Source organism: Priestia sp. FSL W8-0001 (assembly GCF_038050335.1).
In the GTDB taxonomy this organism is placed as follows: Bacteria; Bacillota; Bacilli; order Bacillales; family Bacillaceae_H; genus Priestia; species Priestia flexa.
In genome coordinates this window covers 3924653-3982323 of record NZ_JBBPAL010000001.1, presented here as the reverse complement: position 1 = coordinate 3982323, position 57671 = coordinate 3924653, and the positions used below count along the sequence as shown (strand labels likewise).

The window sequence follows — 57671 nt, the reverse complement described above, 5'->3', positions numbered from 1 at the left end:
TCAGGTAATCAAGGTTATACTCGCGTTGATAATGATCCATTTGCAAATAATGGTGAAACAATCGACATCTCTGATGATGACTTACCATTCTAAAAAGTGATAAGTGCGAAGTATACAATCGGATAGAGTTTAAAAGGGAAGGAGGCGTATTTCAATGGCAGGTGGACGTAAAGGTGGACGTAACAGACGTCGTAAAGTTTGTTTCTTCACAGCAAACGGCATCACTCACATCGACTACAAAGATGTAGATATGCTTAAAAAATTCGTTTCAGAGCGTGGTAAAATTTTACCTCGTCGTGTAACTGGAACAAGCGCTAAGTACCAACGTAAATTAACGATCGCTATCAAACGCGCTCGTCAAATGGCATTATTACCATATGTTTCAGGTGAATAATGAATATAAAAAGAGACAGTGAGGACTTCCTTGCTGTCTCTTTTTACATCTAAATAGATAAACTGGTGAAATAGTTGCTTCTCTTGTATTGAATCGATACAATAAGTAATAGTTTATACAATACGAGGTGAAGTTGTGAAAGGGATTCGTTATATTACCGAAGGAGCAGCACTTTTAGCCCTTTTTGTAGCTCTGTTGCTGTTTCTCCTATACATACCGGTTATTGGTGGGTTTTTAACTCTTGCTCTTGCTGTACCGTTTATTGTTTATACAGTTAGACATGGTGTAAAAAGATCTATTCTGTTTTTTGTTGTATCTTTATTGTTAACATTATTATTTGGGACAGTTGTAACATTACCAGCAACAATGGTTTTTGGTATAAGCGGTATTGTAATTGGCTACTTGTATCAACAGAAAAAAGCGCGATACAGCGTGTTGTTAGGTGGAACCATTGCTTTTAGCCTTGCATTTTTGCTAATGTTTGTGCTATCAAGTTTGCTTATGAATGTTAACTTAATTAGTGAAATGAACAATGCGTTGAATCAGTCAATTGATCAAAGCGTTGATATGATGAAAAGTTTAGGACAAACCGTTACAGATGAACAGGTTCAACAGTTGGAACAAACCATTACAACTTTTAAATATTTACTTCCGCTGTTTATTGTCATGTTGGGGGTTGTTTGTGCCTTCTTTTCTCAGTTAATCGCTGCATCTGTATTAAAGCGTTTGAAGCATGATATTGAATCATTTCCACCATTTCGTGAACTGCAATTACCTAAAAGTGTAATTTGGTACTACTTAATTGTATTAATTTTATCATTTCCTTCATTTAATTTTGAAGAGGGATCATTTATGTTTATCGCCATCTTAAATTTAGCGATGGCCTTGCAAATGTTAGTCATGTTACAAGGATTTTCTTTTATCTTTTACTTTTCATATCAAAAAGGTTATTCGAAAGCAATTCCAGTGGTTGTAACAATTTTGGCATTTATTCTGCCGATTCTCCTTCAATTTGTACGTATCTTAGGTATAATTGATTTAGGATTTAATTTACGCAAGCGTATCGGGAATGTCGATAAATAAAAGTTAATGTGGAACTTAAAGATTAGGAGCTGAAACAGATGCCTGTCTTTACAAAGAAAAATATCATTCGTTATCCATTTTATTTACTGTACAGTATTGCTCTTATTTTAGTAGGAGTAGTGACATATCATAACTGGATGATTGGGGTAGGGGGATTTGTTCTTTTACTTATCACCTTGCTGCTATTTATTAAAATGGAGCGAATGTTAGTAGACGAGCTTGAAAAATATATCTCAATGATTTCTCACCGAGTAAAAAAGGTGGGAGAAGAGGCATTGATGGAGATGCCTATTGGGATTATGTTGTTTAATGATGAATATCAAATTCAATGGACTAACCCTTTCTTAGCTTCTTGTTTCGGTGAGGATTCATTAGTAGGACGTTCTTTATATGATGTAGCCGAAAGTGTTGTTCCGTTAATTAAACAAGAAGTTGAGACAGAAGTAGTCACTTTGCATGAAAGAAAATTTAAAGTAATTATCAAAAGAGAAGAACGTCTACTTTACTTTTTCGATGTTACAGAGCAGATTGAAATCGAAAAATTGTATGCTGATGAGAGAACCAGCATTGGTATTATTTTCTTAGATAACTATGATGAGCTTACACAAGGAATGGATGACCAAGTGAAAAGTAACTTGAATAGCCAAGTTACTTCTCTGCTTAATCATTGGGCTCAAGAATATGGTATCTTTATCAAGCGTACATCTTCTGAGAAGTTTATTGCAATCATGAATGAGCAAACGTTACTTCATCTTGAACGCAGTAAGTTTTCAATTTTAGATCAAGTGCGTGAAGAAACATCCAAACATAATATACCGCTTACACTAAGCGTGGGAATCGGCACCGGAACCTCTCCATTACCTGAATTAGGTGCATTAGCCCAATCCAGCCTTGATTTAGCATTAGGACGTGGTGGGGATCAGGTAGCGATTAAGCAACCAAATGGTAAAGTTAAGTTTTATGGTGGTAAAACAAATCCAATGGAAAAGCGTACGAGAGTACGTGCACGCGTCATTTCTCATGCCTTAAAAGAGCTTATCACGGAAAGTGGTCAGGTTATTATTATGGGTCATAAATATCCAGATATGGATGCGATAGGCGCTGCGATTGGTATTTTAAAAGTAGCACAAGTAAATCAAAAAGATGGATTTATCGTTTTAGATCCTCAACATATTGACACTGGTGTAAAGAGGCTTCTAGAAGAGATTAAGAAAAATCCGGATCTTTGGGAACGATTCATTACCCCTGATGAGGCGCTTAATCTGGTGAGTGACGATACGCTACTTGTCGTCGTCGATACTCATAAGCCTTCGCTTGTAATTGAAGAACGATTATTAAATCGGGTTGAAAACGTTGTTGTCATTGATCACCACAGACGAGGTGAGGACTTTATTGAAGATCCCTTACTCGTATATATGGAACCATATGCTTCCTCTACTGCAGAGCTAGTGACAGAGCTGTTAGAATATCAGCCTAAGCGTTTTAAAATCGATATGCTAGAAGCAACTGCTTTATTGGCAGGGATTATTGTAGATACGAAAAGTTTTACGCTTAGAACCGGTTCTCGAACGTTTGATGCTGCGTCCTTTTTAAGGTCTCAAGGGGCTGACACAGTCCTTGTTCAAAAATTCCTTAAAGAAGACATTAATCAATATGTGCAAAGAGCTCGTTTTATCGAGCATGCGGAAATTTATAAAGCAGGGATTGCTATCTCAAGAGCAGATGAAGCTGAAACATATGATCAAGTGTTGATTGCACAAGCTGCTGATACGTTATTATCGATTAGCGGAGTTGTCGCTTCATTTGTTATTTCAAAAAGAAGAGATCAGCTTGTTGGAATCAGTGCTCGCTCGCTAGGTGATATCAACGTTCAGGTAATTATGGAAAGCTTGCAAGGCGGCGGTCATTTAACGAATGCAGCTACTCAGTTACAAAACATGACGTTAGATCAAGCAGAAGAGCTACTAAAACAAGCAATTGATGAATACTTGGATGGAGGGAAAAAATCATGAAAGTAATTTTCTTAAAAGATGTAAAAGGAAAAGGTAAAAAAGGAGAGGTTAAAAACGTAGCCGATGGTTATGCACATAACTTCTTATTGAAAAATGGATATGCTGTTGAAGCAACAGGTGGTAATGTAAAAGTATTAGATGCTCAAAAGAAAAAAGAGCAAAAAGAAGCTGCTCAAGAGCTAGAAAATTGTAAAGAGCTAAAGAACACGCTCGAATCTTTGACAGTAGAATTAAAAGCTAAATCAGGTGAAGGCGGCCGTTTATTTGGTTCTATTACAAGCAAGCAAATTGCAGAAGAGCTAAAGAAAAAGCATAATATCAAAATTGATAAGCGTAAAATTGAGCTAGACGATGCAATTCGTGCGCTTGGCTATACAAATGTACCTGTGAAATTACACCCAGAAGTAACGGCTACAGTTAAAGTTCATGTAACAGAACAAAACTAATGGTAAGCGAGATTAGTCTATAAATAGTAGGGTTAAAATAAGAATAAATCAAACGTTGGCGCGAAGAATTTCGCGCCAACATTTGCGATAATCGAAAAAACGATAGAGGGGCATAGAAACTATGAATGATCTTTTTGCTGATCGTCTACCGCCTCAAAATATCGAAGCTGAGCAGGCGGTATTAGGGGCAATTTTCCTAGAGCCATCTTCTTTAACATTAGCGTCTGAATTATTAATTCCAGAAGACTTTTATCGAGCAGCTCACCAAAAGATTTTTACGTGTATGCTAAAACTTTCAGATCAAGGTGAACCAGTTGACTTAGTTACGGTTACATCAGATTTAGCAAATCAAAAAATCTTAGAAGAAATAGGCGGAGTGGCGTATCTAAGTGATTTAGCTAATTCCGTACCAACAGCTGCTAATATTGAATATTATGCGAAAATTGTAGAGGAAAAATCTATTCTTCGCAGGCTTATTCGAACGGCTACTGATATTGCTTCAGAAGGTTATGCGAGAGAAGATGAAGTCGAAGTCTTATTAAATGAAGCGGAAAAAAATATTTTAGAAGTAGCACAGCGTAAAAATACGGGCGTGTTTCAAAATATTAAAGATGTTTTGGTGCAAACTTATGACAACATCGAAGTTCTTCACAATCGTAAAGGTGATATTACAGGCATTCCAACAGGATTTACGGATTTAGATCATATGACTGCTGGATTCCAGCGAAATGACCTAATTATTGTTGCTGCACGTCCATCAGTAGGTAAAACAGCGTTTGCATTGAATATCGCACAAAACGTAGCAACCAAGACAGATGAAAATGTAGCGATTTTCAGTTTGGAGATGGGAGCGGAGCAGCTTGTCATGAGGATGCTTTGTGCTGAAGGTAATATTGATGCACAAAGGCTAAGAACAGGATCCTTAACATCAGAGGATTGGGGAAAGCTAACCATGGCGATGGGTTCTTTATCTAATGCTGGTATTTATATAGATGATACGCCAGGTGTACGCGTAGGAGAAATCCGTTCAAAATGTAGACGTCTGAAGCAAGAAGGCGGTCTAGGAATGATTTTAATTGATTATCTACAGTTAATTCAAGGGAACGGTCGAAGCGGCGAGAATCGTCAACAAGAAGTATCAGAGATCTCTCGCTCGTTAAAAGCATTAGCACGTGAACTTCAGGTTCCTGTTATTGCATTATCTCAGCTTTCCCGTGGGGTTGAGCAACGTCAAGATAAAAGGCCAATGATGTCCGATATTCGTGAATCAGGGAGTATCGAACAAGATGCCGATATTGTAGCCTTTTTATATCGTGAAGACTACTATGAGAAAGATACTGAAAATCAGAACATCATTGAAATCATTATTGCTAAGCAGCGTAACGGTCCAGTTGGAACGGTTCAGTTAGCTTTTGTGAAGGAATATAATAAGTTCGTAAACTTAGAAAGACGCTTTGATGATTCGGGTGTACCACCAGGTGCATAAACCTCTCAATCCGAGAGGTTTTTTTGTTTATATTAGTATATGTTCGGTAAAAAGCAGTATATTATCTTTGATTTAGATTAAATAGTTCGGATTTACATTGACTTTACTATAATAAATTGATACACTTATTTACGGTTAAATTATGTCGTAGTAGGCTGTTGCTTACTAAGCGGAGGTGCTTAAGATATGTCTTCAGTTGTTGTAGTAGGAACACAATGGGGAGATGAAGGAAAAGGGAAGATTACAGACTTCCTATCAGAAAATGCAGAAGTAATTGCACGTTACCAAGGTGGAAACAATGCTGGTCATACGATTAAGTTTAATGGTGAAACGTACAAATTACATTTAATTCCTTCAGGGATTTTTTACGATGATAAAATTTGTGTAATTGGAAATGGTATGGTTGTAGATCCAAAAGCACTTGTTCAAGAATTAAAATATTTACACGATCGTAATGTAACAACAGATAACTTACGTATTAGTAACCGTGCGCATGTTATTTTACCTTACCACTTAAAATTAGATGAGGTAGAAGAAGAGCGTAAAGGCGATAATAAAATTGGAACAACAAAAAAAGGAATTGGTCCAGCATATATGGATAAAGCTGCACGTGTAGGTATCCGTATTGCAGATTTATTAGACCGTGAAGTGTTTGAAGCAAAATTAACACAAAACTTAGCTGAAAAAAATCGTCTTCTTGAAAGAATGTATGAAGTAGAAGGCTTTAAATTAGAAGATATCTTAGATGAATACTACGAATATGGTCAGCAGATAGCAAAATATGTTGTTGATACATCCGTTGTATTAAATGATGCTCTAGACGAAGGTCGTCGCGTATTATTTGAAGGTGCACAAGGTGTTATGTTAGATATCGATCAAGGAACATATCCGTTTGTAACATCTTCTAACCCTGTTGCTGGTGGTGTAACAATCGGTTCAGGTGTAGGGCCTTCAAAAATCAAGCACGTAGTAGGTGTTTCAAAAGCATACACAACTCGTGTTGGTGACGGTCCATTCCCAACAGAACTAACAAACGAAATTGGTGATCAAATTCGTGAAGTAGGTCGTGAATACGGAACAACAACGGGTCGTCCACGTCGCGTTGGTTGGTTTGACAGCGTAGTTGTTCGTCACGCACGTCGCGTAAGTGGTATTACAGATTTATCATTAAACTCAATCGATGTTTTAACAGGAATTGAAAAATTGAAAATCTGTGTAGCATATCGCTATGAAGGTAAAATTGTTGAGGAATTCCCAGCTAGCTTAAACGTTTTAGCTAAATGTGAACCTGTTTATGAAGAGCTTCCAGGTTGGACGGAAGATATTACAGGTGTGAAATCTTTAGATGAATTACCTGAGAACGCACGTCATTACTTAGAGCGTGTTTCACAATTAACTGGTATTCCATTATCTATTTTCTCAGTGGGACCAGATCGCAAACAAACAAACGTATTACGCGGAGTTTATAGCTAATACTTTTAAAAAAACCAACGTTTAGTTTTTTAAACGTTGGTTTTTTATATTGAATTCATTTTTTAAAAATATTCTTCTGAAAAAACTATTGCATTCAGTGTTTAAATCATGTTATTATAGTACATGTCGCTGATATTCATAGTATGAGCCATTAGCTCAGTTGGTAGAGCATCTGACTTTTAATCAGAGGGTCGAAGGTTCGAGTCCTTCATGGCTCACTTTTGTTACTTACTATGGCCCGTTGGTCAAGCGGTTAAGACACCGCCCTTTCACGGCGGTAACACGGGTTCGAATCCCGTACGGGTCATTTTTATTACATATTATAAGCTGAGGGTCCCGTGGTGTAGCGGTTAACATGCCTGCCTGTCACGCAGGAGATCGCGGGTTCGATTCCCGTCGGGACCGCCATTTGATAATGGCTCGGTAGCTCAGTTGGTAGAGCAAAGGACTGAAAATCCTTGTGTCGGCGGTTCGATTCCGTCCCGAGCCATAAAAAGCATGACTTTTAAAAGTCATGCTTTTTTTGTTTGTATATGGTTGAAAATTAATGAGGTTATTGTATAGTAGAGGATGAATTTGTGACGATTACTATGTTATGAAGTATAATACAATTAGTGTATTCAAACATTATGAATACTTACTTTCCTATTTTTGTTCGAAATGATAAAAGGAGAACGATGATCATGGATAAACGTATTTTAGTAGTAGATGACGAAAAACCAATTGCAGATATTTTGAAATTTAATCTGCAAAAAGAAGGTTACGAAGTATTTTGTGCTTATGATGGTGTAGAAGCACTTGAAAAAGTTGAAGAAGTACAACCAGAAATGATTCTGTTAGATATTATGCTGCCACAAAAGGACGGCATGGAAGTCTGTCGAGAAGTTCGAAAAAAGTATGATATGCCAATTATTATGCTGACAGCTAAAGACTCTGAAATCGATAAAGTGCTTGGTCTTGAGTTAGGTGCAGATGATTATGTAACAAAGCCTTTCAGTACGAGAGAGCTATTGGCGCGAGTAAAAGCGAATTTAAGAAGACATCAACAAATTTCAAATAATGTTGAAGAAGAAGAGAGTAATGAGATAACAATCGGTGCACTTGTCATTCATCCAGATGCTTATATTGTTTCAAAGCGTGGAGAAACAATTGAATTAACACATCGTGAGTTTGAATTGCTGCATTACTTGGCGAAACATATTGGACAAGTCATGACGCGGGAGCATTTGTTACAGACAGTATGGGGATATGACTACTTTGGTGATGTTCGAACAGTTGACGTTACGGTTCGAAGATTGCGTGAGAAAATTGAAGATAACCCAAGCCATCCAATGTGGATTGTAACAAGACGTGGGGTAGGTTATTATTTGCGTAGTCCAGAACAGGAGTAACGCTATATTATGAAGAAAGTCCGTTTTTTTCAGTCCATTCATTTGAAGTTTGTGCTAATTTATGTATTGCTTATTTTAATTGCAATGCAAATTATTGGTGTCTACTTTGTACGTCAGTTAGAAAAAGAACTTGTTAATAACTTTACAAACTCATTAACGGAACGTGTAGGTCTACTTGCTTATAATATTGAACAAGAGCTAGAAAAAACACGTAATGATACTTCCCCTACGTTAGAAGAAGATTTAGAAGTAGTATTGAGAGATTTTGCTTCTATGCAGGGAATTTCCTCTAAAGACATATTAGAGGTACGCGTTATCGATCCGAATCGACGTATTATAGGGACATCAAACCCAAACCCTGAACAAATAGTAGGGAAAAAAATAAATGACTTAGCCGTTACGAATGCCCTTTTAGCAGGAACATCTTCTAATAAAGTATATCGTAAAAGCGGTGACAGAATTAGAGTATTGACGGTTCCTATTCGTCTGCAGGATGATGTGGGAGGAAATGCTTCTACAAATCCAAATAATCGAGAAAGCTTACAGTCAGAACAAGAGATACTAGGTGCTGTTTATTTAATTGCGACGATGGAACCAGTCTATGAGCAAATGAGGAAAATTAATAGTATCTTTGCTTCTGGTACGGTTATATCGTTAGTTATTACTGCCCTTTTAGGTGTTTTTCTGGCTCAGACGATTACGCGACCAATGTCTGAAATGCGTAAGCAGGCACTAGAAATGGCTAAAGGAAACTTTTCAAGAAAAGCAAAGGTCTATGGTTATGACGAGATAGGGCAACTTGCTTTAACGTTTAACAATTTGACAAGAAAGCTTCAAGAGGCACAAGCTACTACTGAAGGAGAGCGACGTAAGCTCAGCTCCGTACTTGCTCATATGACAGATGGCGTTATTGCTACTGACCGAAAAGGTAGAGTAATCTTAATTAATGACCCAGCTGCGTCAATGTTAAACGTTTCACGTGAAACAGTATTGTCAGAGCCAATTGTGACGCTTTTAGGTTTAGATGAAACACATACATTCGAAAGCCTATTGGCTAATCAAGATTCACTTATTCTTGATTTTAGTACGAAAACAGAGCCGTTTATTTTACGAGCAACTGTTTCAGCTATTCAAAAGGAAACGGGTTTTATCAACGGAATCATTATCGTCTTGCACGACATTACAGAGCAGGAGAAAATTGATCAGGATCGCCGAGAGTTTGTAGCAAACGTCTCTCATGAGCTTAGAACACCATTGACAACAATGCGAAGCTATTTGGACGCTTTAGCAGAAGGCGCATGGGAGGATAAAGAGATAGCACCAAGTTTTTTACATGTTACCCAAACAGAAACAGAGCGTATGATTCGATTAGTCAATGACTTGTTACAACTATCTAAGTTAGATAGCGAAGACTATCGCTTTAGTCGAGACCCGGTTAACTTTGTAAAGTTTTATCATTACATCATTGATCGCTTTGAAATGACTATTGAACAAGGAATTACGTTTGTTAGAGAGCTTCCAGATGAAGCCATCTATGTAGCAGTTGATCAAGATAAAATTACACAAGTATTAGACAATATTATTTCAAATGCAATTAAGTATTCACCAGAAGGTGGAACAATTACATTTTCTATTGAACAACACACGCATGAAATTGTGGTAAGTATTAAAGACCAAGGTATGGGAATACCAAAATCAAATCTGTCCAAAATCTTTGAACGCTTTTATCGTGTGGATAAAGCAAGAACTCGCAAACTAGGAGGGACAGGTTTAGGTTTGGCTATTGCAAAAGAAATTATTGAAGCTCACGATGGTCGAATATGGGCAGAAAGTAAAGAAGGGGTTGGGACATCTATTTACTTCACACTTCCAATTGAAAGTGAGAATGATGAAGAATGGGAATGAGATATGAAAATATAAAAACCGTTGTGCTAGTTATTTTGGTGGTTTTAAGCTTATTCCTCACTTGGAATTTATGGTCCTATCAATCCCCTTCTGATTTAAATACTGAAACCCAAAACCTTCAAGAAGCTGAGGTAGGTGGAAAGAGTGAACTAGAGGATTATATACGTCCTACAAAGGTACTCTATCACCAAAGTGGTAGTCACTATTTATCACATGAAGAAAAGCGAATAGACTCATGGTTACAAGAAATGAGAACGTGGAAATTAGGGGATATTACAGACGTTTCGAGTGCTATTGAGCCTAGTGGCTTTTTAAATTATGTCCATGATAATAACTCTGTGGAAATTGTATATCCAGACCTAATACCAGTTGAAACCTTTCAGCAAATGTTTAGCTTTACGACGGATAAATTGCCAAGGGTAGATTTTGATCGTGTAGTCATAAAGATAAAAAAGACCCCTAATTTATCTGTAAATATGTATTTGGTGAACTATAGCCAACAAAAAGTGTATGCGGTGAAAATTAGTAATGTAGTCAAGAACGATGTGCAGAAATTAGCGGATGCAGGAACATCAGCAGAGCGTTGTCTGGTTTATAAAAAGAATGAGAATCGCTATATCTTCATACCAGCTCAGACTTCTCACATGCATAAACTGTATGCATATGAAGCACCTTTAGATATTCGTAAGTTTCAAAATGCGCTGTTTACAAATCCAAGTTATGCTCGTACAGAAAGCTTAGCATATAGAGAATTATATACAGAAGGAACCAAAGTTATTAATGTAAATACCAGGACAAACGTCATGGAGTATGTAAACTTGGTGAATTCGAATACGGAATCAAATGATGACGCAAATTTATTAAATCGTAGCTTTAGCTTTGTTAATGATCATGCCGGATGGACAGAGCCAGATTACCGTTTTGATAGTTGGAATCGTGTAACAAAAGAGATTACATACCGGTATTATCATGATAATCACCCTGTATACAGCAATCAGGGCATGACAGAAATCTATCAAAGATGGGGCAATGCTGAGGTCTTAAATTATCGTCGACCTTTGTATCGATTTGTTCAAGTATCCTTACCTGAAATGAAAGTACAGTTACAGTCTCCTCAAGAAGTAGTTGAAATGATTGAGAAGCATCAGGATTTTGATCCTTCTCTGTTAAATGATATATCAATTGGATATCAGCTTGAGGAAGGTATTGGGGATAATCAGCAGCAAGATACGGATAAAACAGAGTATGATTCAAACTCGGTTACATTGGTTCCTTCTTGGTTTTACTACTATAATAATAAGTGGTACCGAGTTACGTTACCTGATGAAGGAGGCGTAAACGGTGGATTGGAATAAAACGAAATCGATTTTTATCGTAACGTTTCTGGTTTTAGATCTGTTTTTAATTTATCAATTCATGAAAAAGCATGATCAAGACCAGTATTCGTTATTTGTTGAATCAAGCATTGAAGATCAATTAGCAGCAGAAGGAATAACGTATACGGAGCTACCTAAGAGTGAAAAAAAAGCATCTTCATTAAATGCAAACAGTAAAAGGTTTAGTGAGAATGACTTGAAGAAGCTTAAAAAACAAAAAGCAAAATTAATTGATGAAAAAACAATTGAAAGTACGTTAGATAAACCAATCCCTGTTCCAGCAAAGAATAAAACATCAAAGTTAAATCAGTTCTTACAAGACTATGTTCTTTCCGGAAATGCATATACGCTGTGGAAAATTAACGAAGATAAAAATACGATTACATTTTACCAACAGTATAAAAATAAAGTTATTTATGATAACGAAAATGGCATTGTCATTGCTCATTTGAATGATAAGAATGAAATTACTTCTTACGAGCAGACGTTTATGGAAAATATCGAGCCTTTAGATGATGAACAAGAGGTTCTTGCCCCAATTAAAGTCCTTGAAAATCTGTATTTGAAAGAAGAATTAACCGAAAAAAGCACGGTAACAAAAGTAGAGTTAGGTTATTATACCTTCGATTTACCTCTGCCAAGCTCCCAGGTTCTTGCGCCTACTTGGCACGTTGTCGTAGATGAAGATGTTGACTATTTTGTAAATGCTTTTGAAGGACAAATCATCCAAAAAAGCTTGAAATAGTATATTGGAGTGAGAAAAATGAGTTTGCATTTTAGCGTGCTAGCTAGCGGTAGTACTGGAAATGCGATTTTTGTAAGTGATGGAGACCAATCGCTATTAGTCGATGCAGGCTTAAGTGGTAAGAAAATGGAGTCACTTTTTCAAGAAATCGATCGAGATATTCACAACTTATCAGGAATATTGGTAACCCATGAACATAGTGATCATATTAAAGGGTTAGGCGTACTAGCTCGTAAATATAAATTGCCTATCTATGCAAATGCAAAAACATGGAGAGCTATGGATGGGTTAATTGGACAAGTATCAACTGACCAACAGTTTCATTTTGAAATTGGTGAAAATAAAACATTTGGAAGTATCGATGTTGAATCGTTTGGTGTATCTCATGATGCTGCTGAGCCAATGTTTTATGTTTTTCATCAAGGAGATAAAAAACTTACGTTAATTACGGATACAGGCTATGTCAGTGATCGCATGAAGGGCATTATTAAAAATAGTCAGGCTTTTGTTTTTGAAAGCAATCATGATGTTGAGATGCTTCGTATGGGAAGGTATCCTTGGAGCGTTAAGCGTCGTATTTTAAGTGATGTAGGACATGTTTCAAATGAGGATGCAGCATTGGCAATGGCGGACGTTATTGGTGATCAAACAGAGAGAATTTATCTAGCTCATTTAAGTCTAGATAACAATATGAAAGAAATTGCGCGAATGTCTGTTTCACAAGTTTTAGCTGAAAAAGATATTGATGTGAAAGAACAGATAAAACTTTATGATACAGACCCTAATAGACCAACATCGATTGTTTATGTATAGTCTACATAAACAAAACAAAAAATAACTTCATTTAGATGGTTAGAAAGAAGCAGAAGTGTCTAAAAAAGTAATAGTTCATCTGTTTTGGTACTTATAATCATAATAAATGAAAAGGTCGGTGATGTATATGGAACATTATGATGAGAATCGGGAACCATCTCCTTCACGTCAAAAGCCAAGAAGACGTGGGGGCTGGTTTCTGTCGTCATTAATAGGAGCAATTATTGGAGGAATAGTGGTTGTCACTGCACTTCCATTTTTATCGAATTTAAATTTACTTCCAAACCCTCCAGCAGAAGAAAATCAAGGCTCTATTCAAAATGGTGAAGATATCGTTCAAAAGACGGTTTCTGTCGATGTAAACACAGATATTACGAAAGCTGTTAATCAAGTTAATGAAGCAGTTGTTGGAGTGGTAAATATCCAGCAAGGAGAAAGCTTTTGGAACGAAAGCGGGCAAGACGCTGGCACCGGTTCTGGTGTCATCTATAAAAAGCAGGGAAATAAAGCCTTTATCATTACCAATCATCATGTAATTCAAGGTGCTCAGCAAATTGAAGTCAGCTTATATGACGGTTCTAGAGTACCCGCGCGCGCACTAGGAAGCGATGAGTTAATGGATTTGGCTGTTATTGAAATTGATGCTGAACATGTAACAAAGATCGCCAGCTATGGGGATTCAGATAAGCTGAAAGTCGGAGAGCCCGTTATTGCTATTGGGAATCCTCTTGGACTACAGTTCTCTGGTTCTGTAACACAAGGGGTTGTCTCAGGTGTAAACCGTGTCATTCCACAGGACCTAAATAATGATGGAAGTCCGGATTGGCAAGCAGAAGTTATTCAAACAGATGCAGCAATTAACCCTGGAAATAGCGGTGGTGCCTTGATTAATATTGACGGCAGGCTGATTGGAATTAACTCGATGAAGATTGCTCAGCAGGAAGTTGAAGGGATTGGTTTGGCCATTCCAATCAATATGGCAAGACCTGTTGTGGATGATTTAGAAAATTATGGAGAAGTAAGAAGACCTTATTTAGGTGTTGGAACATTATCATTAAGTGAAATATCGGGCTACCACCTAAAAGAAACGTTAAAGCTCCCAAAAGATGTTGTGAATGGTGTGGCCGTATTAAATGTTGCCGCTGGCTCACCAGCTGATAAAGCAGGCTTAAAAGAATATGACGTTATCGTCGCTTTGGATGGAGAAGATATTAAAGACTTAGTAGGGTTACGTAAGCACTTATATATTGACAAAGAAATAGGTGACAGCATGGAAGTGACTTTTTACAGGCAAGGTAAAAAGCAAACAGTAACGGTTAAGCTATCACGAGAGTCATTATAAACAAAAAAGTTATCCACAGAGGAACTTTCTCTGTGGTCTTTTTACTGATACTTATAAAAAAGAAAGGAGATTGCAATTTGAAAATTTATTGTTGCTTAGAGCATACAGAATTAGCGTTAGATGTAGCCGTAGATGAGATTGAGTTAGCACCGGTTTTTAAAGAAATTGATGAAAATGAACGCAACCATACATGTGAATACTGCGAAAACCTAGCGTTATACACAGTGGAAAACTAAAAAAACACAGATTGTGTATATATCTTGTGGATATGTGGATAAAATCTGTGGATAATTTACAAGGGAGATTATTTTGAATATTTCAATTGTATCAATCGGAAAATTAAAAGAGAAATACTTAAAGCAAGGTATTGATGAATACTTAAAACGATTAGCTCCGTATGCCAAAATTGAGATTATTGAACTTTCGGACGAAAAAGCACCTGAAAACTTAAGTGATTCGGAAATGGTTCAGGTGAAGCAAAAAGAGGGAGAGCGGATATTAAGTAAGATTGGTCAAGATGTACACGTTATTGCTTTAGCCATTAATGGTAAGCAGCGCTCATCTGAAGAGCTTGCAAAAGATTTAGACTCACTTGCTACATACGGAAAAAGCAAGGTAGCCTTTGTTATCGGAGGATCACTTGGACTCAGCGATGAAGTGATGAAAAGAGCAAACGCTACGCTCTCTTTTTCAAAGATGACGTTTCCGCATCAGCTTATGCGTTTGGTGTTAGTTGAACAGATTTACCGTGCGTTTCGGATTAATCGTGGTGAACCGTATCATAAATAGTGGTAAAACAAAGGGTGGAATTGGTAATAAAGAAAGAATGGCTAGATAAGTTAAATATTTAACTTATTAAAGTTTATTTGAGTATGAAGTGGATTTTTATAGTGTAAAATGCTTTATATAGTACAAGACAGGGAAATCTGTCTTGTTTGTGTTGCTATTTGATATTAAGTTACAAAGTACAGACTTTTTGCTATATTTGCTATATTATTAAGTAAATAATTGTTAAGAAAAGGGTGGTGAAATATTTGGCAAACGAACTTTTTTTAGAACTTGAAGATTTAGAAAATGAGGACAACAAAAACTTATTAAGCCCCAATAAGTATGATTTTAGCGAACTAACACAAATATACCCTGAAGCAAATATCAAAGTTGAAAGAGAACAATATCCAATTTTTCAACTCAAAAGAAAGTATGATCGTGAACAAATTATTTTAGATCCTGATTTCCAAAGAGAAGAAGTGTGGGACAATAGGCAAAAATCAGAACTGATTGAATCAGTCTTAATGGGAATTCCATTACCCATCTTTTATTTGAACGAAACAAAAGATGGTCAGTTAGTCGTAGTGGATGGAAGACAAAGGCTTACTACTTTTTTTTCGTTCCTAAATAATGATTTTAAACTAACAAAGTTAAGAATCCTACCTTATCTTAATGGGCAATTCTTTGAGGATTTAGATGAAATGTTACAGGCTAATTTAGAGGACTTCCAATTGATTGCTCAGGTTATTAAACCTCCGACACCAGATAGAATTAAGTTCGATATATTTGACAGAGTGAACAGGGGTGGCACTCCTTTAAATAATCAAGAAATGAGAAATGCCCTATATCAAGGAAGGTCAACAAAGTTATTAGATAGAATTTCTAAATCAAAGATATTTAAGAAAGTAACATGTAATTCAATAAATTCTACTAGAATGAAGGATAAGTATTTAATCCTAAGAACAATATCTTTTTACCTATGGAAAAAAGGGCAGTTACTCGATGCTAATGGCGTGCAAATAGAATACAAAAAAGACATAGATGAATTTTTAGGATTGGCAATGGAATTTTTAAATTCACTAAATGATAGTAGTATTGAGCAACTAGAAAGCATATTTTACAATACAATGGAAAACAATTATATAATTTTTGGAGAAGAATCATTTAGGCGTCTATCTGATGGAGATAGAAAAAAACCAATTAATATGATTTTATTTGAATCGTTCGGATATTTATTTACTCACTTTGAAAGTGAGGTATGTCAAAGCCACAGAGTATTAATTAGAAGAATGTGCGATCGGTTATTACAAAAACAAGAATTAAATCGGTTATTAACTCTTGATAGAGGAAGAGGTATTGTGATTCCCGAGGTATTTAAACTTTTTGAATCACTTAAAGAGGAGATACAGCATGCTATCGAAAATTAAGGTAAAAAACCTAAAGTGTTTTGATGAAAGTACAATTGAACTTCGTAATTTTAACCTATTGGCAGGGATGAACTCAGCAGGTAAATCAACATTCATACAGTCTATTGTGACCGTCAAGTAGAATGAAACAATTTTTGCTCGTTATTTTGAAACACTTTGTTCCCCAAATATGGTAGAACGATGCTTCATACGATAACTATCTTCATTTAAATGAATGATTTCTACTCGGTGAAGAATCCTATCTAGAATTGCTGTTGTTATAGCTTGATCACCCAATAATTCTCCCCATTCTTTTGGTGCCTTATTAGAGGTCAAGATAATGGAAGACTGATTATACAAGTCATTAATTAAATGAAAGAACATATTAGCTTCTTGTTGATCCATTGCCATAAACATTAAGTCATCTATTATGACTAAATCAGCCTCTCTAATTCTTTTCATTCTTGCTTTTGACTTTCGTGTGATTTCTTCTGTTTTCAGGTTATGAATTAAATCTCCCATTGATGTGAATATCGCTTTATACCCTTGGTTAATAGCCTCTATTCCTAGGCCTACGGCCAGGTGAGTTTTACCTACACCTGGTGGCCCTAATAAAATCAAATTGTACAGCTGTTCTATCCAAGTTAAATCTTTTAATCTATTTAGTTGTTTGTTGCTTAAAGACTTTTGTTCTTTTAAATTAAACTCCTCAAGTGTTTTGCTGAAAGGAAAAGTTGCCCACTTTAATCGGTTGTTTAGTTGCTTTTCTTCTCTTCGAGTTTGTTCATAAGAAGTGACATCTAACAGGAATTGAGTAAATGAAAGGTCTTTTTGCTCAGCTTCTCTGATCAAATGGGGGAGATGCTTGGCAGTTTCAACGAGTCTTAACCCTTTCATTATGTCTTGTAATTGTTGGATTTGGCTCATCGCTATTCAACCTCCATTAAAACCGTGTAAGTATCTACTTTTCTTTTGTATGCTTCTGTTTCTAAAACCCATTCTGATAGCCTGTTCAAAGTCTTAACTTCTTTCTTTTTATCAATAACTGTTTCATGTACCTGGCGCTGACGTTTCACATATGCAATGATATCGCCAAAATCAGTTGCACTGTATAATTTCCTTTTTAAACACTCTGCTAACGCTTTAGTCAGTACTTCGTTATCGATACCTTTTGTTTCGCGCAAGATGATTTGCAACTGGTCTTTAATGTAACGAGGATTTTTTTCCCTAACCTTCTCTAAATATTTAAAGGCTAGTTCTTTATCTTCAAATCTCTCAGCCACTGTATGAATGAATGCTCCAACACCTTTTGTACGATCCCTACTATGTTTTTTATCTTTTATTAACATCCCTTTCCCTTCGGGAATTGAATGTTTTGCAATAATTTCGCCAGTATCAGGTATATAAATAACTAATTCTTTAGTCTCCGTTTCCTTGATACATACTTTTTCATATTTGTTATAAGTTCCAAGTGGAAGAGAGTACCGATTAGATTGGTAACGAATAGTATTGTCCTTATGAACACATCTTGCTATACTTATCTCATAGTTATTTTGAATATCTATATTTTGGGAGACTGGTTTTAAGTGTTGCTTTTCCAGGAGGAACACTTCGAATGGTCTCTTTTTTGTTGTATTGTGTATTTTATAGTTACCCGTTCTGTTCAGCCATTCCCATCCTTGCTCATTCCAAGAGTCGATGTTATGAAACACTCTATGTTTGGCATAGTTTTGTTTGATAAATCCAACTACATTTTCTATTCTTCCCTTACTCTCAGGGTCAGCTTTTCTACAAACCCGAAGGTTTATTCCTCTGGATTCTCTATACTGCTGAAATTCTTTAGTTAAAATTAGATCTCCACCATTTTCGCTAACAACAATTAAACTATCTTGGTCATAAACGATCTCATTGGTCATTCCTCCATACCATTTAAACGCGTTCTCATGGGCTTGTATAACATCCCGTGTTGTAAATGGTCTATCCAACCACTCTTTATACTTTTGTCTAGAATGTGATAAGACAAAAGCTATAAAGTTGAGTTTGGCTTCCTTATTATCAACAGTTTTTTGTCTCGTATGACCAAAATCTACTTGCATTTGTTCTCCCATTGGGGGATCAGGAATTGCCTCATACATTCGAGGAGATGTTTCCTTATTTATTTTGTATTCTTCTCTTAATGCTTTTACATATGTTCTTACTGTACTTTCTCCAACAGTTAGATCTTTATATTTCTCTAAAAGCCAATCATAAACTTGTGCTGCTGACATATCCGGATGCATTCTCAACCAAGATAAAATCAGTTCTTTATATGGATCTAATTTTTTCTTTTTATACTGAAGAGAATCAACCCATTCCGCCATCTCCGAAGGAGATCTCTTTAAGTGCCTGTAAACAGTTGTTCGAGAAACCCCTAACTTTTCAGCTATCTTTGTCTGACTAAATCCTTGCTTTAATAATTGCTTTATCTCCATGTACATTTCCCACTTATCCACCTTCGCTAACCTCCACTGCAAGTATGAACTATGATCATTTTACAGTGATAGGTTGATATTTTTTGCTGGTATATTTGGGTAAATAAGCGTTTCATCTTATCAAGCAAAAACTGTACACTTTATTCTAGCAGTCACATCTATTCTTTTATCTATACAAAATATATCTAGCGAGGGAAAAAATCCTCTTAATGGAAATCTAATATCGTTAGGTGAATTCTCAGAAGTAAGGAACTTTATTAAAAATGCAAAAAACTTTTCAATTACCTTGTATAGTGATTTAAATAATTCTTTAGAACTTTATTTTGAAGAGAAAAATGATCAACTATCTCTAACTATAGATAATAGAAGCGAAGAGTTGATTGAGTTTTTTCACCAAAAAAATAAAAGAATACGATACCTATCATCAAAGAGAATAGGTTCACAAGATTTGTATTCGAACAATTATGATAACTTCAATGATATAGGAATTTTTGGTGAGTATGCAATAGACTATTATGAGAGTAATAAAACTTCTCCTATTGAATTATTATTAATCAAAGATAAGAATATTGGTTCTACATTAGAACATCAATTAAATTATTGGTTAAAGTATATTATGAATAGTGAGTTATCGACTGAGGATATACATGGTACGGATCTTGTTAGAGCACAATTTTCATATGTAAATAATCGCTTTGTAAGACCTAAGAATATTGGTTCAGGTTTAAGTTATATAATATCAATTTTAATTAGTGGATTAGCATCAAAAGTAGGAGACTTAAACATCATAGAAAATCCAGAGATACATTTGCATCCAAGAGCACAATCTAAACTGACAGAGTTCTTAACTTTTATTGCAGACAAAGGAGTTAAGTTTATAATTGAGACTCATAGTGATCATATATTTAATGGGATGAGAAAGGCAATTAATAAAAAAGTTATATCTACCGAATCTCTTAATACCTATTTTTTTGCAATAGACGATAAAACTTTATGTTCTAATCCCAAAAAAATAAAATTTGATAATAATGGTAACGTGGAAAATCATGAGGCTGGTTTATTCGATCAATTTGATGATGATTTAGATGAGTTATTAGGATTGTGATAATATGGAGTTAATAATAAATGAGTTTTCACTACAAGGTCATTTTAACAGTATAGACGATTTCTTGGATTCATTAATTAATATTATTAAGATAGAAACTATAATGAAAAAGTCTTCATTAAAACTGTTGAAACATTATGAACTATACTCCTCACCGATAACTAAGGAATTAACATTACACGATATTTTATTAGATAATAATATAAGAACGAGACCAGAGATAAGAAAGTTTAAAAGACTTTTAAGTACATTAATAAATGATCCCCCATTCTGGAATGATGATCAACGGCATGGTAGTAATAATAATTACTATTGCGATTATACAGAAAAAACAAATGGTTACTCATTAGCAGAGGCGTGTGAAAGAGATAGAATAGTATTATCTTTTCAACATAATAAATTTAAAGAACCTGATATTTTAATGAAAAAAGATTCAGATGAAATAACATTGATTAATATATAATCCACGTGATTTATTAGATTTTTTATATGAAAAAGAATTAATAGATTCATATTCTTACTGTCTATATTGGTTTAAAGATTCGAAAATATCTATGGACCTACTAGAAGAAGAATACGGATTTAATTCTCTACAGAAACATGAGAAAAAGATTTTCATATCTGCAGTGAAGTTATTTGACCAGTTAAGTTGGGATGATATACCTAATCATGAGGGGCTAAAATACAAACAGTATCAACCTAGTCCTAATGAAGATTGGTTTAGGAATTCAAAGTACAGTGATAAGCAAATATTAAAGTTCCGTGCTAGTCAAAAATTGAGATGCTACGGTTTTCGAGAAGGAAATATTTTTAATATTCTAAGGTTCGAAACAGACCATAAAATTAGTGATTATGGCTAATTTAAAGATCTATTTCAAAAACCAAAACTTAATTGCTGATTAACTAACACTAACACAGAATCGAGTCACAAGTAGTAGTAAAACAGAAAGTGGAACTAACTATTAATAAAGAGTAGATAAAAGTGGATTATTAAATTGTAGATAATCAAAAATATAAAGACAGGCGTCCGCCTGTTTTTTTTATTTTTAGTGATAATGTCGTATTAATAATAGAATATTTTACTCTATTCCTAAGAATGAAAAGAGAACTGTAGACAATTACCAATTTAAAGTATAACCTAATTACTATAAATAGGAAAAATTTTCTTGAAAATGAACAATTATTAAATTTGAAGTGTAAATAGGATTTTAGACTAAATGTTAAAATTTATTTACATGAATAAAGGTGTAGGTGAAAGTAATGGAGTATCCTTATTCAAAAGTAATTTCTATAAAAAACGAAGACCCCCATTTATTTTCTACTATAGAACTAGAATACCCAAAAGACAAAGAAAAATTCTTAGACTATATCCTTCCGGTTTTAGAAAAGGAGTATGGATTAGATAATCAATTAATCGAGGAAAAACTTCAAAATGCATCTGAAGACAAAACGAAAGCAATAAAAAATTTTTTAGGAAAATATAATACACCTGATCCTAAGAAAAATATCTCAACTAATAGACCTTGGCTGAAAAATACGAGAAGTAAATTACCAGAAATTATTGCGAGGGATATTTTATCTAAGAAAGAAAAAGTAAAGTTTCCTTATAGATATAGTATTAATGAAGAAGATCCAGATATGCCTAAAAGAGGTATAGATGGTTTTGGGTTTATCTTTAAAGAAGATAATGATGGGGTATCTTTAGATTACATTGTAGCAGCAGAAGTAAAGGCATGTAAACGCTAGAATATAATTGACAGTTTTTGCTCAACGTAATTTTACATTTTTGCTTCAATAAGCTAGAACTCTAGTAAAATAATAGAAGGTGTTATTTTACTAGGGGGGACAGCGTCTTGGAGGAGAAGTTAATGCTTTATTTAAATATTCAACAGTTACATCAACGGAAGTTTAAAGTATCTCAAATTGCACAGGAGCTCAAAGTATCGAGACCAACCGTTTATAAATATTTAAAAATGACATTTGAAGAGACAAAAGCATACATGGAACAGCTACAAGGCAAAGGTAAGAAATTGGATCCCTACAGGGATTGGATTATCGCTTGGCTTGAAGAATACCCTCATCTCAGTGCAGCACAAATCCACGATTGGCTCTTAGAGCGTTATCCAGATTTAGTTGTTGGAGAGAGTACAGTAAGAGCCTATGTGAAAGAGATGCGGGAGATTTATCAGATTGAGAAAAAAGTAATCATTCGGCAGTATGAAGCAATCCCTGAACAACCTATGGGTAAGCAAATCCAGGTGGATTGGGGAGAAACGAAACAGAAGACCACTGAAAAGAATGAAATCAAACTATATTTCATCGCTTTTGTCTTAGCTCACTCTCGATACAAATACATGGAGTGGCAGGACCGGCCTTTTACGACAAATGATGCCATACGATGTCATGAAAATGCATTTCAATTTTACGGAGGACGTACAGAAGAAATTGTGTATGATCAGGATCGTTTAATTACAGTAAGCGAAAATTCAGGTCAGCTACTTTTAACTTCTGAATTTCAAAGCTATGTAAATGATCGTAAGTTTAAAGTTCATTTATGTCGTAAGGCAGACCCAGAATCAAAAGGAATGATTGAGAACGTTGTAAAGTACATAAAGGGAAATTTCGCAGACAGCCGAGTATTTAGCAATATTGAAGATTGGAATAACCGTGCGTTACAGTGGCTACATCGCACTGGAAATCAACATGTTCATCAGACAACGAAAAAAAGACCAGCTGAAGTGTTCCCCGTCGAAAAGCAACACTTACAGCCCGTCTCTTCACCACTCTCATACGAAAGCGTCATTACCCCAAGTATAACAAGGAATATTAGTAAGGACAATACAATACGGTTCAAATCAAACCGTTATTCCGTTCCTCTCGGAACGTATAGTGCAGTCTCTGATAATGAGGTTTTTATTGAAGTCACTTCGAGCCAACCACCAACGCTGATTATCCGTAAACAGTTGGATGGAGAAGTAATTGCTGAACATAGCATTAGTAATGAAAAGGGAAAGCTTATTCAACATCTACATCATATCCGGGATCGCTCAAAAGGTATTGAAGAATTTAAGCAACAACTTGTTTCACATTTTGAAGATCAGGAACGTGCAACTTCTTATTTAAATGAAATTTGTTTAAGATACCCACGGTATCGGCGTGATCAGCTCATAATTATTCAAAACGTCATTGAGAAATACCCAATGTGGATTGAAGCCACTTTGACTAAATGCCTGATAGATAAACTTTACAGCGCCAATGACTTTCGGGATATCGCAAACCATCAAAATGCATTACAAACTGAATGTACCCAAAAGGTGAAGACTCCCTTTATAAAACATTCAAGTCAAGACAACATCATAGTGACAACTCGCTCTCTTACTGCTTACACAGGTATTTTAGGGGGTGAACCACAGTGAATAAAACTGTAAATGACTTGCAGGAGCACTTTCGCCAATTAAGGTTATCCGAAACAGCTGAGGAGCTACCAAAGCTCCTACGTGAGGCGGAAAAATCTTCTTGGACGTATTTAGAATTTCTTGAATCTATCACACGTTATGAACTAAGAAAACGTGAAGTAAAAAGTTTAGAAAAAAGAATGAAGTGGGCGCACTTCCCTTACGTGAAGTCACTAAGTGAATTTAATTTAGAAGAGCAAACAGCTTTAACGGGGCGCCAATTGACCCAGCTCGCAGAGCTAAACTGGCTTGAGCAGCAGTATAATTTAATTTTATTGGGACCGCCAGGTGTTGGTAAAACATTTTTAGCAATCGGTTTGGGAATTGAGTCTATTCACAGAGGTTTCAACGTCTATTTCGTAACTATGGGTGAGCTTATTCATCTTTTAAAAACGGAAGAATTTCTAAATAAATCAAAAGTGCAGCTAAAGCGATTAAGAGGCGCCGATCTGGTCATTATTGATGATTTAATGTACATGGCAATGGATCAACGAGAAGCGAATTTGTTTTTTCATTTAATTAATCATTTGTATGAACGAAGTTCCATCATTCTCACATCTGATAAAAGCCCTGAACAGTGGGGTGAATTAATGGGAGATCAAGGAATTACCACTGCAATTTTAGATCGTGTACTTCATCGTGTAGAAGTCATTCATATGGATGGAGATAGCTATCGAATGAAACATCGAAAAAGTGTATTTTCAGCAGAAGTGTAAAAAGCAAATAAGCAAAAAATGTAAATTTTGACGGCTCTTTCTCACTTTTGGTGAAGGCAAACGTCGCCATATGTCAAAGATATGTATTGTTTTTTTAGAAAAACAACTCTACCTACAATAATGGTATGAGCACTCTTTTTTTCAACAATTCATCACTTGCCCGACCATACATCATACGTTTTAACGTCTTCACACGGTTTATATGCCCTTCAGATAACCCGTTACTTAGAGGATCAACACAGGCAGCCATTACTCCTTGTAAGTCCTTTTCAATATAGGTTGTAAACGTGTTGAGAGCCGGAAATGAATAAAGTTTACATCTTTCAATCTATCCAGATAAGCCTTGATTGTTGCGTTTCCTGATAATATTTTTAAAGCTGCATGTCACTTCAACTAATTGCGGTATAAGTGGAAACTCTTTTAAACATGCCGAAGGTAATGTATTCAGCCAGTCACTATTCTTTTCACTCCATATTTTCCATAGTAAGCAATCTCTAGATATGGTATACGTTGTGGCACTAGCTCTTTGTTCCTGGCGAATTCTTGACACGGCTGCATTTAAGGTAGATCGACATCCTGTATAGCCTACCTTTCTAAGTTCTACCTCCATACGGCTTGTGGTCCATCCATACAAATTCCACTGACGTAATTGAGGCAGGTATGGATCTAAGAGCTTAACACGATTAATAGGCTCTTTCTTCTTACGTCTTAAATCTTGATAGACCGTAGGGCGAGAAATATTTAGATGACGAGAAATCCAAGCAATGGATTTCCCTTTAGCTTTCCACTCCTTTACTTTTAAGCTACGCTGCCAAACCTTTTCTGCATGCAGGTTACGTTGAATATCTGTTTTGCGAATAAGTAGTGGGTCTGGTGTAGGGTTTTTATATTCTGTTTTTCTCCATATAGATGGAAAAGAGTGTTGTAAGGTCTCTTTAATTGCTGTAAATAAACCTTTCAGTATATGCCAACGATTCGTGATCTGATAAGCATGAGGAAGTGCTTGAGAAATAGCTTTAGCGTATGTTGAGGAACCGTCCCGAGTAACTGTTTGAATAGTAGGGTGCTGTTCGAGCCATTTTACGACTGTTTCTTTATCTCTACCATTTAAAATAGCAATGGGTCTTCTGGTTTCTTGATTGATAATAATCGTACCGTAACGACAACGTTTCTTGAATGCAAAGTCATCAATCCCAATATGAACCGGAGGTTCATAAGAAGGCAATTTCAATTTATGAAGCAAGTGTAAAAGTGTGTGGTGACTGGTTACAATACCTAGATATTTAGACAGCCGAGATGCTACTTTGCAGCTCGTAGATAGTGCAATTGACTTCAGCATCTCGTGTAAACGTTTGGTTTTGCGTTGATAGGTTCCTAACCACGTAAATCTTTCTGTAAAAATAGCTTGTAGACAACTACGGTCATCGCAAAAAAATTTACGTGTTTGTAGTCGTATATACGTTGATTTACCATATGCAGGTACATCCTGAAGGGATCGAACATATTGGCTGTGTATGCGGTTAGACGGAGTATGACAAGACGGGCATCTACAAGAAGAATGTTTAGATTTTACTAGATATATATAAGATTGATCTTCTTGTATAACGAGTAAACATTCTATATTAGTGAAAGAGGAAAAAGGCATGTGGCGATTCGCTCCTTTTTATTTCACTATACCATCTTTAAAGTGCCTTCACCAAAAGTGAGAAAGAGCCATTATATTCTAGCGTTTACATTTGCTTATGTTCGAACTAATAGTGGAAAAAATAAAGAGATTTCTTTACAAAAACAGACAGGGATAATCGAGGATTTTATTGATCAAAATAATTGGAACTTAGATTCTGTTTATGCTGATGTTGGTTCTGGAAACAATATTAATAAAAACTTTCTTAAAATGATTGAAGATGCACAACAAGAAAAAATCAATGTTATTATTAGCGATCCATCACGAATTTCAAGAAACTCCGATTATCTATCTAATATGATTGAAAAACTACATGAAGAATATAAAATTCGTATTATTACAGTAGATTATGGAATTAATACTTTTTTGCATAATAACCTACGTTAATGGTAATTAAAATTAAGAATCCTGTTTGAGTAGGTCTATTCTGATAGTAGACAGAGAAGGTAATTCGACATTAGATGTTTGCCTTCTCTTTTTTCTTTTTTTTAAAAGAATAAACAAAAGTCAAAAAAAGAATTATAAATACCCTTTACAAGTATTAGTGGTTTATGGTATAACTATTTTAGACATAAAAATGAAGTTAAAACTTAATAAAATATTGGGAGGGTTTCTATTATGAATAGAACAATTGCAGAAAGAAGTAGAATAGCGACAAATAATCAAAGAATGTCTCAACGTGATTTACTTTTGGAGGAACAAAAAAGGAATTTAAAATACCTTTCAGAGGTATTCGGGAAAATTGGGTTTGTCGTTGAAACTGTAGAAATAGATTCAAGAGCAATATTTGCACCAATTGTTAAATTCGTTAACCATGAAAAGAAATCAAGACAATTTAATACGCTATTAAGCATAATGGGATTAAGTAACTTTAGGACGACTCCAAGAGGAAAATTAGTAAAAATTGAGACAGTCCTGAAAAAGAATGTTAACAGAGAAGGTAATAGAAGAAAACAACACATTAGTAGAATGGCAAAGGTAACACCTTCAGACGTTAAGTTACTAGCAGACCTGTTAAGTAGTAAACGTCAACAGATTACTACATATATGAATGTTACTAGGGAATTAGAAATTTAGAGATGGAGTGAGTAAATATGAAAAAGGTTGCCATTATTGGTGGTGATAATAAAAAAGGATACGAGGACAAGTTAAAGACATTAAATTTTGAGTTAAAATATCATGATGGAAGAATAAAAAGAAAAGGGAACAAAAATTATTTCAGCAATTTATTAAAAGATGTTGAATGTGTTATAGTTATACTATCAGCTGTATCTCATGGTACAATGTATGCAGTTAAAGATGTTGCAAATAAATTTGGAATTAAAGTGGTTTATCACCGTAGTAAAGGAATTTCTAGTGTTATAAATGCTGTCCACGAGAACGTGGCTTTTTATTAAAAGAAAATTAAAAGGAATTTAAAATACCTTATTGGAATAAGGTTAATACATTGACGAGGAGTTGTTACTTATATGGATAACATTGAGTTAAGAGCAAATAAAGCAAGTTGGGCAATTGGCGAACGACTCAGAGGAGAGGTACAGTCTTATCAATACCATGAAGTTGGAAGTAGAATTTTTACAGCAAAATTCTTGTTAGTAAATAAAAGTCATTCAATAACTATACCAGATGATATAACGTGGGAAAGAATCAGTTCTTCTCACTATAATATAGGAAATCTGATTGATGAGTTATTCCATAAGATTGCGCATCACAATGAGTTTAATCTAGATTTACTAAGTAATTTTTCTCTTTCAAAGATAGGAGACCATGTACTGTATGATTGCCTAATGATTATGGACCAAAGTTCTCTAACAATAGAAGAGTTTCAAGATACAAATTTAACTGGTCAATATTTCTTACATCTCATACAACGACTAATGGAAAGTGAAGGAAAAGAATTAGGAACATCTGTAACACCAGAAGGATTAAATAGACTTATGATACGAATATTAAATCCTTCTAATGGCAGTTTGTACGATGGAGCAGCAGGAATTGGGGGATCGTTAATTGAAGCTTACCGTTTCAATAATGACATTTCAATGTTTGGGCAAGAGATAAATGAATCAAATGTTGCTATAGCTTACATGAATGCAATTGTAAATGGAATAGATTTATCAAAATTTCAAATTGCAAAAGGTGATACATTGTTCTCTCCCGCATTTATAGAAAATGATAGTAACTTAATGCAGTTTGATTATATTGCGATGAATCAGCCCTTTGGTTTGAAATTAAACAATATACAAATGATGGATTATGATCCCTTTGGCCGTTTTAACGGTAGAATGGGAAAAATCAGTAGAATGCATGGTGATCTAGCGTTTTTACAACATACAGTTGCATCTTTGAATGAAACAGGAAAAGCCGCTGTAATAGTTCCTGTAGGAGTATTATCAAGAAGCTCTCATGCTGAAAGGGCATTTAGAGAATATATTGTCAACAATGATATTATCGAGGCTATTATTTTATTACCAAATAAACTCTTGTCGTATACAACGATTCAAACTGTACTACTAGTATTAAATAATAAGAAGCACTCAAGTAGAAAGCAGCAAGTTTTAATTATAAATGCCGAAGAACAGTTTACAAGCAAAGGTCGCTCACAAAATTATCTAACACAAGAAAATATTGATTTGATTGTAGCTATGTATGAACAATCTTCAACAGACACAGAAGATGTGAAAGTTGCCAACCTAACAGAGATTATAGAAAGCGAATTTAATCTAAATCCAAACAATTATTTTACAAGCCAAACTGTGGAAACCCAATTTGGTGATGTCATTATAAATAAAGCTGTATATGACGAAAAGGTTAAAAATAAGAGGACTTTAAAAGAGATAGCCCAATTATCACGTGGAGTTAACTTACCAGCTAAGAATACAATTAAAGAAGGACAAAAAGGATATAAGGTTATCCAACTAAAGGATGTAGAAGATGGTAAAATAGACTTAGAAAGTATTGAAGTAATTCCTGTTAATAATGCCGAACGTTATTTGGTTGAGAGTGGTGACATTATTATAGCTAGTCGTGGAACGGCTTATAAAGTGGCAATTGTTCCCGACCATAATGAACCTTTAGTACTATCTAATATGTTTATAAGAATTAGAATTAAGGATAAGGCATATAAGCCGGAGTACATTAAAGTTTTCCTTGATAGTCCAGTTGGTGTGGCTCTCATTGAGGGAATGAAAAAGGGTGGAACCGTAAAAGCATTAACAACACGGGATATTGAGGATATTGAGTTTCCTGATATTGAAATAAATGAACAAGAAGGAATAATACAGACAGTAAAAGATGCTGAAGTGAAATATATGGAATTGCTCCAACAAGCAAATGAAGTATTAAAGCACGGGAAGTTAAATGCTTATACTAAGATGGGGCTTAGAAATGTTATTGAGGGATTGGATTAATTTGATCTGTTCCATCTTGTTAGAAATGATTAAGTAATTTCCTTTCGATTAAAATTATTTAATTGCTTGAAAATTTTAATTATAAGCAGTTAAAGATTACAAGCCAACTAATAAATATAAGTTTAGTAGGTTTAGGAGGTGATGCAATGAATAAAAAGCTAGATGATCTAATTTCCCATATTAAAGATAATTTTCGTTTTGGTAGTAAAATAAAGCAGAATATTGTGGACCAGTGGTTTAAAGAATACACACTTAAAGTCGAAGAAAGGTTTACCGTTTATGATGAACTAGACGCTTTGCAAATTGAAATCATTGATCACCCCAAAACTGTATTAAAGGCAAATTTATTGAAGTTGTTTAAATGTATCGAGCTAGAAAATGAAATTAACAGAAGTATTCTTATAAATTGGTTCAATCAAAATAATATAGATGAAAGTATACAAGAGAATATTCTAAGCGATTTAATGAGAAAAGGCTATATCATTATTGACGATACACAGCAAGAGAAAAATGAAAATGACTTTGATTTCGATCTACCTGATGACTTATTTGAAGATGATTTAGATTCATTATTGGATGATGACAGCTTCATTGGTCATGTTGATTCACTCGAAGATGTTATCGATAAGTCATGGAATATTGAATATTTAAATCAAATACATTCAGGAGATGAATCCAAACGAAAGAAGTCAATTAGCAATCTAGTTGAAGCGAATAGAAAATTAGTTTGGAAGATTGTAAAGCGTTATTCAGGCTTAGCAACAGTGGGGTTTGATGTAAATGATATGTATCAAGTGGGGGTTATTGGATTACTAAAGGCTGCAGAAAAATTCGATGTTTCCTTGGGTTATCAGTTTTCAACTTATGCAACTTGGTGGATAAGACAAGCTATTACTAGGGGAATAGCGGATTGCTCAACATTAATACGAATTCCAGTTCATTATAGGGAAAAAATGAATAAATTCATAAAAATAGAGAATGAACTGTGGAATGAATTAGCTAGGCCAGCTACAACATTTGAAATTGCCAAAGCAATGGAAGAGCCAATTGATGTTATTGAAGAATTACGTTTTTATATTTCACAAAGTAATTTAGATAGTCTTGACCGTCTAGTTGGGGAAGATGAAAGTACGGCATTAGGTGAACTAGTTTTAGATGAAAATTTAAATACTCCAGATGAGGAATATTATAAGATTGAGCTAAGAAATATAATTGATGATATTTTTCAAGGAGAATTAACAGAGAGAGAAATGCAAATTTTATATTATCGTTTAGGCTTTAATAATGATCAAACAATGACACTAGAAGAAATTGGACAAATATTTAATGTAACAAGAGAAAGAATTCGACAAATAGAAGCAAAAGCGCTTAGGAAGCTTCGAAAACCAAAAACGACAAGAGTGCTAAAGGAGTATATGTATGAATATTGAAAATAGAATTGAGGAAATAGTGAAGCAAAATGGACCATGCATTGTTGTTTTAAAAGGTTTTGATACAAGTGAACTAAAAAGAGAGCAAAAGTACTTTTCGTTTGATATAGACTATTTCGATAAAGTAGATTTGTCAACATTAGAAGAACAAGTAATAGAAGACATTATCAAACATCGTACTTTTACAGAAGATTATTTATGGATGACGATTGAAGAATATCAATTATTTAAAGAACAAGAAGCTATTAATAAAATGCCTTTGCTGGTAATCGAAAATAATTTATTCGATAAACAGTATCCATACAGAGGTACACTGTCAAATGTAGATAGCATTTACCATTATTTATATTATCAAGAAGATAATGAATTAGAAAATGACCAGTTAAAGGTATTAGAAAATGTTTCTAAGTTTTATGGACAAATAGATTATTCAAAGCATAGTGGTAATTATTATGTGACTTACCCAGAATTCGATAAAAAGCCATTGACCTTCAAATACTATGATGAGATGGATTATGACTTTAAATATAGCGATGATTACCCAACAGAACATATTTTGCAAATAGAATTATCGGATGATGAACTTCCATTTTTAGATCTTATTATGAACATTATTTTAAAAGAAGATACCAATAATGTTTTATTTGTTTTATCAGGAGCAAGCGAGTCACTGCCTAATAATTATTTAGCACGTATTAATATTATCGCTAATATTTCTGATATAAAAATATATTTTACAACATTATCAATAAGAAGAAAAGTAATAGAGAATGAAGATGCCTATGTAAAAATATTGAATGACGTTTATAAGTACGATAATTACAAGGAAATTGAGTTTTATAAGAACATAGAGAGTCAATCTAAAGAAACGATAAAAATTTCGCAAGCCCAAATTATAGATGATATAGTCATTCAGGCAGAAAAAGCAATACATGGTGAAGATTTTCGTGATATATATATAACTGCAGCAACTGGAGCGGGAAAGTCAGTGATGTTCCAAGTCCCTGCGTTATATTTAGCAGATAAATATGCAGATGATAAGCCTTTAACTTTAGTTATATCACCATTAATCGGTTTAATGAATGACCAAGTTGAAAGTATGCATAGAAAAGGTGTTAATAATTCAGCTACGATAAACGGAAATACCCCACCTTATCAAAAAGAACGCACACTTGATGGAGTTCAAAATCAGCAAATTGATATTTTATATCTATCTCCTGAAACGTTACAAGCTCGATCCGATATTAAAATGCTGATTGGTAATAGAAATATTGGTGTGGTGATTATTGATGAGGCTCATATAGTAACTACTTGGGGAAAATCATTTCGCTCTGATTATTGGTATCTAGGTATTTATCTAGCTAAGTTAAGAAAAGAATACAAATTTCCTATCGTTACTTTCACTGCAACGGCTATATATGGTGGTCGAGAAGATATGTATTTAGATACGAGAAATAGTCTTAATATGATAAGTCCTATTTCTTACTTCGGAAAGGTTCGTCGTGATGAGTTAATTATGGTTGTTCAAAGTAGTGAAAAAGATTTAGAGAAAGAAGGAAGGGATTATCGAAAAACGAAGCACGCATTGGCGTTGAAACATTTAAAAAAGGCCCATAAAAATAAACAAAAATCATTAATTTATTTCCCAACAGTAAGATTGTTGACGGATTTCAGTAACTTTTTAACGCAAAATGAACCAGATATTGCTAAAGTTACAGGTAAATATTACGGAAGCCTACTTAAAGAGGAAAAAGATGAAGTTTTATATCAATACAAAAATGGAGATTTACAATTTGTTTTAGCAACTAAAGCTTTTGGAATGGGTATTGATATTCCTGATATTACCAACGTGTACCATTATGCTCCTACTGGGAATGTTGTTGATTATATTCAAGAAGTCGGAAGGGCAGCTCGTGATAAGGATAAAGTAGCTAATGGATTTGGCTTAATTGATTTTTTAAATCGTGATATGAATGAAGTTAAACAGCTATATGGTATGTCGGCAATCCGAAAGAGTCAAATTATTGAGGTTATGAAAAAAGTTTTATCAGTATATAAAGAAAAGAATAATAACCGTAATTTAATTATTAGTCCAGAGGATTTTAAATATATCTTTGTTCAAAGCAAACGTGATGAAGATTCATTAGATAATAAAGTGAAAACAGTGTTATTAATGATTGAAAAAGACTTTTCGTCACCAAATAAGCTTGGATACTCTCCTTTTGTAGCAAGACCAAGAAGTTTATTTGGGAATGATTTAATATTCGTTACTCCAGAATTAGAAAGAACATTTATTCATTCAAATTTAGGAAGATATTTTAGTAAGCTATACGAAATACAGAGCAAGAGTTATTCTGCTGTATATCAGGTTAATTTGAGTGGAATATGGGAGAAACATTATAGAAATATGTCTTTTCCAAGTTTTAAATTTGCATTGCACACAGTGGAGGAAAGAGAGAAACTGAAGCATAAATCTATTTTTGAAAAGTTTATATATGCTTCAGGAGTATATGTAGGATTAAATAACAATGAAACAGATGAGTCAATTATTTCCAAGTATAATTTGATCTTACAAGCATTTGAAACGTTCGTTAATAGTTATAAAATATCTGGAAAACATTTTTCAGTTGAGGATCTTGGATACCATTTTATGAAAGCATTAAAAATCTCTGATAAATTCGAAGCTATGACGTTTGCACAAACGGTCATTAACGCAGCATTTGAATATTCGAAGATAAAGGAGATTAAATTCATATATGAACGAGCGAGCAGTGGAGATTCAAAGCCGAAGTATATTATAAACAATGATGGGGATTTATTTACTACATTCATTAAAAGAGGTTTGTTAGCAACATTGAAGCCGAGTGAAAATTTCGTTGAGAACGATGATGATATACTGACATTTAACATGAGAGCAAATAGTGTGGAATTAGATGCGAAAATAGCAGCATTGGGAATTGGGGAGAGTAGAAAGTTATTAAATTATCAAGTGGTGGGTGGAAACAATCCACAAATATATTTAAGAATGAACTCAATTTATCCATTAGAAAAAGCTATTAAACAAGGTGATTTTTATCAAAATAGCATATTGAAAGATGTTCAAGCCAAGCACTATACAAGTGTTGAAATGCTGAAGTATCTTTTTACAAAAGAAAAAGAAGGAAATTCACCAAAAGAGAAGATTCTAAATTACTCAAAATGGTTTTGGGATAATATAGAAGATTATTTTATGGGAATTCTACCAAGTGAAGTAAAGAACGCTTTAAGTAAGCCAAGAAAATAAAGCCTATCATTTTTAAAAACTAAATATTAAACCCTTTTCACTTTCTAAATCAAGGAAAAAGTATCGGGCAACAAGGAGATTAAAGCTTTGACGTCTCGGAGTATAAGTACTTGAGTAAATAGTAAATGGAAAATTGATGAAAGTAAAATAAATATAGATGAATGAATTTTAAAGTATAAAAAATAGCCCAAAGGCGTATTCACGCTCAGTAGCGGGAATTCCTTTGAGTTATTCTGCCCATGATAAATAAATATATGCTAAATGTTGGTAAAAAATAATGAGATTAAAATAAGGTAAATTATAGGATATAGAAAAGGAAGTAAAACAATGACAGAAAATCAACGTAATACACAAACAACGATTAATGTACAAAAACAAGCCAATTTAATTTGGAACGTTGCTGATATTTTAAGAGGGTTATACAAACCACACGAATATGGAAAAGTTATTTTACCTATGACTGTAATCAAGCGTCTACATGACACGTTATTACCAACCCATGATAAAGTTCTTAAAGCGTCAGAGCAACATAAGGATATGAATGAGGCATTTAGACATAGGTTCTTAACACAAGCATCAGGCTATTCATTTTACAATACGAGTGTATACACATTTAATACATTATTAGCAGATCCAGCAAATATTGAGACAAACTTCCGAGCGTATTTAAATAGTTTTTCAGATAATATGCTAGATATTCTAGCAAACTTTAAATTCGATGTTGAGATTACTACATTAGCTGATAATGATGCGTTATTTCATGTTATTCAAGAGTTTAATAAAAAGGAATCTTATTTAGGTCCAGATAAAGTAACGAGTACAGATATGGGATATATTTTTGAGGAATTAGTCCGTAAATTTTCAGAAAGCTATAACGAAGAAGCTGGGGAACATTTCACAAGTCGAGATATTATTTATTTAATGACGGATTTATTATTAATTGAAGACAGAGATACGTTAACAGAAGAAGATGTCGTAAAAACGGTGTACGACCAAACAATGGGTACATCGCAAATGTTATCAGCAATGCAAGAGCGCATTCAGGATTTTAACGAAAATGCAGAGGTAAGAACATATGGACAAGAATTAAATCCAGAAACATACGCTATTGCCAAAGCAGATACGATGATTCGTGGCGGAAACCCAGATAATATGGCTTTAGGAAGCACATTATCGAATGATCAATTTGAAGGTTATGAGTTTGATTATTGTATTTCCAATCCACCATTTGGAACTGACTGGAAAAGAGATCAAAATGCTGTAAAGGCTGAACATGCATTGGGTGAAAATGGACGATTTAGTGCTGGACTTCCGAAAATAAGTGATGGTCAACTACTCTTTCAATTAAATGGTATCTCAAAGTTAAAAGAGACTGGAAGAATGGCAATTATCCATAATGGTTCCGCACTATTTTCAGGTAATGCAGGTGGTGGGGAGAGTAGCATTCGTCAATATGTTATTGAAAATGATTGGTTAGAAGCCATTATTCAATTACCCAACGATTTATTTTATAACACAGGGATATCCACATATATTTGGGTCATTACAAAAAGCAAATCACCTGAACGTGAGGGTAAAGTACAATTGATTGATGCTTCAAAAATGTATGAAAAACGCAGAAAAAACATTGGTGAGAAACGTGTTGACATCTCTGAGGAATGTAGAAACATGATTGTGCAAGCATATGGTGAATTTGATAATAGAGAATATAGATTAGATGAAAAGATAGTAGAATCTAAGATTTTTGATAACGAGGATTTTGGCTATATTCGTGTTACGGTTGAAAGTCCACAACGTGATGAAAATGGAAATATTATCTTGAAGAAAAATAAACCTGTAGCAGATTCAAAGTTACGAGATACAGAGGATATTCCGTTAAAAGAGGATATTGATGCTTTTTTTGAACGAGAAGTATTACCGTTTAATCCAGATGCATGGATGGACCGTAAGAAAGACAAAATTGGTTATGAGATATCGTTTAATCGATTGTTCTATAAATTTACGCCACCAGAACCTTCTGAAGTAATTGCAGAACGGATAAAAAAGTTAGAGGAGTCTATTGTTGTTAACTTCCAAGCTTTATCTGGTAAGGATGTGAGTATCGTTGAGTAGAGAAATGGAAAATTCAGGTATTGATTGGGTTGGTATGATACCTAATAACTGGAAAACAGTGAGAATAAAGAATGTTTTAAATGAACGTTCTGAAAAAAATTCCCCAATTAAGTCGAACGTTATATTGTCTCTTATGAGAGATGAGGGAGTCATTTTATATGATGAAAAAGGTGATGTAGGAAATAGGGCTAAAGAAGACCTGTCTAAATATAAGTTGGCTTTTAAAGAAGATATTGTAATGAACAGTATGAATGTAATAATAGGTTCAGTGAATAAATCACCCTATGATGGAGTTGTTAGTCCTGTTTATCATGTTTTATATCCAAAAAACAACTCTTATGATGTTGACTATATCAATTATTTGTTTCAAACTACTGAGTTTCAGGAAAGTCTTAAAGGAATAGGTAATGGAATTCTTGCTCATAGAATGAGGATACCAATGAACAAACTAAATAATGTCGTCTTACCAATACCAGAATTATATGTCCAAAAAACAATAGTAGATCATCTTAATGAAACAACTTCATTGATTAATAATATAATTCAAGAAACAAAGTACTCAATGGAAGAACTAAAGAAATATAAACAGTCAATAATTACAGAAGCTGTTACAAAAGGAATAGAACCAAATGTTAAAATGAAAGATAGTGGAATTGAAGTTATTGGTAAAGTGAATAGTAACTATAGTATTATTCCATTAGGTTATTTGGGGTCTCTACAAAACGGCATTAGTAAATCAGGAGATTATTTTGGAGAAGGATATCCTTTTGTTAGTTATGGAGATGTCTATAAAAATAGAGTACTTCCTTTTTCAGTAAAGGGACTAATAAGATCTACAAAGGAAGAACAAGAACAATATTCCGTTAGAAAAGGTGATATATTTTTTACTCGTACCTCGGAAATAATTGAAGAAGTTGGAATGGCATCTGTTTGTCTAAACAATATTGAACAAGCTACTTTTGCTGGTTTTTTAATTAGATTCAGACCAAATGAAAATAATCAATTACTATCAAAATATGCAAGATATTATTTAGAAGCAACATTTATAAGAGACTTTTTTGCAAAAGAAATGAATTTAGTAACTAGAGCCTCTTTAAGCCAGCCATTATTAAAAAAGCTACCTATTATTTTACCTAGTGTAAATGAACAGCAAAAAATAGTTTCTTACTTAGATACACAATCTAATAGAATTGATGCATTAATCTCAGATAAAGAAAAAGTAATAAAAGAACTTGAACAATATAAAAAATCTCTCATCTACGAATACGTTACGGGTAAAAAAGAAGTGTGAGGGGGTAGAGATATGCTCGAAAACAAAGAAGTGCGTTTTGAAAGGGATATTGAAACTAGCTTAATAGATAAAGGCGGCTGGGAGTCGGCCGCCTTCAAAGATACAAACTACGATCCACAACAAGGGTTAGATGTCTCTGTACTACTATCTTTTATTCGTGAAACACAACCAAAAGCATGGAAGCGCTACGAAAAGATTTATCGTACAGATGCTGAAACAAAGTTTCTAAAGCGATTTAATGAAGAGGTAAATGCACATGGTCTCTTGCATGTACTTAGAAAAGGGATAAAAGATCGTGGTGTTTCTTTTAAGGTTGTTTATTTTCGTCCTGTTTCTTCTTTAAGCTATGAAAATATTAAACAGTTTGAAGCCAACCGTTTTCAATGTATACGCCAGTTTGCTTATAGTAGCAAAAATCGAAATACAATTGATATGGTATTGGCCGTAAATGGTATTCCTCTTGTCGCTTTAGAATTAAAAAATCAATATACCGGACAAAATGTTGAACATGCAAAAGTACAATTTGAAACGAATCGTGATCCGAGTGAACTTGTATTTCAATTTAATAAACGATTTCTAGTGTATTTTGCAGTTGACCACTTTGAAGTATATATGACCACCAAACTAGAAAAAAGCAAAACATACTTCTTACCATTTAACCAAGGATCAAATGGTGCCGGAGAAGTAGGTGGCAAAGGGAATCCACATAATAAAGATGGATACCCAACAGCATATTTATGGGAACAAGTCTTACATCGTAATCAATTTATGGATATTTTGGAACGGTTCATGAATTTTGAAGTGAAAAAAGACATCTTAATTTTCCCGCGTTACCACCAATTAGATGTTGTAAATAAGTTGGTACAAGATGTAAAAGAGCATGGTTCAGGGAAAAACTATCTAATTCAACATTCAGCGGGATCAGGAAAATCAAATAGTATTGCATGGTTGGCATATCATTTGGCTTCCTTACACGATATAGAAAATAACCCAATCTTTTCATCTATAATTATCGTTACGGATCGAACGGTGTTAGATCGACAGTTACAAGATACGATTACAAGTTTTGAACATACCACTGGACAAGTAGAGACAATTGGTGACAATAAATCGTCTCAAGACTTGAAAAATGCGATTAACGATAAAAAGAAAATTATTATTACAACTCTTCAAAAGTTCCCTGTTATTTATCAAGAAGTTGATGCTGCGGAAGGAAGAAGATTTGCGATAATCGTCGATGAAGCACATTCTTCACAAACTGGAAGAAGCGCACAGAAACTAAAGCAAGCACTAGCAGATAAAGAAGCATCTCTTAAAGAGTATCAGGAAATTGAAGAAGATATTGAAAACCACACATTAGATGACCAAGACCAACTGGTTCAAACATTATTATCACAAGGACAACATCATAATTTAAGTTTCTTTGCTTTCACGGCCACCCCTAAAGAAAAAACAATTGAAATGTTTGGTACAAAGCAACCAGATGAAAGCTTTAGACCATTCCATATTTATAGTATGCGACAAGCAATTGAAGAAGGCTTTATTTTAGATGTGTTAAAAAACTATATGACATATAAAACTTCTTATCGTATTGCAAAAGAAATAGAGGAAAACCCTGAATTACCTAAAACAGAAGCTGTTCGAGCGATTGCGCGTTATCAATCTTTTCATCCATGGGTTTTAAGGCAAAAAACAGAAGTAATGATAGAACAGTTTAGAGCGGTAACTAAAAAGGCTATTGGTGGTAGAGCAAAAGCAATGATAGTTACTCCGTCACGTCTACATGCTGTTCGGTATATGAAGGAATTTAAAGCTTATATTGAAGAGAAAGGCTATACAGACCTTGATGTTCTTGTTGCTTTTTCAGGTTCTGTTACAGATGATGACAAAGAATATACAGAGTCGAGTATGAACGTAACGAAAGACGGCGAACGGGTTAAAGAGAACCAGTTAAAAGAAACATTTCATGGGGATGACTTTAATTTATTGATAGTTGCAGAAAAATATCAAACAGGTTTTGATGAACCATTACTTCATACGATGTTCGTTGATAAAAAATTACGTGGAGTAAAGGCAGTACAAACTCTATCTCGTTTAAATCGTACAATGCAAGGAAAGAAAGATACATTCATTTTAGATTTTGTTAATACGGAAGAAGAAATATTGGAGGCATTCCAGCCTTTTTATGAAGTAACAACACTAAAAGAAGAAGTTAATCTAAATTTAATTTACGATACGCAAAGTAAATTACGTAAATTTGCATTATACAATGATGATGATATTGCACAAGTAATGAGACTGGTGAAACAAGCACAAAAGAAGCAAGATGAGCGTTTATTAGGCCGGATGTCTAGCTTATTCAAACCTGTCATCCAGCGTTACGAAGACTTACCAGAAGATACACAATATGAATTCAGAGTAACATTACGCAATTTTGGTAAATGGTATAACTATGTCGCACAGTTAGATCGTACATTTGATATGGAACTATTAGAAGAAAATATTTACACAAGTTATTTATTGAAATTTATTCCAAAAGAAAAACGAGAGAAAGTGGATATTGCAGATAAAGTGAAGCTTGAATATTATAAGCTTCAAAAGGATTTTGAAGGCGAAATCATGCTTGTTGCTGAAAATGAAGAGGGTGGGGAATTAAAGCATCCTGAAGAATTTAATGCAAACGTAAAACCAGTTGAAGAGCGTGATTCGTTAGAAGAAATTATTCATCGAATTAATGAGCGGTTCCCAAATAATTTCTCTCCACAAGATCGAGTAATTGTGGAAACATTGCACAAGGCATTTACTCAGGAAGTTGACGCAAAAATAGTAAACATGGCTAAAAATAATAGCCAAGAAATGTTTGAAAATAGCTTGTTTAAGGATGTATTCCTTGATCGAGTAATGGATGAGTACACGAAGAATACAGAAGCTTATCAAAGATTGATTGGATCTGACGATTCGTACTTTAAAACTGTCTATGCATTTATTGCTGCGGATGTTTATAAGACATTGCGGTCGGAAGTGTAAGGTAACAATAGAATTATGAAGTCTTTTGAGAAAGAGTATCTAGGTCAAGAAGGTATACGAAGTAAAGGATAGAGAGATAGAACAAGTAACAGAATCAAAAGATGAATAAAGATTAACACAGCGAATGTCAGTCATTTTAAGAAAAGTTAGATGAATAACTTTTATGGTGACTGGCATTTTTTAATAACTTTTTACAATGTTAGGTTGGTTAGTTACTATTGTGGGTTTAAAGTAAAGGCTTTTATAGCAATATTACATGAGAAATAAGGAGGAGTATAGTGTACATATCAAAACTAATTATCGATGGTTTTCGGTGTTTTAACGAAAAAACAGAAATACCGTTAAATAAAGGTCTCACAGTAATTATAGGGGAAAATGGTAGTGGGAAATCTGCAATCGTTGATGCAATCCGATTAATTCTGAATGATGATGAGTTTGGCAGATCAATGGTCTCTGGAGGAGACTTTTGGCACTCATTTGGTAATGAAGGAAATAATGAATCTAGTGCAGGATTTCAAATAGATATAGAGTTTTCTGGAATGAAATCTATTGAACAAGTTGCATATTTACCTTGGTTAAAAACGGAGGATTTAAGTACAGCAACTTTACACTTAAAAGTACAGAATAAAACAACTCAAAATAAACACTACAAAAAAGAGATATGGGGCGGAAATTCATCTAGTAGTAGTTTTGAGTGGGATACATATAAATCTATTAAATGTACATATTTACCGCCATTAAGAGATGCAGAGCATCGTCTTAGGGACGTAAGGGGATCTAGATTATCCCGGTTAATTACAAAAATAGACCCAGAAAATACTGCAAAGGAACGTTTAGTTGATACGGTTAAGCAAAACAATCAACAACTGTTAAAAGATGAATTAATTGTAAAAGCAAAAACTAACATTAAATCACGTTTAGTAGAGGCATTCGGAGAAAATCTCGCTCAAGATATCAGTATTTCATTTTCAGATACGCGATTTGAAAGAATTATTGAGAATCTAAAGTTATTGTTTTATCCATTCTTGGATGATAGCACGTCAATAGATAGTTATAGAGAACTGTCTGAGAATAGTCTGGGCTATAACAATTTATTATATTTGGCAACAGTTCTTGCTGAATTAGAAGACGTAAATAAACAAGAGATATCTAATGAAATCTTACTTATAGAGGAACCTGAAGCTCACCTTCATCCGCAACTTCAGACAAAACTTCTTGAATATATTCAGAAACAAGCAGAGATTAAAGGGATTCAAGTCATAGTTACTACACATTCCCCTACAATAGCTGCTTCAATAGATCTTGATAATATGCTTGTTGTTAATAAAAATGAATTAAATAAAAGCCCGGTTATAGTACCCTTAAGGAATGTAGAACTAAAACCAAAGCAACAGTTCTTTTTACAGAGATGGATGGATATTACTAAATCAACTTTACTTTTTGCAAGGGGTATAATTCTAGTTGAAGGGATTGCAGAGGCACTGGTTGTTCCGGAGTTAGCAAAAAGGGTTTTACACAAAAAATTAGACTCAAAAGATAAAATTTCAGAGTACTCATTAGAAGAGTATAGTGTTTCAATAATAAATATGGGAGGCATATATTTTGATTCATTCTTTCAGTTATTTATAAATGCAGAAAAAAGTGGAGAAGGAATCCCTATTAGATGTGCTGGAATTACAGACTGTGATCCTGTAAAGGATTCGACCCCTTTTTATGAAAACCAATGTGATTGCAATAATTCAGCCTTAAAGCTACAAACAAATATAAATAAAAGTGAGTATTGCCGTTTATTTAGTAATTTGAAAACCTTTGAGTATGATCTAGCTCTACACGAGAAAAACTTTTCTATAATGTCCAATATCCTTCTTGATATCATAGAAACTGAAGGGTCTATAAAAAAACAAATTAAGGAGAATATGAAACTATTTCCAAGTGCCGCTGATAGTGAAAAAGCTAAAATGGCTAATTATTTATTGGACAGAATAGACGATTCTAGGATTTGCGGTAAAGGTATTTTTTCACAACAACTGGCCTATAAACTTGCAAAAGATGATATTGATTTCACTGTACCTAAATATATTGAAAATGCAATTTTATGGGCATGTAAACTTGAAGCAAAGGGAGTGAATACAGCTGGTAAATCAAGTACTGTTGAAAAAACAAACGAATAAAATTGATTTGATACAATCCGTTTTAAAACATAAAGATATACTAAATACTTCATCACAACAAGCTGATTTTGTATTACAACCATTAAACTATGGTTGTTTCCTTAGTGCCTGTCCGGGTAGTGGTAAAACTCATTCTGTTAGTCTAAAATTTGCCTATGAAATAAACAATTGGATTTCTAAAGCCAGTGGTATAGCAGTTTTATCTTTTACAAATAATGCTGCGGATGAAATAAAGAATAGAGCAAATTACTATCTTGAAGAAAAGTCTGTTGGTTACCCTCACTTTGTCGGAACGATTGATAGTTGGATACATGCATATGTTTTCCATCCATTTGCTAAAGAAGTTACCGGTTTTATTGGGCAAAACAATGACTACACTCATAAACTAATTCAAGAAGGAAATAATGGTCCGTGGATGAAAAATTATAGTTATAAAAGTGTTTCAATATTAGATTATACATTTGATAAAAATGATGAATTATTGCCTACCAATGACAAAGTAAAGATTGACAATAATGCATATACAATTAATACATTATTAGAAAAAAAATTAAAGTTTGCTAAGGATGGCTTCGTTACTTATTCAGATATAGAATACTGGTCGTATAAGCTATTACAAAAGAGAAGGGATATATTGCATTTGATTGCAAAAAGATTCCCATTTATTATTATCGATGAATGTCAAGATTTATCAGAGATTCAACTTGAAATTTTTGAGCTTTTAAAACAGGCAGGCGTTTCAATCCACTTAGTAGGAGATTTAGACCAATCAATATATGAATTTAGGAACGTATTTCCTGAAAATGTAAGAGAAAAAGTTATAACATGGGGTTTACGGGAATTAGAATTAAGTACTAATTATAGAAGTGTGCAACAAATATGTGATGTGATTACCAAGCTATCTAAAAAACAACAAATAATTGGTACTAAATCAAGTCTCAATAAAAGCTGTTTGTTTTGGGTTTATGACAAAAATGAAGATATGCATAAAATCAGAGATGCTTTTATCAATTTATTAAAAATGAGAAATATAAATATCGAGGATGCAACAGTAATTGCTAGAGGTTCTTCATTGGTAAATAAACTAAAAGGCTATGAGGAAAATAATAACTTAAACAAGGTTAAGAATAGTATTACATATAAGATAGCTTCTGCAATGGCACACTGGCAAGTTAGTAATGTTTTAGATAAACAATATGCTTTACAAACATTTGGAAATGTATTGGTTGATTTGGTTTATGAAGGGAAAGGAATTAAGAGAGAGAATATTAAGACACCTTATGCTTATCAACCAATGGAATGGCGTTTAATACTTAAAAACTTTCTTGATAGGCTTGTTGATTCTAGTGACTTCATGAAAAACGGTGTCGAAGAGCAGACATGGAAAGATTGGATTAAAAATGTCTTAAAGACCGAGTTTAAACTATTTATGAGTGAACTTAAAGAAGTTCAAATTACTTTCGAAAAAGTATCTGCAAGATTGAGATCTCCTAATAAACTTACTGAGACTCCAATTTGTAAAAGACTTTTGGCAAGAAAAGCAAGTTCTAATTCCAAGATAAAAGTGGATACGATTCACGGTGTAAAAGGCGAATCTTATAAGGCTGTTCTATTTGTTTCGTCAGTTTCAAAAAACTCTGATGGAGGTCATTTTGAGCAGTGGCTTCAGCAGGGAACAGAAGCAAATAGATTTGCATTTGTAGCATGTTCAAGGCCACAAGAACTATTGGTGCTAGCTATTCCTAAGAATAATAAAGAAATACTCGATCTTGGCTTTTATCATGATCAGTTGGAGGAATATTACTCATAAAATTAAGAAAGTTACTAAAAGGTATGGTGGATTATTTAATAGCTGTATAAGTCTTAGGTAATGAGAATGGAAGTATTTTCATCAATATATAGTGTTTATTTAAGAAATAAAAAGGGTTGGTGTCTTTGTAAGGTGATGGATAAAATTGACCAATTAGATTATGCGAAAACTGTCGATAAGATTATAGAATTAAATAACTTTGCAAACAAATTTTGGTCTAATAGTATTGGTTGGGCGCCTATTGAAGCAGCGAATTTATTGAGCAAGTCAAGATTAGATTGGCAGGTTTCATTATCTTACTCATTGAAAAGATGGGATATTTTACCTCAACATGGAGCAAGGGATGGTGATCTAATTTTGGCTTGGGTAAATCTTGGTGCATTGGTAGAGGGAACTTTAAAGTTATTTCTTTCTGTATATTTCAATGATTACATCGAGGATGAACTAAGGCAATTTTTTAATAAAAAAATATGGGAGTCAATAGAAACAGAGGAATTTGATGCATGGGTTTTAAAAATACAACAACGAAGAAATATTATTCATGCCTTTAAGAATAAGGATATCGGGGATTTTTCAGAATTTGTCTCTGATACAAATAAATACCTAGCCTTTCTCGTGTATCATTTAGATAGACTACCATATCCAGATTGTCCATATGGAACTAAACACCGTTTATAATACACGAAATATTTCGATTAATTCTAATTATGTATTATGCATATGGACAAGTAGCATAGCTCTTAGTTTTTTAAAAGGTAAAATGGAATACATTGAGATCCATCGACTTGATGGATCTCTGCTCATGGTATGGGTATTAAGTTGTGTTATTTAAATCTTTATTAGGAAACAATTTTTCTCAAAGTTGACACCTTTTGCTTAAAACGGGAATCATCCTTCATTTTATCAAGTGGTCCAGAAAATGATTCTATTTCCTTAATTAGTTCTGTTACTGCACTAGATGTAATCTTTATTTTAAGAACTTCTAGCAACTCTCTAAATTTACTCTGGCACAACTTGAATTGAAGACTACTAGATATTGTTTCGTCATTAAAGGATAATATTGCTATTAGGGCCTGATTAGAATCAAATTGTTTTATTAAACCTGTATAAATAGGGTCAGCATTCCATGCAGTTCCATGACCATTTGTTAAGAAAGCCTCTACTAATGTTAGAACATACTTTTTATTAACCTGTTCTGGAATTTTTGAATCACCTATTAAACGCGAAAGTTCCCTAGCAAGGGGAGGTTCACTATAAAAATTATTAGTTCCCCTATGTGCTATTAGTAAGTCATCTAAGGCTGTCTCAATTTCAGCTGCTCTCAATCCATCTGGAATATAAGATTCAGCTGAAACAATTTCTAAAAATGCTCTAGCGTTATTCTGTTCTTCCTGATCATTATTGGCTACAAACTTTCCATACTTAATACCAAAGAGGTTTTTGGTGTTTTCATCAACCAGTCCCCACAAATATGGTAATAACCGATGTATGTTCTCACGCACTTGAGTAGTAGTATCAGTTCTTGTATATATTCCGAATAATCCCTGAGCTAATGTATTGGACTGTTCTTGGGAAAAGTCCTGAAAGAAAGAAGCAATTTGCTTAGCCTCCTCTTCGCTAATTACATTTGCTTTTATATTTGTTAATAATTTTTTTATTTCTATTGTAATATTAGAGAGTGGAAGAGATATAACTTCATTTATACAGGTTTCCAGCCACGATACAATTTGTAATCCAGTTAGTTCATTCTGATTTGGATGTGCAGCACTTGCCCAATTTCTCATATACCTTATATAATCTAAATGTTTGAAGCCTAATTCGGATATCAATCCTATTTCTTTAGCACCATGAATAAGTTCACTGTCATCTATCTTGTCTAAATCAGATTCATCTTTTAAGCGTTTTCTTTTTTCTTGGCTTTTAACCGCATTATCAAAAAAGTAATTTAAATCATAATGGACAACTCTGTTTCGCAATTCATTGATTGTTTCGTCCCATAGATAATTTAAAGCTGCATCAAATAGTCCTGCGGTTACAGCTGCTACAAACTTAGATATGTATAATGAATCACTCCTAGACTCTGGGCTAAGATTAGATAGCGCATCGGGGATATTTCTATACACATTAATTCGCTGTGGAACTGGAACAAGAACTGAGTCAGAAGGTAATCCACTTTCTTGCAAATATGTTATTAATCCCTTTTCAAACTTAAATAGATCCAGACTAGTATCTTGTTGTTCTGTCAAATTTCCTGAAGTGGTGGTTGAAATTTCATTATTCATTTCTTTATCCTCCCTTTAGTTAGTTTTATAGATTAAAATCGTAATCAGTATTTATTATAACAATCTAATAAATGTATTCAGACATTCGAGTATATACAAAATTTTACCATAGTTATCGTATTACGTAAGTAAAATGTAATATAAAACGCTCAGTTTATTCCTGAGCGTTTCGTTTAACTCCTATATATGCTATTTATTGATCACAAGGTAAAATACATCACAAAAAGGCTGGTAGTCTATACATTTTTGCCTCTTAAATCACCACGGTGAACCGTACCATAAGTAAAGAAATGTTTTTATAAGCTTTATAATATGAATAACACCTATTTATATAATTGGATTTTTTAACCAGATTCAATTGAGAGTATTTTACTCATCTAAAAAGACAGATTTACTTAAATGCTCTCTAGCAACAATTAGGCTCATCGATTATTGGTAGCAAACAAACGGTAAAAGAAAAGCCGCAGACATTTTTGGAGCAAAGCCAGGCGGATGTGATGAAATTATGGTCATTTCCCAAATTTTCGACCACAACGCTTGCTTGTGTTATTGTATAATTATGACAGATATCACACAAAGCGATAGATTGTAAACAAAATGCCCTAGAATCGTTAGATTCTAGGGCATTTTGTTTACGTTATGAGTTATCCGATAGGAAAAATTAAAGGTTTTACCTTTTTGAATTTGCATCGATCAAAGGGTCGATATTAATATTGTATTTTATTTTAATGTCCATCTTCTCAAACATTTCAATCCATTTTTTTTCTTCCATTGGTTTTGAGAATGGTCTTTTTGTTTGTATGCCAAGCTGTAATTGTAATCAACGATTGTAAAATACCCAATAACAACGGTTTTAAATTCCCCAAAAATAACAGATAATCGTTTCGAAACAAACATCAAAGATGGAGTGAAGAAACGGTGCTGAAGATTGGGGAGTTTTTTATGATTAGAGAGTTATTTCAGAAAGGGTGGACGAAAACAGCCATTGCAGAAGCAACAGGCTTCGATCGTAAAACGATCAGCAAATATCTAAAAAGCAATCAGTTGCCGGAACGTAAGGCAAGCGAGCAGCAGAAAGAGAGTAAGCTCGAACCCTATAAGTCCTACATCCTTCAACGAGTCAAAGAAGGAACAACCAACTGTGTCGTACTGTTAGAGGAAATTCAAACGATGGGTTACGAGGGGAAGATGACAATTTTAAGAGACTTTGTTCGTCCTCTTCGTCAACAGCCAAAGAAACAGGCAACCTTACGGTTTGAAACACCACCAGGGAAACAAGCCCAAGTGGATTGGGCGTACGTGGGAAAATACTTAGTGAATGGCAATCTGCAAGACATTTATGCATTTGTGATGATATTAGGTTATTCCCGAATGAAGTACGTAGAGTTTACAACCAACATGAATCTCGAAACCCTCATGAAGTGTCATATGAATGCTTTTTCTTACTTTAATGGGGTACCAGAACAAATTCTCTATGATAATATGAAAACCGTTGTAATCAAGCATAGTCCTGTAGAGATTCGTTTCAATCGCAAGTTTGAGGATTTCTTAGCCTACTATGGGATTGTGCCAAAAGCCTGTCGTCCTAAACGTCCGCAAACAAAGGGGAAAGTAGAAAGAACCATTAAGTATTTGAAAGATAACTTCTTTCAGCGAAAACACGAACCAACTTTACATGCATTAAATGAAGCCGTACGTACATGGTTGGATCAGATAGCTAACAAGAAAACCAATCAGACTACTAATGAGTCACCATTTCAACGATTTGAGCAGGAACAGAAGTTCCTGCAGATATGGGGAGTGAAGCCTCTGTTTCCCACTTCACATTGGGAAACCAGAGAAGTCAGTCGGGACTGTGTGGTGTCGTACCGCGGAAAAAGGTATTCAGTTCCTTACCGTTACGCTGGACAAATGGTTAAGATTAAAGAAACACTCGATCATCATTTAGAGATTTACGATGAACGTGAATGTATCGCAAAGCATCCGGTTCTTACAGGAAAAGCAACTACTCATATCCGAATGGAACACTATGATGGGCTACATACAAAAGAAAAAGGGCAGAAAGCGAAGAACGTTGAAGATTTGGCGACCGACGGTCTTCACTCTCATACCCCATCTCCAAATGTGGAAAAACGCCCTCTCGCTGCTTACGCAGCACTGGAAGAAGGTGAGTCTGTATGATGAACGAACTCTTATTGGAGCGTTTAAAGAAGCTCGGCTGGCATCATACAGCCAACCAACTTGATAGTTTACTAGAAGACGCTTCTAAGGATAATGTATCATATTCTGAGTTTCTTCACACTATCGTTTTGCATGAAACGGAGCAACAAGATTCTGATCAACTAGAAAAGCGAATGAAACGGGCAAAGCTGCCTTACACCAAAACGATTCATGATTTTGACTTTACATTTCAACCAAGTCTGAGCGAGAAAAGGGTCAAGGAAACCTTAACATGTCGCTTTATTGCCAATGGGGAAAATCGCATATTACTGGGTCCTCCGGGTGTAGGAAAAACTCATTTAGCCGTCTCCTTTGCGATTGAAGCGATTACCCAAGGATATACAGCCCTATTTTTGTCGGCCGACGACTTAGTGGCTCAGTGCCGCAAGGCCAATGATAAAGGGACACTCCAGCGACTCGTAAATCGTTGGAGTCGTCCAGACGTGTTAATTGTAGATGAAGTAGGTTATTTTCCTTTTGATGAACTAACCGCCAATGTTTTCTTCCAGGTTGTTTCAAAGCGATACGAACAAGGAGCAATGATTTTAACATCTAATAAATCGTACCTTGAATGGGGAAAAGTTTTTGGTGACGATGTATTGGCAACGGCTATCTTGGATCGCCTCTTACATCATGCGATTACATTTAACATCAAGGGTGACTCCTACCGTTTGCGAGAAAAGAAAAAAGCAGGAATTTATCCTGCCCAAACAACGATTTAGCCGTTCATAATGGGGAATTTCATTTCGTTGAAATTGGGGAAATTTGAATCGTTGTTGACAGTAATGGATCCACTTTCAATTCTTGCATCTTTTTAACTAGTTCATGTGTTTGTTTTTCAAGATGGGTTTCGATATCTTTTTTCATATTTTCTAACTGCTGTGGGTCAAATAATTGCTTCTCTCCCCGGTATTCCTCAATCCTAGTGTCTATATTCACGGTATAGGTCATTGTAGAATAACTGCTATCGATATCTACTATTACTTTAGATCTAACATGACCCAGTACAATTTCAAATTTTTGAATCGGTAAAACAACTAAGTAGTGATCGTTGTTTATCAGCTGGAAGATACGATCATCTAAAGATGAAATAGTTTCAACTAGCTTGTCATCTTTAAACAAGGCTGTACCTTCATAGTTGACCCCATCCTCTTTTATTTTGAATACAGGCAAAAAAGGATCTGAATAAGGAGTATAGAGCAAATGTTTAAATTGATGAAGATTAACGACAGTTAATTCTCCTTGGTTTTTTTTCTCATAATGCTTCAGCATTCGGTAAAACGAGTAATCAAAGTTTTCATCTTTGTCCAATTGACTTTCCAAGTATTCATCAAAATTTCCTTTTACGATTACTAAATAGATTCTCGGAGAAATATCCGGATCAGTCAATAATACATTTATAATGGACATAATTCCCTCTTTTGCAAGTTCATCACTAACTACCAGCATCCGCATTTGTCCGAATTTAATTTCCTGGTTGAAGTTTAAGTTGTACTTCTGTACTCCCTCCTTTAATAAGCTGACTTCTTGCGACATAACAAACTTATTTTCTTTACTTAGAGGAGGCATAATTGTACTGACTTTTAATTTCCCTTTATCCCCCTTACTAATTGACAAAAAGGTAACGGGGGAAATTTCTTCAATAAGGTTGTTTTCGGTAACAGGGGCACAGCCAGATAACCAAAAAGTCATAAAAAGGAGTATCAATATTTTACATATCTTTTTATGTAGACGCATGTTTTTTAACCGCCTCTTTTTTCATTACTAAAACTAAAACAATAACAAGTGGAACAAGAAAATAGCTTATGCTTCCAGCTATAATTTGAAGATTAAGTAAAAAGTTCTGCTTCTCCCAAGACTTCCAAAATAATTCATTCACAAGAACCATTCCAATAAAAATAAGGAATACACTGAATAACAAACCTTTACCACTGGTCGGCTTGCTCATTTTACCAAAAGCTATTTTAGATGCTCCATAAAACAATAATAGAAATAGAGAAACTGCAAAAACTAGGTTAAATAATAGAAAGGAAAGCATCATTATATCAATTCGTTCAAACACTGGGTTTTGTAAATAACGGCCCATATTAATAATTGGATATTGAGTTTTACTTAAAAAATTGGAACCGAAATAAAATAAGGATGCTATAAATAGGAATACATACTCTACAACGGTGAGAGCGTTTCCGTAAGACAAATAGCGAAATGTTTTATTGTTTGTTTTAAGCCATGGTCCCAAAAATACCAGAAATTCCGGACCAGAATAGGAAGACAAAATTAAAAAAACGGCTTTCCAATTTTCTACTTTCCACTCCATTGGAATAAGTGGATACAAATCACTGAGTTGAGCTATTGGAGGGAAGACGAAAAAAACGAAAAATGTGAACATCCAAAATGTACAGAAAAAAGAAATCAACACAAAACGAATGGTATGTTCAACGCCCCTACCTGCGACATAAAAACATAACAACAAAATAAAAAAGACAAGAAAATTTGTATCTGTTGATGGAAGTATAAATGTTTGAACAATTTCGCTGAATCCTAACGTTATGACGGAAAGTTTAAGTAGAATAAAGAACAACCCGATGAAAGAGAGAAAACGTACCAATTTTTTCCCAAACAATTGGACAAATCCATTATATCCATTGCTAGATAAACGGGTTAAAAGCCACTTCGATAAAAGAAGAAGGTTTAGTTGGGATAATATCCCGACAGCTATAAGCACCCAAATCATATATGGATTGATCAAGATATTTGGCATAATCAGATAAAAGTATAGCATTTGGAGGCGATTTACCAACAACATGGCATAGAACCCATTATAGGTTTCATTCTTTTTAAATAATTGGTGGGTTTCCATCATCAAGTCATCTCCTAGTTTTATCTCTCTTCTGTTTTAGAGGTTTAAGATGCTCTGGACGCTCCAACATTTTGACTAATGGCCCTCGAATGAATAAGTCAATCCAATCCTTACCGAAAAAAGGGGAAACTGGTGAAAAATAGGGTTGCTTGATTGAAGACAAGCTATTAAGATGAGCCAAAATAGCAATGCTTCCTAGTGCAATCCCAATTATCCCAAGTAAAGAAGAAAAAACAAGAAGCATCAATTGAATTAATGAATTTGCTTTTGTCATAAGGTAGTTGGGAATAAGAAAGGAAGCGATCGTCGAGATTCCAACCAGGACAATTAATACTTTGCTAGCGAATCCAGCCTCAACAGCCGCTTGACCAATCACAATACCACCAATAACCCCAAGTGTTTGACCTGTTTTTGTAGGCATCCTTAAACTTGCTTCTTTTATGATTTCAATAAAAATTAACATGATAAATGCTTCCCAAAAAGGAGTGAAAGGAAGCTTGCTCCTTGAGTCGACCAAGACCATAAGCATTTGTAGAGGAATCATTTGATAGTGATGAGTTGTCAACGCCACATAGAAAGGAATCAATATGATTGACAGAATAAAACAGAGATAACGGATGATGCGCAAAAAACTGGCAACTACCCATCGATTAATATAGTCCTCGGGTGATTGGAACAAATGGAAAAAAGTAATGGGTGCAACAAGAGCAAATGGTGTATTGTCTACCAGAAGGGTGATCTTTCCTAATCCCAGAGAATAAGCAACTACATCAGGCCGGTCAGTTTGCTGAAACTGAGGGAAAATACTGTTTTGATGGTCCTCCATGAATGCCGCAACTTGAGAGGAGTCAAAGAAGAGATCAAAATTAATTTCAGAAATCTTCTCTTTGACTGTTGAAACAAAATCTGGATTAGTCAGCCCCTCTATGTACATTAAAACAACACTTGTCTCACTCATAGAACCGACAGTAAACTTCTCTGTTTTCAGTTCATTTATGGGGAGTCGTCTTCGAATAAGCGTAATATTTTGTTCTACTTGTTCACTAAAGCTGTCTTTTGCTCCGAACATGATGGTTTCTGTTTCGGACGTTTCAATGGCACGTCCAATAGGATTTTTTAATGGCACAGCTAACCAAAGGTTTTGCGAAGAATCAAATAACAAAATGGACCCTGAAAACAACTGTTTTTTTGCCTCTATAAAAATAGAAATGGGAATAATTGACGAATTCATAATGCAATCTTGAATAGACGGTTTGGAACAATTAGTTAAAGGTTTTATAATGCTTTCATTTAATTTTTCTTCGTCAATGAGAGTTCGTATGTAAACAAGATGAATTTTTCGAATATCGGAAATGTCAATTTCCACAAATTCTGCATCATCCATTTGAACGAGGCTTTTTTTCAGAGCTTCTATCGATAATTCAGATTCAGCTATTGATTGAGCAGCAAGCTTACTTTCAATCTGTTTTTTTTCCAAAACATGTACATCTCACCCCTCTTATTGAGAAAAAACATTTCTATTCGTACTTAAAAACTCCATATTCGTACACATTATTAGCAATTTAATTTTAAAATATACAAAACACGAATCTTACTAGCCAGGGAGTTAAAATTAGAGATGAATAACAAAGATATAGCAGAGATTCGAAAACAATTTAAGTTGGATAACGATTTACTGAAAATCGCTGACATTTATAGCGTTTATATCAAGCCAATCCCGTTATTAAACTTGTCTCTCGAATTTGTGGATTTCTGTTCCTTAGCTTTACGGACAACGCCGCAGGCATTAATCACATCCTTTATGCTGGGAGCAAAGCGAATAAACCGTATCGAAAATGTGTTGAACTGCAATGAAATCATGACTGCCGAGGAAGATAAAGCGGTGTTTGAAGAAATTATAAAAGCAATGATTGATGATGAAGTAAATTCGAATACCTTCGCCAATGTATATGATGAAATCAATAGTATGTTAGTGGTGGAAGAAGACACTGAGACATAAGTAGTTGAGCCCCTACTATACCTGAACGATTGAGAGTTTCTCACTTTTAATCGTTCAGGCTTTTTGTTGATTGTGAAAACAATGTTGGAAACAGGGTGGAATGGAGCGTAGGACACTCGGCTCATGTGGAAAACTGAGATCTCAAAGCGCAGCGAAGAAGCTCAGGTTCCTCCCCGCGGAAAGCGAGTGGCCGTAGCGCAATGGAACGAACGTGTTCAGATAACCTAAAGAGATGGGAACATCTATTGTTCGTGTCCAAAACTCAAACTCTTTTAATCAAAATTTAATTATCAAAACATCTAAGCAGACAATAAAATCTTCTTTTCCACTTCTAGCTTCCGGTACATAAGCGCAATTAACATCGCAGGTAAGCTACACGCAAGCATTCCAATGAAAGCATACCTTGGCTCAATTTCATATAAGAAGCCACCAAAAACTGTGAATACAGCCGTGCTCCAGCTGAGTGCGAAAGCTGAGTACATGCCTTGAGCTTTTGGAATATGTGTATGTGGAATGTTTGCTGTTAAGTATTTCATGAAAGCATAGTGCCCCATCGCAAATGAAAACGCATGTAGGGTTTGGGCTATACAAAAGACAATAATGTTTGGAAAAATAAATACTAACACCCATCGCAGAGAAGAGCCAGCTGCAGCTAATGCTAATAGGGTACCCGGTGAAAACCGGCTAAAGCGTTTATCTGCAATCGAAAAGAAAATAATCTCAGCAATAACGGCAATATTGATAATGACACCGATTAGATAGATCGGAGCATCGATTTCTTGTAAAAAGATATAGCCATAGTTGTAATAAGTAGCATGGGCGGCTTGAAGCAGCACCACAATAATAAGTACAACTAAGAAATGTTTGGTGCGAAATAAATCTATGATATTTACCTTTTTACCTTGGTTTATTTGTGGTTTTTTCGATAAAATATCCGGAGCACTTGTGAAGCTAAGAGCGACAAAGCAGCTAATCCCAAGCAGTAGCGCCCAAAAGATCACGTTATCTCCAAGCATTCCTGTAAATACAGTTAACAGGATACCTACAGACACAAATCCAATGGATCCCCATTGACGACTTTTTCCGTAGTGTTTCAGCTGTTTACTTTGTACAAGAACACCAGCGACGCTATCTAAAGCTGGCATTAAGGTTGGGTAAAAAATATGCAAAAAGACGGTTACGACTAGTAAGCTTGTAAACGAATTAGCTGGAATGTAACAAAGAATCCCAATCAACGTGCCAATTCCCGCAATATTTAAAAGCGCTTTATTGCTGACTCGTTCTAATAAATAAGGAAAAGCAAATAGTGTAGAAAGCCCCCTCGCCACTAAGCCAATACTCATAATAAAACTAGCTTCTGAAACGCTAATTCCTTTTGTTTGAATCATCCAGCCCGACCAATAGGGTAGAAAAATTCCCCATGTCAGAAAAAAACTAAAAAAATGTGTGCTCATCCACCGTTGTGTATTCATTCGTATCCTCCTTATCAATCGCATGATATCATGAGAATAAATATGATTACTATGAGATATCTCATAGTTTTGAGGTGGCAGATGGAAATTTACAAAGGTGAAAAAAAGCGGTTGTATCTAGAAAGGCATTCAATTGCTAATCAGTTTTCTTTTGAAATTGAAGAGTTTCTTGAGGTACGAGAGTATAAGCGCGATGAGTGGATTATCCGCGAAGGAAGGAGACCAGATTTTTTATTTTATGTGACAGAAGGAAAAGCGAAAATATACGTAACACATCAAAACGGGAAAGTATCGCTTCTTAACTTTATCAATGCGCATGATTATATCGGTGAAATGGAATTATTAAACGATGTGTACTATACAAAAGGAATTCAAGCCGCCACCAAAACAGTTTGTTTGGTGTTGCCTTTCTCCCAATGTCGCACCAGGTTGCTTGAAGACGCTAAGTTTCTTCGAGAATTAACAAAGTTTTTGAGTGTTAAAGCAACGTTAATGGCAGCTAAATACTCACAGAGCTTAGCTTTCCCTCTAGAGAACAGGCTTGCGGACTTTATTATACAGACGGCTGATAACGGAGTTTACCGAGAAAAGCACGTCATTGTTTGTGACTATCTCGGTGTTTCGTATCGCCACTTGTTGCACGTATTGACACAGTTCTGTGAGAAAGGATACCTGCAAAAAGAAGGTAGAACCTATAAAATTAAAGAGCAGTATGCTTTATATGAACTTGCCGAGGCGATTAAGAATAAAAGCATGTAAGCTCAAGCTGAATATATAGTAAAACCTCATAAAATCGCATAAAATAATGTTAAAATAAACAGCGGTGAATAATTTCTATTTTAAGTGCAGCTGTTCATAGGAATGTTCTCACCCTTCAACTAAAGAAAGGAGGGGGTTTTCATGATTAAATTAAATCGTGTAAGTAAAAGATTTGCACAGTTTCAGGCGATTAAAGAGTTATCTTTAGAGATAAATAGCGGTGAGATTCATGGAATTATTGGAGCGAGTGGAGCGGGGAAGTCAACGTTGCTTCGTCTTATGAACCTACTTGAAATTCCAGATGAGGGAGAAGTAGAAGTGAATGCTCAAATCTTAACAAAGATGAGTGGGAAGAAGCTTCGAGAAGCGAGAAAGTCGATTGGGATGATCTTTCAACACTTTAATCTAATTTCTAATAAGACAGTGTACGATAACGTAGCTGTTTCATTAGAGCTAACAAGATCTCCAAAAGAGGAACAGAAAAAGCGCGTGCTAGAATGCTTAAGCTTTGTTGGCTTAGCTGAGCTAAAAGATAAGTATCCAGCTCAGCTAAGCGGTGGCCAAAAGCAGCGTGTGGCCATTGCAAGAGCCTTGGCAAACAAGCCGCAAGTGTTACTTTGTGATGAGCCGACCTCATCTCTGGATTCTAATACTACAGCTGATCTATTAAAAGTATTAGAGGATATTAATCAGCGCTTAGGTGTGACCATCGTGATTGTCAGCCATGAGATGGAAGTCATTAAAAGCATATGCAATCGCGTCACCGTTCTCGAAAATGGATCTCTCTATCAAACGGTAACGACAAAGCCAAAAGGTGTTCAAATGAAAGAGAATCGGGCACAATATTTTGTAGATCAATTAACAGAGGGAGAGGAAATAGACAATGCTTGAAGTTTTGGCACAATATGAAACTGAAATATGGCAATCTATTGGTGAAACCTTTGTGATGGTTGGTGTTTCAATTTTAGCTGCAGTTCTCATCGGACTTCCCGTTGGTACTTTTTTATTTCTTTGTCGGAAGGGGCAATTGATTGAAAATCAACTCATATTTTCAATCTTAAACCTAATGGTAAATACAATTCGCTCGTTTCCATTTTTATTACTGGTCGTCTTCCTCATACCGTTTACTCGTTTTGTCCTCGGGACAGCAATTGGAACAGCAGCAGCAACAATTCCACTCTCGATTATTGCCATTGCGCACTACTCACGTCTTGTTGAGCAATCGCTGTTAGATGTGCCTAAAGGTGTTATTGAAGCAGCGATTTCGATGGGGGCATCTGTTCGAGAAATTATGTTTAAGTTTGTTTATGTAGAAGCACGCTCGGGTCTAATCCTTGGACTGACGACATCCATTATTAGCTTTATTTCGTATTCGACTATTATGGGAGTTGTTGGCGGAGGAGGAATTGGTGATTTCGCCATTCGGTATGGGTATCAACAATTTAAAACAGATTTAATGATGTACATGATTATTATT

At 34.6% G+C, this 57671-nt stretch carries 48 protein-coding genes, 4 tRNA genes and 1 pseudogene (2 of these 53 running past the window's edge); 44 read left to right on the top strand and 9 right to left on the bottom strand.

Annotated elements, in window-relative coordinates; all coding sequences use genetic code 11:
- The 21 genes from ssb to MKZ18_RS20765 form a co-directional block, all read left to right on the top strand.
- Positions 1–93, top strand: partial view of a single-stranded DNA-binding protein gene (gene ssb / locus MKZ18_RS20865; protein WP_025907886.1) — the end only. 408 nt of this gene lie to the left of the window's left edge; only the last 93 of its 501 coding nucleotides appear in the window; the start codon falls outside the window, past its left edge; its stop codon occupies positions 91–93.
- 61 nt (positions 94–154) lie between these two features.
- Positions 155–394 (top strand): 30S ribosomal protein S18, encoded by a 240-nt coding sequence (gene rpsR, locus MKZ18_RS20860; protein WP_013059913.1) that lies wholly within the window; start codon positions 155–157, stop codon positions 392–394.
- A gap of 135 nt (positions 395–529) precedes the next feature.
- Entirely contained in the window at positions 530–1477 is a 948-nt protein-coding gene (locus tag MKZ18_RS20855) for a YybS family protein (RefSeq protein ID WP_076513578.1), read from the top strand.
- Between the two features lie 38 nt (positions 1478–1515).
- Positions 1516–3489: a DHH family phosphoesterase gene (locus tag MKZ18_RS20850; protein ID WP_061785681.1), complete on the top strand. Its 1974-nt coding sequence runs from the start codon at positions 1516–1518 to the stop codon at positions 3487–3489.
- Entirely contained in the window at positions 3486–3935 is a 450-nt protein-coding gene (gene rplI, locus MKZ18_RS20845) for a 50S ribosomal protein L9 (protein ID WP_025907889.1), read from the top strand. The genes MKZ18_RS20850 and rplI overlap by 4 nt, the downstream gene beginning before the upstream one ends.
- A 121-nt stretch (positions 3936–4056) precedes the next feature.
- A complete protein-coding gene (gene dnaB, locus MKZ18_RS20840) occupies positions 4057–5421 on the top strand; it encodes a replicative DNA helicase (RefSeq protein ID WP_025907890.1) in 1365 nt (454 codons plus the stop codon).
- A 186-nt stretch (positions 5422–5607) separates the two neighbouring features.
- Entirely contained in the window at positions 5608–6894 is a 1287-nt protein-coding gene (locus tag MKZ18_RS20835) for an adenylosuccinate synthase (protein ID WP_025907891.1), read from the top strand.
- 145 nt (positions 6895–7039) lie between these two features.
- Positions 7040–7112, top strand: a tRNA-Lys gene (locus MKZ18_RS20830).
- Positions 7113–7129: 17 nt separating this feature from the next.
- Positions 7130–7201: transfer RNA gene (locus MKZ18_RS20825), tRNA-Glu, on the top strand.
- Between the two features lie 25 nt (positions 7202–7226).
- Positions 7227–7302: transfer RNA gene (locus tag MKZ18_RS20820), tRNA-Asp, on the top strand.
- A gap of 9 nt (positions 7303–7311) precedes the next feature.
- Positions 7312–7384, top strand: a tRNA-Phe gene (locus tag MKZ18_RS20815).
- Between the two features lie 193 nt (positions 7385–7577).
- Positions 7578–8285 carry a response regulator YycF gene (yycF, locus tag MKZ18_RS20810; RefSeq protein ID WP_076513581.1) on the top strand — a complete coding sequence of 236 codons (708 nt, stop codon included), beginning with the start codon at positions 7578–7580 and terminating at the stop codon, positions 8283–8285.
- Positions 8286–8294: 9 nt separating this feature from the next.
- On the top strand, positions 8295–10190 hold the full coding sequence (gene walK / locus MKZ18_RS20805) for a cell wall metabolism sensor histidine kinase WalK (RefSeq protein WP_340841797.1): 1896 nt from the start codon (positions 8295–8297) through the stop codon (positions 10188–10190).
- On the top strand, positions 10181–11545 hold the full coding sequence (locus MKZ18_RS20800) for a YycH family regulatory protein (RefSeq protein ID WP_340841799.1): 1365 nt from the start codon (positions 10181–10183) through the stop codon (positions 11543–11545). The genes walK and MKZ18_RS20800 overlap by 10 nt, the downstream gene beginning before the upstream one ends.
- The gene (locus tag MKZ18_RS20795) at positions 11532–12311 is read left to right on the top strand and encodes a two-component system regulatory protein YycI (protein ID WP_025907895.1); all 780 of its coding nucleotides are present in this window, start codon (positions 11532–11534) and stop codon (positions 12309–12311) included. The genes MKZ18_RS20800 and MKZ18_RS20795 overlap by 14 nt, the downstream gene beginning before the upstream one ends.
- 18 nt (positions 12312–12329) lie before the next feature.
- On the top strand, positions 12330–13124 hold the full coding sequence (locus MKZ18_RS20790; RefSeq protein ID WP_061785686.1) for an MBL fold metallo-hydrolase: 795 nt from the start codon (positions 12330–12332) through the stop codon (positions 13122–13124).
- A 127-nt stretch (positions 13125–13251) separates the two neighbouring features.
- A complete protein-coding gene (locus MKZ18_RS20785) occupies positions 13252–14466 on the top strand; it encodes a S1C family serine protease (RefSeq protein ID WP_061785687.1) in 1215 nt (404 codons plus the stop codon).
- A 77-nt stretch (positions 14467–14543) separates the two neighbouring features.
- Positions 14544–14702: a CxxH/CxxC protein gene (locus MKZ18_RS20780; protein WP_064484031.1), complete on the top strand. Its 159-nt coding sequence runs from the start codon at positions 14544–14546 to the stop codon at positions 14700–14702.
- Positions 14703–14775: 73 nt separating this feature from the next.
- Positions 14776–15255, top strand: coding sequence for a 23S rRNA (pseudouridine(1915)-N(3))-methyltransferase RlmH (gene rlmH / locus MKZ18_RS20775; RefSeq protein ID WP_025907898.1), 480 nt, complete (start codon positions 14776–14778; stop codon positions 15253–15255).
- 245 nt (positions 15256–15500) lie between these two features.
- A complete protein-coding gene (locus MKZ18_RS20770; protein WP_340841802.1) occupies positions 15501–16661 on the top strand; it encodes a DUF262 domain-containing protein in 1161 nt (386 codons plus the stop codon).
- Positions 16645–16782 (top strand): AAA family ATPase, encoded by a 138-nt coding sequence (locus MKZ18_RS20765; protein WP_341344600.1) that lies wholly within the window; start codon positions 16645–16647, stop codon positions 16780–16782. The genes MKZ18_RS20770 and MKZ18_RS20765 overlap by 17 nt, the downstream gene beginning before the upstream one ends.
- Positions 16783–16802: 20 nt before the next feature.
- On the opposite strand, the gene istB (MKZ18_RS20760) is transcribed toward MKZ18_RS20765, so the two are convergent.
- Positions 16803–17567 carry an IS21-like element helper ATPase IstB gene (gene istB / locus MKZ18_RS20760; protein ID WP_025909801.1) on the bottom strand — a complete coding sequence of 255 codons (765 nt, stop codon included), beginning with the start codon at positions 17565–17567 and terminating at the stop codon, positions 16803–16805.
- Positions 17568–17569: 2 nt separating this feature from the next.
- Positions 17570–19132, bottom strand: coding sequence for an IS21 family transposase (istA, locus tag MKZ18_RS20755; protein WP_144594440.1), 1563 nt, complete (start codon positions 19130–19132; stop codon positions 17570–17572).
- A gap of 265 nt (positions 19133–19397) precedes the next feature.
- On the opposite strand from istA (MKZ18_RS20755), the gene MKZ18_RS20750 reads away from it, so the two are divergent.
- From MKZ18_RS20750 to istB (MKZ18_RS20730), 5 genes are all read left to right on the top strand, one after another.
- On the top strand, positions 19398–20216 hold the full coding sequence (locus MKZ18_RS20750) for an AAA family ATPase (protein ID WP_445936761.1): 819 nt from the start codon (positions 19398–19400) through the stop codon (positions 20214–20216).
- Positions 20217–20220: 4 nt separating this feature from the next.
- A complete protein-coding gene (locus MKZ18_RS20745; protein WP_341344599.1) occupies positions 20221–20679 on the top strand; it encodes a hypothetical protein in 459 nt (152 codons plus the stop codon).
- Positions 20680–21476: 797 nt separating this feature from the next.
- Positions 21477–21962, top strand: a complete 486-nt coding sequence (locus MKZ18_RS20740) for a hypothetical protein (protein WP_340841807.1) — start codon at positions 21477–21479, stop codon at positions 21960–21962.
- A 122-nt stretch (positions 21963–22084) separates the two neighbouring features.
- Entirely contained in the window at positions 22085–23632 is a 1548-nt protein-coding gene (gene istA / locus MKZ18_RS20735) for an IS21 family transposase (RefSeq protein WP_328264292.1), read from the top strand.
- Positions 23629–24387 carry an IS21-like element helper ATPase IstB gene (istB, locus tag MKZ18_RS20730; RefSeq protein ID WP_340841809.1) on the top strand — a complete coding sequence of 253 codons (759 nt, stop codon included), beginning with the start codon at positions 23629–23631 and terminating at the stop codon, positions 24385–24387. Before istA (MKZ18_RS20735) ends, istB (MKZ18_RS20730) begins: the two co-directional genes overlap by 4 nt.
- A gap of 112 nt (positions 24388–24499) precedes the next feature.
- Here istB (MKZ18_RS20730) and MKZ18_RS20725 read toward each other — a convergent pair whose 3' ends face one another.
- Both MKZ18_RS20725 and MKZ18_RS20720 read right to left on the bottom strand, forming a co-directional pair.
- Positions 24500–24715: a transposase gene (locus MKZ18_RS20725; RefSeq protein WP_338150448.1), complete on the bottom strand. Its 216-nt coding sequence runs from the start codon at positions 24713–24715 to the stop codon at positions 24500–24502.
- Positions 24716–26032, bottom strand: a complete 1317-nt coding sequence (locus MKZ18_RS20720; RefSeq protein ID WP_340841811.1) for an ISL3 family transposase — start codon at positions 26030–26032, stop codon at positions 24716–24718.
- Between MKZ18_RS20720 and MKZ18_RS20715 the strand changes: the two genes are divergently transcribed.
- From MKZ18_RS20715 to MKZ18_RS20660, 12 genes are all read left to right on the top strand, one after another.
- The gene (locus MKZ18_RS20715) at positions 26033–26458 is read left to right on the top strand and encodes a recombinase family protein (protein ID WP_239429128.1); all 426 of its coding nucleotides are present in this window, start codon (positions 26033–26035) and stop codon (positions 26456–26458) included. It abuts the gene before it with no gap.
- Between the two features lie 231 nt (positions 26459–26689).
- The gene (locus MKZ18_RS20710; RefSeq protein WP_340841815.1) at positions 26690–27148 is read left to right on the top strand and encodes a hypothetical protein; all 459 of its coding nucleotides are present in this window, start codon (positions 26690–26692) and stop codon (positions 27146–27148) included.
- A 17-nt stretch (positions 27149–27165) separates the two neighbouring features.
- A complete protein-coding gene (locus MKZ18_RS20705; RefSeq protein WP_340841817.1) occupies positions 27166–27468 on the top strand; it encodes a DUF2325 domain-containing protein in 303 nt (100 codons plus the stop codon).
- 72 nt (positions 27469–27540) lie between these two features.
- Positions 27541–29478 (top strand): N-6 DNA methylase, encoded by a 1938-nt coding sequence (locus MKZ18_RS20700; protein ID WP_340841820.1) that lies wholly within the window; start codon positions 27541–27543, stop codon positions 29476–29478.
- A gap of 146 nt (positions 29479–29624) precedes the next feature.
- Complete coding sequence (locus MKZ18_RS20695) at positions 29625–30908, top strand: sigma-70 family RNA polymerase sigma factor (protein WP_340841822.1); 1284 nt, start codon at positions 29625–29627, stop codon at positions 30906–30908.
- On the top strand, positions 30898–34191 hold the full coding sequence (locus MKZ18_RS20690; RefSeq protein WP_340841824.1) for a DEAD/DEAH box helicase: 3294 nt from the start codon (positions 30898–30900) through the stop codon (positions 34189–34191). The genes MKZ18_RS20695 and MKZ18_RS20690 overlap by 11 nt, the downstream gene beginning before the upstream one ends.
- 327 nt (positions 34192–34518) lie before the next feature.
- Entirely contained in the window at positions 34519–36303 is a 1785-nt protein-coding gene (locus MKZ18_RS20685; protein WP_340841828.1) for a type I restriction-modification system subunit M, read from the top strand.
- Complete coding sequence (locus MKZ18_RS20680; RefSeq protein WP_340841832.1) at positions 36296–37594, top strand: restriction endonuclease subunit S; 1299 nt, start codon at positions 36296–36298, stop codon at positions 37592–37594. Before MKZ18_RS20685 ends, MKZ18_RS20680 begins: the two co-directional genes overlap by 8 nt.
- Before the next feature lie 12 nt (positions 37595–37606).
- Positions 37607–40621: a type I restriction endonuclease subunit R gene (locus MKZ18_RS20675; protein WP_340841834.1), complete on the top strand. Its 3015-nt coding sequence runs from the start codon at positions 37607–37609 to the stop codon at positions 40619–40621.
- A gap of 278 nt (positions 40622–40899) precedes the next feature.
- Positions 40900–42792: an ATP-dependent nuclease gene (locus MKZ18_RS20670; RefSeq protein WP_340841835.1), complete on the top strand. Its 1893-nt coding sequence runs from the start codon at positions 40900–40902 to the stop codon at positions 42790–42792.
- The gene (locus tag MKZ18_RS20665) at positions 42773–44602 is read left to right on the top strand and encodes a UvrD-helicase domain-containing protein (protein WP_340841837.1); all 1830 of its coding nucleotides are present in this window, start codon (positions 42773–42775) and stop codon (positions 44600–44602) included. The genes MKZ18_RS20670 and MKZ18_RS20665 overlap by 20 nt, the downstream gene beginning before the upstream one ends.
- Positions 44603–44668: 66 nt before the next feature.
- Positions 44669–45280 (top strand): hypothetical protein, encoded by a 612-nt coding sequence (locus MKZ18_RS20660; RefSeq protein WP_340841839.1) that lies wholly within the window; start codon positions 44669–44671, stop codon positions 45278–45280.
- 161 nt (positions 45281–45441) lie between these two features.
- Here the strand turns inward: MKZ18_RS20660 and MKZ18_RS20655 are convergent, their stop codons facing one another.
- Positions 45442–46884: a hypothetical protein gene (locus MKZ18_RS20655; protein WP_340841841.1), complete on the bottom strand. Its 1443-nt coding sequence runs from the start codon at positions 46882–46884 to the stop codon at positions 45442–45444.
- 918 nt (positions 46885–47802) lie between these two features.
- On the opposite strand from MKZ18_RS20655, the gene istA (MKZ18_RS20650) reads away from it, so the two are divergent.
- Entirely contained in the window at positions 47803–49065 is a 1263-nt protein-coding gene (gene istA / locus MKZ18_RS20650; RefSeq protein WP_251385950.1) for an IS21 family transposase, read from the top strand.
- Positions 49062–49826, top strand: a complete 765-nt coding sequence (istB, locus tag MKZ18_RS20645; protein WP_000980839.1) for an IS21-like element helper ATPase IstB — start codon at positions 49062–49064, stop codon at positions 49824–49826. The genes istA (MKZ18_RS20650) and istB (MKZ18_RS20645) overlap by 4 nt, the downstream gene beginning before the upstream one ends.
- Before the next feature lie 19 nt (positions 49827–49845).
- On the opposite strand, the gene MKZ18_RS20640 is transcribed toward istB (MKZ18_RS20645), so the two are convergent.
- The 3 genes from MKZ18_RS20640 to MKZ18_RS20630 are packed head-to-tail and all read right to left on the bottom strand — an operon-like array spanning position 49846 to position 53441.
- Positions 49846–50841, bottom strand: coding sequence for a Ger(x)C family spore germination protein (locus MKZ18_RS20640; protein WP_341344598.1), 996 nt, complete (start codon positions 50839–50841; stop codon positions 49846–49848).
- On the bottom strand, positions 50828–51967 hold the full coding sequence (locus MKZ18_RS20635; protein WP_225002279.1) for a GerAB/ArcD/ProY family transporter: 1140 nt from the start codon (positions 51965–51967) through the stop codon (positions 50828–50830). Before MKZ18_RS20635 ends, MKZ18_RS20640 begins: the two co-directional genes overlap by 14 nt.
- Before the next feature lie 4 nt (positions 51968–51971).
- Positions 51972–53441 carry a spore germination protein gene (locus MKZ18_RS20630; RefSeq protein WP_341344597.1) on the bottom strand — a complete coding sequence of 490 codons (1470 nt, stop codon included), beginning with the start codon at positions 53439–53441 and terminating at the stop codon, positions 51972–51974.
- A gap of 236 nt (positions 53442–53677) precedes the next feature.
- Here MKZ18_RS20630 and MKZ18_RS20625 point away from each other — a divergent pair.
- A pseudogene (locus MKZ18_RS20625) lies at positions 53678–53957 on the top strand (DUF4317 family protein); the annotation flags it as partial.
- A gap of 305 nt (positions 53958–54262) precedes the next feature.
- Here MKZ18_RS20625 and MKZ18_RS20620 read toward each other — a convergent pair.
- A complete protein-coding gene (locus tag MKZ18_RS20620; RefSeq protein WP_225002281.1) occupies positions 54263–55435 on the bottom strand; it encodes an MFS transporter in 1173 nt (390 codons plus the stop codon).
- Positions 55436–55516: 81 nt separating this feature from the next.
- Here MKZ18_RS20620 and yeiL point away from each other — a divergent pair, with 81 nt between their 5' ends.
- The 3 genes from yeiL to MKZ18_RS20605 form a co-directional block, all read left to right on the top strand.
- Positions 55517–56194 (top strand): transcriptional regulator YeiL, encoded by a 678-nt coding sequence (yeiL, locus tag MKZ18_RS20615; protein WP_062687016.1) that lies wholly within the window; start codon positions 55517–55519, stop codon positions 56192–56194.
- A 141-nt stretch (positions 56195–56335) separates the two neighbouring features.
- Positions 56336–57085 (top strand): methionine ABC transporter ATP-binding protein, encoded by a 750-nt coding sequence (locus MKZ18_RS20610; RefSeq protein ID WP_225002282.1) that lies wholly within the window; start codon positions 56336–56338, stop codon positions 57083–57085.
- Positions 57078–57671, top strand: the 5' portion of a protein-coding gene (locus tag MKZ18_RS20605; protein WP_062687018.1) for a methionine ABC transporter permease. Its footprint extends 69 nt past the window's final position; only the first 594 of its 663 coding nucleotides appear in the window; it begins with the start codon at positions 57078–57080; its stop codon lies beyond the right edge, outside the window. The genes MKZ18_RS20610 and MKZ18_RS20605 overlap by 8 nt, the downstream gene beginning before the upstream one ends.

Coding starts and splice junctions, on each gene's coding strand:
- rpsR (WP_013059913.1), top strand. CDS start 155: ATGGCAGGTGGACGTAAAGGTGGACGTAACAGACGTCGTAAAGTTTGT.
- MKZ18_RS20850 (WP_061785681.1), top strand. CDS start 1,516: ATGCCTGTCTTTACAAAGAAAAATATCATTCGTTATCCATTTTATTTA.
- rplI (WP_025907889.1), top strand. CDS start 3,486: ATGAAAGTAATTTTCTTAAAAGATGTAAAAGGAAAAGGTAAAAAAGGA.
- dnaB (WP_025907890.1), top strand. CDS start 4,057: ATGAATGATCTTTTTGCTGATCGTCTACCGCCTCAAAATATCGAAGCT.
- MKZ18_RS20835 (WP_025907891.1), top strand. CDS start 5,608: ATGTCTTCAGTTGTTGTAGTAGGAACACAATGGGGAGATGAAGGAAAA.
- yycF (WP_076513581.1), top strand. CDS start 7,578: ATGGATAAACGTATTTTAGTAGTAGATGACGAAAAACCAATTGCAGAT.
- walK (WP_340841797.1), top strand. CDS start 8,295: ATGAAGAAAGTCCGTTTTTTTCAGTCCATTCATTTGAAGTTTGTGCTA.
- MKZ18_RS20800 (WP_340841799.1), top strand. CDS start 10,181: ATGGGAATGAGATATGAAAATATAAAAACCGTTGTGCTAGTTATTTTG.
- MKZ18_RS20790 (WP_061785686.1), top strand. CDS start 12,330: ATGAGTTTGCATTTTAGCGTGCTAGCTAGCGGTAGTACTGGAAATGCG.
- MKZ18_RS20785 (WP_061785687.1), top strand. CDS start 13,252: ATGGAACATTATGATGAGAATCGGGAACCATCTCCTTCACGTCAAAAG.
- MKZ18_RS20765 (WP_341344600.1), top strand. CDS start 16,645: ATGCTATCGAAAATTAAGGTAAAAAACCTAAAGTGTTTTGATGAAAGT.
- istB (WP_025909801.1), bottom strand. CDS start 17,567: ATGAGCCAAATCCAACAATTACAAGACATAATGAAAGGGTTAAGACTC.
- MKZ18_RS20745 (WP_341344599.1), top strand. CDS start 20,221: ATGGAGTTAATAATAAATGAGTTTTCACTACAAGGTCATTTTAACAGT.
- MKZ18_RS20740 (WP_340841807.1), top strand. CDS start 21,477: ATGGAGTATCCTTATTCAAAAGTAATTTCTATAAAAAACGAAGACCCC.
- istA (WP_328264292.1), top strand. CDS start 22,085: ATGCTTTATTTAAATATTCAACAGTTACATCAACGGAAGTTTAAAGTA.
- MKZ18_RS20720 (WP_340841811.1), bottom strand. CDS start 26,032: ATGCCTTTTTCCTCTTTCACTAATATAGAATGTTTACTCGTTATACAA.
- MKZ18_RS20710 (WP_340841815.1), top strand. CDS start 26,690: ATGAATAGAACAATTGCAGAAAGAAGTAGAATAGCGACAAATAATCAA.
- MKZ18_RS20705 (WP_340841817.1), top strand. CDS start 27,166: ATGAAAAAGGTTGCCATTATTGGTGGTGATAATAAAAAAGGATACGAG.
- MKZ18_RS20700 (WP_340841820.1), top strand. CDS start 27,541: ATGGATAACATTGAGTTAAGAGCAAATAAAGCAAGTTGGGCAATTGGC.
- MKZ18_RS20695 (WP_340841822.1), top strand. CDS start 29,625: ATGAATAAAAAGCTAGATGATCTAATTTCCCATATTAAAGATAATTTT.
- MKZ18_RS20690 (WP_340841824.1), top strand. CDS start 30,898: ATGAATATTGAAAATAGAATTGAGGAAATAGTGAAGCAAAATGGACCA.
- MKZ18_RS20685 (WP_340841828.1), top strand. CDS start 34,519: ATGACAGAAAATCAACGTAATACACAAACAACGATTAATGTACAAAAA.
- MKZ18_RS20675 (WP_340841834.1), top strand. CDS start 37,607: ATGCTCGAAAACAAAGAAGTGCGTTTTGAAAGGGATATTGAAACTAGC.
- MKZ18_RS20660 (WP_340841839.1), top strand. CDS start 44,669: ATGGAAGTATTTTCATCAATATATAGTGTTTATTTAAGAAATAAAAAG.
- MKZ18_RS20655 (WP_340841841.1), bottom strand. CDS start 46,884: ATGAATAATGAAATTTCAACCACCACTTCAGGAAATTTGACAGAACAA.
- istB (WP_000980839.1), top strand. CDS start 49,062: ATGATGAACGAACTCTTATTGGAGCGTTTAAAGAAGCTCGGCTGGCAT.
- MKZ18_RS20640 (WP_341344598.1), bottom strand. CDS start 50,841: ATGCGTCTACATAAAAAGATATGTAAAATATTGATACTCCTTTTTATG.
- MKZ18_RS20635 (WP_225002279.1), bottom strand. CDS start 51,967: ATGATGGAAACCCACCAATTATTTAAAAAGAATGAAACCTATAATGGG.
- MKZ18_RS20620 (WP_225002281.1), bottom strand. CDS start 55,435: ATGAATACACAACGGTGGATGAGCACACATTTTTTTAGTTTTTTTCTG.
- yeiL (WP_062687016.1), top strand. CDS start 55,517: ATGGAAATTTACAAAGGTGAAAAAAAGCGGTTGTATCTAGAAAGGCAT.
- MKZ18_RS20610 (WP_225002282.1), top strand. CDS start 56,336: ATGATTAAATTAAATCGTGTAAGTAAAAGATTTGCACAGTTTCAGGCG.